This window comes from Ignavibacteria bacterium, assembly GCA_016707005.1.
In the GTDB taxonomy this organism is placed as follows: Bacteria; Bacteroidota; Ignavibacteria; order Kapaibacteriales; family Kapaibacteriaceae; genus UBA10438.
In genome coordinates, this window is the sequence record JADJIQ010000005.1 from 403,700 (window position 1) to 461,370 (window position 57,671).

49 protein-coding genes and 1 tRNA gene (2 of these 50 running past the window's edge) are annotated in these 57,671 nt (G+C 52.8%); 26 read left to right on the forward strand and 24 right to left on the reverse strand.

Annotated features, from left to right (window positions below; translation table 11 throughout):
* Positions 1-587, reverse strand: partial view of a mannose-1-phosphate guanylyltransferase gene (locus IPI29_10135; GenBank protein MBK7412899.1) — the 5' portion only. It extends 505 nt beyond the left edge of the window; 587 of the gene's 1,092 nt are visible here — the first part of the coding sequence; its start codon is at positions 585-587; its stop codon lies beyond the left edge, outside the window.
* Between the two features lie 56 nt (positions 588-643).
* Here IPI29_10135 and IPI29_10140 point away from each other — a divergent pair, with 56 nt between their 5' ends.
* From IPI29_10140 to IPI29_10160, 5 genes are all read left to right on the forward strand, one after another.
* Positions 644-1,420, forward strand: coding sequence for a hypothetical protein (locus IPI29_10140; protein MBK7412900.1), 777 nt, complete (start codon positions 644-646; stop codon positions 1,418-1,420).
* Positions 1,421-1,428: 8 nt separating this feature from the next.
* Positions 1,429-1,501: transfer RNA gene (locus IPI29_10145), tRNA-Ile, on the forward strand.
* Between the two features lie 2 nt (positions 1,502-1,503).
* On the forward strand, positions 1,504-2,676 hold the full coding sequence (locus IPI29_10150; GenBank protein ID MBK7412901.1) for a DUF2130 domain-containing protein: 1,173 nt from the start codon (positions 1,504-1,506) through the stop codon (positions 2,674-2,676).
* Between the two features lie 21 nt (positions 2,677-2,697).
* The gene (locus tag IPI29_10155; GenBank protein ID MBK7412902.1) at positions 2,698-3,486 is read left to right on the forward strand and encodes a DUF3108 domain-containing protein; all 789 of its coding nucleotides are present in this window, start codon (positions 2,698-2,700) and stop codon (positions 3,484-3,486) included.
* A 9-nt stretch (positions 3,487-3,495) separates the two neighbouring features.
* Complete coding sequence (locus tag IPI29_10160; protein MBK7412903.1) at positions 3,496-4,101, forward strand: outer membrane lipoprotein carrier protein LolA; 606 nt, start codon at positions 3,496-3,498, stop codon at positions 4,099-4,101.
* An 83-nt stretch (positions 4,102-4,184) separates the two neighbouring features.
* On the opposite strand, the gene IPI29_10165 is transcribed toward IPI29_10160, so the two are convergent.
* Together IPI29_10165 and IPI29_10170 are read right to left on the reverse strand one after the other, a co-directional pair.
* Positions 4,185-8,279 carry an immunoglobulin domain-containing protein gene (locus tag IPI29_10165; protein ID MBK7412904.1) on the reverse strand — a complete coding sequence of 1,365 codons (4,095 nt, stop codon included), beginning with the start codon at positions 8,277-8,279 and terminating at the stop codon, positions 4,185-4,187.
* A 238-nt stretch (positions 8,280-8,517) separates the two neighbouring features.
* On the reverse strand, positions 8,518-10,962 hold the full coding sequence (locus tag IPI29_10170; GenBank protein ID MBK7412905.1) for a M1 family metallopeptidase: 2,445 nt from the start codon (positions 10,960-10,962) through the stop codon (positions 8,518-8,520).
* A gap of 40 nt (positions 10,963-11,002) precedes the next feature.
* On the opposite strand from IPI29_10170, the gene IPI29_10175 reads away from it, so the two are divergent.
* The 7 genes from IPI29_10175 (at position 11,003) to IPI29_10205 (ending at position 17,854) form a co-directional block, all read left to right on the forward strand.
* Complete coding sequence (locus tag IPI29_10175) at positions 11,003-11,380, forward strand: CrcB family protein (GenBank protein MBK7412906.1); 378 nt, start codon at positions 11,003-11,005, stop codon at positions 11,378-11,380.
* A gap of 39 nt (positions 11,381-11,419) precedes the next feature.
* Positions 11,420-12,229, forward strand: a complete 810-nt coding sequence (locus IPI29_10180; GenBank protein MBK7412907.1) for a mechanosensitive ion channel family protein — start codon at positions 11,420-11,422, stop codon at positions 12,227-12,229.
* Between the two features lie 32 nt (positions 12,230-12,261).
* On the forward strand, positions 12,262-12,927 hold the full coding sequence (gene msrA / locus IPI29_10185) for a peptide-methionine (S)-S-oxide reductase MsrA (protein ID MBK7412908.1): 666 nt from the start codon (positions 12,262-12,264) through the stop codon (positions 12,925-12,927).
* On the forward strand, positions 12,924-15,140 hold the full coding sequence (locus tag IPI29_10190) for a copper-translocating P-type ATPase (GenBank protein ID MBK7412909.1): 2,217 nt from the start codon (positions 12,924-12,926) through the stop codon (positions 15,138-15,140). Before msrA ends, IPI29_10190 begins: the two co-directional genes overlap by 4 nt.
* Before the next feature lie 44 nt (positions 15,141-15,184).
* On the forward strand, positions 15,185-15,757 hold the full coding sequence (locus tag IPI29_10195) for a DUF3109 family protein (GenBank protein MBK7412910.1): 573 nt from the start codon (positions 15,185-15,187) through the stop codon (positions 15,755-15,757).
* Positions 15,754-17,379: an RNA polymerase factor sigma-54 gene (gene rpoN / locus IPI29_10200; protein MBK7412911.1), complete on the forward strand. Its 1,626-nt coding sequence runs from the start codon at positions 15,754-15,756 to the stop codon at positions 17,377-17,379. Before IPI29_10195 ends, rpoN begins: the two co-directional genes overlap by 4 nt.
* Before the next feature lie 232 nt (positions 17,380-17,611).
* Complete coding sequence (locus IPI29_10205; GenBank protein ID MBK7412912.1) at positions 17,612-17,854, forward strand: HTH domain-containing protein; 243 nt, start codon at positions 17,612-17,614, stop codon at positions 17,852-17,854.
* A 3-nt stretch (positions 17,855-17,857) separates the two neighbouring features.
* Here the strand turns inward: IPI29_10205 and nadC are convergent, their stop codons facing one another.
* The 7 genes from nadC to pfkA form a co-directional block, all read right to left on the reverse strand.
* Positions 17,858-18,718: a carboxylating nicotinate-nucleotide diphosphorylase gene (gene nadC / locus IPI29_10210; protein MBK7412913.1), complete on the reverse strand. Its 861-nt coding sequence runs from the start codon at positions 18,716-18,718 to the stop codon at positions 17,858-17,860.
* 96 nt (positions 18,719-18,814) lie between these two features.
* Entirely contained in the window at positions 18,815-20,515 is a 1,701-nt protein-coding gene (locus tag IPI29_10215; GenBank protein MBK7412914.1) for a T9SS type A sorting domain-containing protein, read from the reverse strand.
* A gap of 78 nt (positions 20,516-20,593) precedes the next feature.
* Positions 20,594-22,309 (reverse strand): T9SS type A sorting domain-containing protein, encoded by a 1,716-nt coding sequence (locus IPI29_10220; protein ID MBK7412915.1) that lies wholly within the window; start codon positions 22,307-22,309, stop codon positions 20,594-20,596.
* A 32-nt stretch (positions 22,310-22,341) separates the two neighbouring features.
* Positions 22,342-24,108 (reverse strand): adenine deaminase, encoded by a 1,767-nt coding sequence (gene ade, locus IPI29_10225; GenBank protein MBK7412916.1) that lies wholly within the window; start codon positions 24,106-24,108, stop codon positions 22,342-22,344.
* A 1,165-nt stretch (positions 24,109-25,273) separates the two neighbouring features.
* A complete protein-coding gene (locus tag IPI29_10230) occupies positions 25,274-26,140 on the reverse strand; it encodes an NAD(+)/NADH kinase (protein MBK7412917.1) in 867 nt (288 codons plus the stop codon).
* Complete coding sequence (locus IPI29_10235; GenBank protein MBK7412918.1) at positions 26,140-26,418, reverse strand: DUF1844 domain-containing protein; 279 nt, start codon at positions 26,416-26,418, stop codon at positions 26,140-26,142. Before IPI29_10235 ends, IPI29_10230 begins: the two co-directional genes overlap by 1 nt.
* Positions 26,415-27,374, reverse strand: a complete 960-nt coding sequence (pfkA, locus tag IPI29_10240; protein ID MBK7412919.1) for a 6-phosphofructokinase — start codon at positions 27,372-27,374, stop codon at positions 26,415-26,417. The genes IPI29_10235 and pfkA overlap by 4 nt, the downstream gene beginning before the upstream one ends.
* Before the next feature lie 218 nt (positions 27,375-27,592).
* Between pfkA and IPI29_10245 the strand changes: the two genes are divergently transcribed.
* From IPI29_10245 to IPI29_10290, 10 genes are all read left to right on the forward strand, one after another.
* Positions 27,593-28,834 carry a porin gene (locus IPI29_10245; protein ID MBK7412920.1) on the forward strand — a complete coding sequence of 414 codons (1,242 nt, stop codon included), beginning with the start codon at positions 27,593-27,595 and terminating at the stop codon, positions 28,832-28,834.
* A gap of 100 nt (positions 28,835-28,934) precedes the next feature.
* Complete coding sequence (locus IPI29_10250) at positions 28,935-29,777, forward strand: phosphate ABC transporter substrate-binding protein (GenBank protein MBK7412921.1); 843 nt, start codon at positions 28,935-28,937, stop codon at positions 29,775-29,777.
* Between the two features lie 227 nt (positions 29,778-30,004).
* Positions 30,005-30,991, forward strand: a complete 987-nt coding sequence (pstC, locus tag IPI29_10255) for a phosphate ABC transporter permease subunit PstC (GenBank protein ID MBK7412922.1) — start codon at positions 30,005-30,007, stop codon at positions 30,989-30,991.
* 25 nt (positions 30,992-31,016) lie between these two features.
* Complete coding sequence (gene pstA, locus IPI29_10260; GenBank protein ID MBK7412923.1) at positions 31,017-31,904, forward strand: phosphate ABC transporter permease PstA; 888 nt, start codon at positions 31,017-31,019, stop codon at positions 31,902-31,904.
* 15 nt (positions 31,905-31,919) lie between these two features.
* Positions 31,920-32,687, forward strand: a complete 768-nt coding sequence (locus IPI29_10265) for a phosphate ABC transporter ATP-binding protein (protein ID MBK7412924.1) — start codon at positions 31,920-31,922, stop codon at positions 32,685-32,687.
* Between the two features lie 3 nt (positions 32,688-32,690).
* Positions 32,691-33,374, forward strand: a complete 684-nt coding sequence (gene phoU / locus IPI29_10270; protein MBK7412925.1) for a phosphate signaling complex protein PhoU — start codon at positions 32,691-32,693, stop codon at positions 33,372-33,374.
* Between the two features lie 105 nt (positions 33,375-33,479).
* Entirely contained in the window at positions 33,480-34,349 is an 870-nt protein-coding gene (gene rfbA, locus IPI29_10275) for a glucose-1-phosphate thymidylyltransferase RfbA (GenBank protein MBK7412926.1), read from the forward strand.
* Positions 34,346-35,674: a Na+/H+ antiporter NhaA gene (gene nhaA, locus IPI29_10280; protein ID MBK7412927.1), complete on the forward strand. Its 1,329-nt coding sequence runs from the start codon at positions 34,346-34,348 to the stop codon at positions 35,672-35,674. Before rfbA ends, nhaA begins: the two co-directional genes overlap by 4 nt.
* Positions 35,671-35,985, forward strand: coding sequence for a DUF4286 family protein (locus IPI29_10285; GenBank protein MBK7412928.1), 315 nt, complete (start codon positions 35,671-35,673; stop codon positions 35,983-35,985). Before nhaA ends, IPI29_10285 begins: the two co-directional genes overlap by 4 nt.
* Positions 35,986-35,998: 13 nt before the next feature.
* On the forward strand, positions 35,999-36,643 hold the full coding sequence (locus tag IPI29_10290; GenBank protein ID MBK7412929.1) for a hypothetical protein: 645 nt from the start codon (positions 35,999-36,001) through the stop codon (positions 36,641-36,643).
* Here the strand turns inward: IPI29_10290 and IPI29_10295 are convergent.
* From IPI29_10295 to polA, 12 genes are all read right to left on the reverse strand, one after another.
* Positions 36,633-36,986 (reverse strand): (2Fe-2S) ferredoxin domain-containing protein, encoded by a 354-nt coding sequence (locus IPI29_10295; protein MBK7412930.1) that lies wholly within the window; start codon positions 36,984-36,986, stop codon positions 36,633-36,635. The two genes, IPI29_10290 and IPI29_10295, sit on opposite strands and share 11 nt — an antisense overlap.
* Complete coding sequence (locus tag IPI29_10300; protein MBK7412931.1) at positions 36,983-37,612, reverse strand: hypothetical protein; 630 nt, start codon at positions 37,610-37,612, stop codon at positions 36,983-36,985. The genes IPI29_10295 and IPI29_10300 overlap by 4 nt, the downstream gene beginning before the upstream one ends.
* A gap of 7 nt (positions 37,613-37,619) precedes the next feature.
* Positions 37,620-37,973: a hypothetical protein gene (locus tag IPI29_10305; GenBank protein MBK7412932.1), complete on the reverse strand. Its 354-nt coding sequence runs from the start codon at positions 37,971-37,973 to the stop codon at positions 37,620-37,622.
* Positions 37,970-39,037, reverse strand: a complete 1,068-nt coding sequence (locus IPI29_10310) for a mechanosensitive ion channel family protein (GenBank protein MBK7412933.1) — start codon at positions 39,035-39,037, stop codon at positions 37,970-37,972. The genes IPI29_10305 and IPI29_10310 overlap by 4 nt, the downstream gene beginning before the upstream one ends.
* A gap of 212 nt (positions 39,038-39,249) precedes the next feature.
* On the reverse strand, positions 39,250-39,630 hold the full coding sequence (locus IPI29_10315; protein MBK7412934.1) for a hypothetical protein: 381 nt from the start codon (positions 39,628-39,630) through the stop codon (positions 39,250-39,252).
* Between the two features lie 262 nt (positions 39,631-39,892).
* Positions 39,893-41,830 (reverse strand): threonine--tRNA ligase, encoded by a 1,938-nt coding sequence (gene thrS / locus IPI29_10320; GenBank protein ID MBK7412935.1) that lies wholly within the window; start codon positions 41,828-41,830, stop codon positions 39,893-39,895.
* A gap of 104 nt (positions 41,831-41,934) precedes the next feature.
* A complete protein-coding gene (locus IPI29_10325) occupies positions 41,935-43,158 on the reverse strand; it encodes a class I SAM-dependent RNA methyltransferase (GenBank protein ID MBK7412936.1) in 1,224 nt (407 codons plus the stop codon).
* Positions 43,151-44,383 carry an acetylornithine/succinylornithine family transaminase gene (locus IPI29_10330; protein ID MBK7412937.1) on the reverse strand — a complete coding sequence of 411 codons (1,233 nt, stop codon included), beginning with the start codon at positions 44,381-44,383 and terminating at the stop codon, positions 43,151-43,153. Before IPI29_10330 ends, IPI29_10325 begins: the two co-directional genes overlap by 8 nt.
* Entirely contained in the window at positions 44,384-45,928 is a 1,545-nt protein-coding gene (locus tag IPI29_10335; protein MBK7412938.1) for an OmpA family protein, read from the reverse strand.
* 1 nt (position 45,929) lies between these two features.
* Positions 45,930-46,481, reverse strand: a complete 552-nt coding sequence (locus tag IPI29_10340) for a peptidylprolyl isomerase (protein ID MBK7412939.1) — start codon at positions 46,479-46,481, stop codon at positions 45,930-45,932.
* Positions 46,482-46,547: 66 nt separating this feature from the next.
* A complete protein-coding gene (locus IPI29_10345) occupies positions 46,548-48,017 on the reverse strand; it encodes a peptidylprolyl isomerase (protein ID MBK7412940.1) in 1,470 nt (489 codons plus the stop codon).
* An 18-nt stretch (positions 48,018-48,035) separates the two neighbouring features.
* Entirely contained in the window at positions 48,036-50,852 is a 2,817-nt protein-coding gene (polA, locus tag IPI29_10350; GenBank protein ID MBK7412941.1) for a DNA polymerase I, read from the reverse strand.
* 32 nt (positions 50,853-50,884) lie between these two features.
* Between polA and IPI29_10355 the strand changes: the two genes are divergently transcribed.
* Genes IPI29_10355 through IPI29_10365 form a run of 3 tightly spaced genes read left to right on the forward strand, consistent with a single transcriptional unit; the run spans position 50,885 to position 54,040 of the window.
* Positions 50,885-51,844 carry a TerC family protein gene (locus IPI29_10355; GenBank protein ID MBK7412942.1) on the forward strand — a complete coding sequence of 320 codons (960 nt, stop codon included), beginning with the start codon at positions 50,885-50,887 and terminating at the stop codon, positions 51,842-51,844.
* Entirely contained in the window at positions 51,816-52,289 is a 474-nt protein-coding gene (locus tag IPI29_10360; GenBank protein ID MBK7412943.1) for a C40 family peptidase, read from the forward strand. Before IPI29_10355 ends, IPI29_10360 begins: the two co-directional genes overlap by 29 nt.
* Before the next feature lie 53 nt (positions 52,290-52,342).
* Positions 52,343-54,040 carry a redoxin family protein gene (locus tag IPI29_10365; protein MBK7412944.1) on the forward strand — a complete coding sequence of 566 codons (1,698 nt, stop codon included), beginning with the start codon at positions 52,343-52,345 and terminating at the stop codon, positions 54,038-54,040.
* A 4-nt stretch (positions 54,041-54,044) separates the two neighbouring features.
* Here IPI29_10365 and IPI29_10370 read toward each other — a convergent pair whose 3' ends face one another.
* Together IPI29_10370 and IPI29_10375 are read right to left on the reverse strand one after the other, a co-directional pair.
* Positions 54,045-56,306: a tetratricopeptide repeat protein gene (locus tag IPI29_10370; GenBank protein ID MBK7412945.1), complete on the reverse strand. Its 2,262-nt coding sequence runs from the start codon at positions 56,304-56,306 to the stop codon at positions 54,045-54,047.
* A 2-nt stretch (positions 56,307-56,308) separates the two neighbouring features.
* Complete coding sequence (locus tag IPI29_10375; protein ID MBK7412946.1) at positions 56,309-57,310, reverse strand: DUF3667 domain-containing protein; 1,002 nt, start codon at positions 57,308-57,310, stop codon at positions 56,309-56,311.
* A gap of 168 nt (positions 57,311-57,478) precedes the next feature.
* On the opposite strand from IPI29_10375, the gene IPI29_10380 reads away from it, so the two are divergent.
* Positions 57,479-57,671 carry the beginning of an Hsp20/alpha crystallin family protein gene (locus tag IPI29_10380; GenBank protein ID MBK7412947.1) on the forward strand. It continues 248 nt past the right edge of the window, so the window shows 193 of its 441 coding nt (coding positions 1-193); the start codon lies at positions 57,479-57,481; the stop codon falls past the right edge of the window.

Consider the following 57,671-nt stretch of genomic DNA (forward strand, 5'->3'; position numbering starts at 1 on the left):
CCCGCATCAAGAAAACGTTGAGCCGTTGCAGAATCGGGTTTTTCTGCGAACGTGCTCACAGATCTCAGGATGCCCTTGAGTACCGGGTTGTCTGTGGGTATTTCTTCGCCCACTTGGATGTAGCCATAGCCCGTTTCTGGGCGTGTGGGCATCACTCCGATCGTAACGATGCGTCCGGTGGCCGCGGCGGCAGAGACCGCTCTGTCCAACGTAACATGAAACTCCCGCACATTGGAGACCAAGTGGTCTGACGGAAGGACCACCATCACGGTGTCGTCCGAATACCGTTGTCGAAGTACGGTAGCCGAGAGCGCAATTGACGGGGCCGTATTCCGTCCGAACGGTTCTTTCAGGATATTTGCAGTAGGGACCATGGCCAGCTGATCCGACACATGATGTGCCAATGCGGCCGTGGTTACTACGTGAATATCCCGGAGATCAAGGAACGGAAGGAGTCGCGATACAGTATTCTGTATCAGCGTTCCTTCTCCCAAGGTGTGAACGAATTGTTTGGGTTGGCGTTCTGTGCTTCGAGGCCACAGACGTACTCCCAAGCCCCCTGCCATAACAACTGCAATTGTCTTCATGCGGCGAAACTACGGAGCCCCGTATCTTCGCGGTCACAATAACTTCGGAGATGATCATGACCCGTTCGCTTATCGCCATCCTGCTTGCTCTGGTAACCCTTGCTCCAATGTGGGCGCAGGATGAAAAGCTGGACGAACTTTCGTTTGAAGAGGCGCCACTGAAGGACGAGGCGATCCCCTACTTTGCTGTGGGTGTGGGCCCGGCCTTCAATTTTGTGTTTGCGAGCATGGATGACGTGAATGCTCGAGCCAAGGAACTTGGGCTTGGTGAGTTGCAATCACCAGTGTTTCAGCTTGGTGCTGAGATCTTCACGGCGGTGGGTGTAATCCCGAATGTCCGCCTGGGCTTCTCATGGGTCTCAGGATCCTCAACAAGCTCGGCTAATGTATCTGTGAATGGGACAACGGTGAACCGTACTCTTCTCTACGGTATCTCGTCTCGCACCTTCCACCTCGATTGGGCATGGGTACCGGTGAAGTCATTGGCCATCCTTCCCGGTCTAGGTTTTGGATGGGGCGATCAACGGATCGAGACCCTTCAATCAGCCGAGGGAATGGACTGGAAGGATCTCATTGATTCTTCGACGATCGCACCTCAGCCAAATGCGAATGTTGCCTTGTTGCAGAACACGCTGTATCTCCTTCCTAGGCTGAATATCGAATATGCAGTGACACCATTCCTGAACCTACGCGCTTCTGTGGCCTATACGTGGCAGTTCTCAAGTTCGGACTGGATAGGGAATCGTCATGCAACGGTTACGAACGTGCCTGAGAATATCAGCGTTAGCGGACTGAATCTTCAGTTCGGGGTGTTTGTGGGGCTGTTCAACTAACCCCTCCGGGGCTTGTAGCTCAATGGTTAGAGCAGCGGACTCATAATCCGTTGGTTGGGGGTTCAAGTCCGGCCGGGCCCACAATGTCATCTACCACACATATCACCTGCCCGAACTGCGGTCATGCCATCGACATCGAAGAGCTCCTTGCTCACGATATTGAGGACCGCGTCCAACGTGAGCAGCAAGAACATTTCAATGCGGAGCGCGAGAGGCTTCAGGTTGAGGTAGCAGAGCGTGTGAGGCGTGAATCCGAGGCGCAGATCCTTGCGCTTCAGCATGAGAATGAAGAGCGGAAGCGCGATGTGCAGGCACTGAAGAGTGCCGAGGTGCAATTGCTTGATCTTCAGCGCAAGATGCGCGAGCAACAGGAGAGCTTTGATCTCACGTTGCAGAAGAGGCTGCTTGAAGAGCAGACCTCTATGGAAACCAAGATCCGCAAGACCGAAGCAGAACGATTTGAAGTAGAGCGCAAACGTGAGCAAGAGCGTTTCGATCTGGAACGCCGCGAGATGCAGAAGAAGCTCGATGACACGCAGAAGGCTATGGAAGAAGTCCGGCGGAAGTCCGAACAGTCTTCTCAGCAGCTCCAAGGTGAGGTGCAGGAATTGGCCATAGAGGACTTCCTCCGCCAGCGTTTTCCGCACGACGAAGTATCGGAGGTTGGCAAGGGACAACGCGGCGCAGATTGCATTCAAACGGTGTATGATTCCGGACGCCGGTGCGGGCAGATCACCTATGAGAGCAAACGCACGAAAAACTTCAGCATGGAATGGGTGGAAAAGCTCAAGTCCGATATGCGTGCAAAGGGCTCTGACATTGGAGTGATCATCACGGAGACCATGCCGAAGGAGCTTCAGAGCTTTGGATCTGTGAATGGAATCTGGGTCTGCACCTACGCAGAGTTTAAGTCCCTTTGCGTGGTGTTGAGAGACATGGTCATTCGTGTTTCTTCAGCGATCGTGTCACAGGAGAACAAGGGCGATAAGATGACCATGCTCTACGACTATCTGATGAGTTCAGAATTCAGGATGTCCGTAGAGAATGTAATGGAAGCCTATGAACACATGAGGTCGGATCTCGATCGAGAACGCACCTCAATGGAGAAGCTGTGGAAGCAGCGAGAACGTCAGATCGAGCGTATGCGACTCTCGATGTCGCATGTAATGGGTTCCATCCAAGGCATCGCCGGCAAGGACCTCGGACCGGTGCGTTCTTTTGAGCTGCCCGTGGCAGACGATACACCAGTGGACTGATCTCCTCGTCTCTGTGTACGTATGATTCGCCCCCTTATCATCATCTCTCTTCTTTCCCTAGCTGCTATTCAGATCGCAGCGGAGGATCCTAACATGATGCGCTTCGCAGTAAATGAAGCCTTCGGTTTAGGAGAACGGTTGGAATACGACGTTGGCTACAGGTTCATTAAGGCAGGGACAGCCGTTTTCTCTGTGGGCAAGGAGCCTGTGAACGTCAATGGTCGACCTTGTTATGACATCCGTTTTGACGTGATGTCCCTTAGCAGTTTGGACTTTCTCTACAAGGTTCGCGATCGATACCGCACCCTCGTGGACATCGACGGGATCTTCCCGTGGAAGTTTGAGCAGACCATCCGCGAAGGGGGCTATAGGAAGGATTACGAAGCAACGTTCGATCAAGTGGGCAACAAGGCCTACACCACCGAAGGGACGTTTGACGTTCCCCCGTTCGTGCACGATATCGTATCGGCCTTCTACTACGTACGTTCTGTTGACATCCGGAAGTTCAAGAAGGGCGAGACCGTTAACCTCAAGAACTTCTTCGACCGCGAGTCACACGACCTGGTAGTTCGCATCCTTGGACGGCAACAAGTTGAAGTTGAGGCCGGTACGTTCAATTGTATCGTTGTTGAACCGGTCATCAAATCCGGCAGCCTCTTCAAGTTCGAGGGCAAACTCCTCCTCTGGCTTAGTGACGATGACCGTAGAGTCCCTGTCAAGGTCAGTACAAAGATCCCTATCGGCACCATCGATGCCGAACTAACCTCCTACCGCGGGCTTAGAGGCCCGCTTACATCGAAGATCAAGTAAGGGGCTCCTATGAACCGACGAGAGGCGCTACAGGCATTTCTGGGCCTTTCTGTAGCCATTGGCGTCGCGTACGATGCCACAGCAGGTACAGACTTGCTCCAGCGATTTCATACTACCTATCGGAATGCCACAACGATCCGTTGTACGTTCACGTCAGCATCAGGAATAGCTGGAACCATCATCGCCAAGCGCGGAGGGTACTACCGTGTTGAACTGCCGGATCGAACGATTGTGAGTGACGCCAAGACCGTCTACAGTGCCACTCCGTCTGCCCGAACGGTGATCCTCAACACATACCGGTCCCGTTCCAAGGAGGTTTCCCTGGAGAAGGTGTTCTTTGATATCATGAACATCTATCGCGGCACGATCATCGATCAACGAAACGGTGGAGGTACCATCCGTCTCACACCACCGGATGCGAACACTCAGATCTCCGGTGTTTCGAATGTTGATGTAACGATAGACAAGACGATGAAGGTCACACGGATCGTGCTCACAGAGAACGGGTCAACCACTTCCTACACCGTCTCTAAGATGGCGATCGACCCCAAGGTTGCATCCAAGACGTTCACCTTCAGTCCACCGAAGGGTTGGGAGATCATCGATCTTCGATAGACATTACCGAACATACCGCACAAAAAAAGAGAGGCAGGACGAACGTCCTGCCTCTCTTTGTTTTGATGACTCGTATTGAGTGCTTACTTCACAACCACTACTTGCTGCGTAGCAACGAAGCCTGCAGAACTGAGGGTTACGTTGTAGACGCCAGCCGTAAGGTTCAGAGCCGATGCGTTGACCGTTACGCGGTGTGTACCAGCGTTGACGTTCTCATTCACCAGGACTGAAAGTTCACGACCCATAAGGTCTGTAAGAACGATGCGGACATTCTCAGACGTTGGCATCGTGTACGAGAACGATGCTGCATCGAATGTTGGATTTGGCGTTGCAACCGAGAGGACGTATCCACCTGCAACGACATCACCCGTTACACCGCTTGTGACCGAAGCAATTACATTGCGCGAAGTATCGGCACCGCAGTTGTTCGTCACAATACAGAAGTATGTACCTGCATCACTCACCTTAGCGCGCTCAACTGTGTAGGTAGCTCCTGTTGCGCCGTTGATGGCAACACCATTGAGGTACCATTGATAGCTGATGACCGTTGTACCGGTAGCAGCAACCGTGAAGCGGATCTCTTGGTTGTCATTTACAGCAACATCAACAGGTTGTGTTGTGATCTCAACACCCGTGTTGACCACAACGTCTACTGTTACTGATGTAGCTGAACCACATGCGTTCGTTGCAACGAGAGAGTACGAACCGGCATCAGCTGATGTGACGTCTGTCTTCGAGAAGGCAGCCGTTGTAGCACCTGGGATAGCCGTTGTTCCCTTCATCCACTGATAGGATACATTGTCACCGCTCGATACGCCAGTGATCGTGAGGGTAGAACCTTCACATACTGTTGAGCCTTCCGGCTGCGTTGTGATCGACGGGGCAACACCGACTACTACATTCACGACATTCGACGTGAATGTGAAGCTCGTGCCTGTATAGGACACAACGCAATTGTATGCACCATTGTTGGCGGCGCTTGCGTTATTGATCGAGATGACCTTTGAATTTGCACCTGATGTGGACGCATCATTCGAGAGCATCGCGCCGTCCTTGAACCACTGGAAGGTGGCCGACGAACCCGGAAGCGTTGAAGGGAATGCTGCACATTCAAGGCTAAGAAGACCACCACCACAGACAGCAGGAGTGCTGTTTGAGGCTACGACGAGCGGAATGAAGAGACGTGCGGTCTTTGAAACTGCAACGCCGCAATATCCTGTCACTTCGCAAACGTAGGTGTCTGTAGTATCTACAGCCGATACGTCACGGATCGTGAGGATCGTAGACTGCGCGCCTGTGATACGTCCGTTGTCAACAACATTCGTGTCGTTGTACGACGAAGAGTTCGGATTCCAGAAGCGCTTCTTCCACTGATACGATGCGATGAAGTTGTCTGGAGCACCAATAGCTTCTGCTGCTATTTCAAGGTTTGCTGTACCACCGATCGCAACTGGTTGCGATACAGGTTGAACGGTAACACTTGTTGGACGTACAACGATGATCGATGCACCGTCTGAAAGCTGCTGAATGAAGTTCGTACCGTCATTCGCCTTCACAAGGCAGGTGTAGACGCCAGATGCGCCATAACCCGTGTTGCTGAGAACGAAGATGTTGCCGATCTGGCCAACGAGTTCAACACCATCCTTGAACCACTGATACGTTGTTGTTGCACCGACAGTAACGTCTGCGATGCAGATAAGCGTATCTGTGCCACCTAGGCAGACATATGCGCTTGCTGGTTGACGAACGAGACGGATCGAAGGCTTGATCTCATCAGCGCCCATGTATGGCTTCGTGCGTGTTTCACCGTCATAATCCTTAGGAACTGTAGCAAGCGTTGTGCTTGAACCCCACAGTTGCGGTTGGATCGAGAGAAGGTGAAGGTCCGTTCCGCCAACAAAGTTCACAGCAACAGATGCTGAGTTTTGATCGCGGCCCGTAATGGCACGCCATGTTGAAAGCGGATTGCTTCCAGCTACACGTGGAATACCAGTGCCACCCCAGTTTGCAAGGGTTGCACCTGTGGTCATCAGGTTGTTGAAGTCACCGGTACCGATCGGATTCGGCGTGTTACCTGTGAACCACAGTGCCCAACCGCCGTTATTCCCATTGCCGAAGCTGTGGAAGACGTTGTTGACGAGGTCCACTGTGCCACCGTTTGCCGGGACATAGAGAGCCGAGCTAGTTTGACCTGTACCAGTGATGTTCACAGTATTGTTGATGACCTGGTTTGCAGGTGTTGTTGCCTCAACCCACAGACCGATCGTTTGTGTTGTACCACCAACCGAGATCATGTTGTTCGCGATCAGAAGACCACGTGTCTGCTGAAGAACAACACCATTCGAAAGACCAGTTGTTTGAACGCCGTTCACGCGGTTGCCACGGAAGACGCCGTTCGTTGTGTTGGTCATCGAGATCGACTGTGATGATGTTTGGCAATCACAGCTTGTGACTGTGTTGTTCTCGATCATTGGTGCATTTGCATTGATGATCGAGAATCCATTGATGGAGTTCTCAACAGTGTTTCCTGTAGCAACAACACCCATACCGGACGTAGCAATGAGGAATCCGTTCCGGAATCGACGGAGGGTAACGCCGTTGAGCAGGTAGTTCGAGCCGTTAACCGAAGCAAGTTGAACACCGCTTGTTGCGCCAACGGTACTTGTGAAGATGCTTGGACCTTCATATGTACCACCATCGATGCGAATGCTGTTTCCAAGATTGTTGGAGTACAACGCTGCATTCGATGTGGATCCATCAGCAACGCGAACCACGAGGTTGCGTAGTGTTACGTTCGATGCACCGTCTGCGAACGTGATCACAGCGTGAACGTCTGCCGGGCCATAGACGAACGAAGTTGGCCAAACAGATTGTGTGAGGAGGACATCGTCACCTGCACGACGCGAAACCTGAACGCGACCTGCGCTGGCATCGATCATCGGGACGTAAACTTCTTCATTATACGTTCCGGCGAAGACCGTTACATCAACATCGCCCGAGATACCGGACACTGCGAGGTGACGGAACATCGAACGGAAGTCAGGGAATACACTAGGATTGCCGTTTTGAGCGATCGCAAGTGCACCAGAGACTCGTGGAGCCACAAGCATCGTCAGCTTGTCGTTGTTCGGATTGATATCCGTTTGACCATTCGGTGTAAGTGTTCCGATCTCGATCGTGTTGAGCGAGAACGGTGCGAATGAGCGAGTGCCAAGAGTGATCGTTGCTTCTGCACCCGGTGCAAGAGCTGGCTGCGGATAATAACGGATGGCCGTTTGGGTTGTGCCGTTGATCTTCCAGTTGATCACTACGGAGTCGAGATTATTCGTACCCCAGTTGCGAACGCGGATCTGAACGGTTTGGCTAGTGTTCGCTGCAAACTTTGCTGAAGGCGAAACGAGCGCCAGAACGCCTGCATCGTTATTCAGTGCCGGAGCTTGACGGAGCCAATAGGCATACGTTGTACCTGATGCAGGAACGAAGTTCTCTGCGAACATCGACGTTTGTGGAGCCGAGTTCCACGCTGGTGTATTCCACGTGTTCGCGTAGAAGTTCACGCTTGGTGACCATACCGTGTTGTTCGCGCCAAGACCAGCTTGGACGTGAACAGGTGCATTGACGACCATTGAGCCATAAACAACTTCCATACGGCTGCCATTAGCAGTTTGATTCGCTTCATAGACGCGAATCTGGAAGTTGTAGGCATCACGTCCGATGTTGTCTGTATAACGGCGCGTTGCATTGCGCCATTGGAAGGTTGCAATACGATTCGGAGCAACACCGCTCACGGACCACGTTACATCTCCACCCGATACACCCGTGAGTTGATTTCCGAATGCGGAAACAACACCCGCAGCTGCACCAGATGCAGTAAGGGGACTAATAACGCCGCCCGGAAGGCCGCCGCCAAATGTCACCCAACCATTGCCGCCTACATAGACGTCCGATTGTAGAACGCCGCCGTAGCTGAATTGGAACGGCAATGTGACCAATTGATCTGCCAACGAGTACCAGTTTGGACTCGCCGACGAGAAAATGACCGTGCCGCCCGTGATCTCTGTATACGTTCCTGCGACCACGCCAACCGAACGGTTAGCTGGATTCGCCTGTGTCGAGGTGACCCCGATCAGTACGAACGCCGCAAGCAACGCAACAAACGATGTAACGTTGCGAAGCATAGCTCCTCCACTTGTGATATGAGAATGTCGATTTATTTCTGTCATGGTTTTGCTTTCGGACACACTTCGCCCGTGATGTTGTGACCTGTTAAAATAGCCAAGCCTGACCTACGAAACAACCTTACGACGTTTCCGCAGTCAGATAGGCACTACGTTCTCACCGCTATGTGAAGATGTCTTCACATAACAGATGATGTGCTTAGGCCCAAGGGGTCGTAGCAACAACCGCACCAACTTTTTACCGAGTGTAGGGAATCAGCATATCTCTTTGCCATTGCTCGACTTGCATTCCCATAGCTACACGCCGGACCACTTCGCGCAACCGTGGTTGTTCGGTCAAGGCTGTCAACGTTGCCTGCGCTACTCCACTAAGGCGAGTGTTCGTACTCACTATCCCAAGCAAAATGTTCCGTGCGCCCTCTTCCGTGAGCGTACTGAGTCTCCGCATAGCGCCCATGGCGTTCTGGCGAGTGATGAACTCCCAGCCCGGACCGCAGAGGTCGCTCAATTCGGCTAACGCCGAACCATTCCCGTCGGCAGCCTCTGCCTCAAGCCGCGCGATATGCACTCGCTCATGTGGACCCCTGACGGCTTTTACCTTGTTCAGGTATGTTCGAGCATCCGATGGGAACGACTGCACAAGCTTCATAAGTGCAGACTGCATAACGGCATACGATGAATCTTCAAGGAGGCGTTCGCATGCCCCCTTCAATGAAAGTGGGATGGTTGTAAGTCCGTTGATCGCCGAAGACCGCACCTCTACAGCCGGATCCTTGAGCCCGCGTTCAATGGTCTTGAGGGCATGGGTATTGCCGATCAGGGCTAGTTCGATCGCCTGTCCAACGGCTTCGCTTCGCATTGCATGGAACCGCTCCCTATCCATCACATCCTCGATCATGTCCAATCGATCCTGGATTCGCGCAGTGTCTCCCCGGAAGGTCTCAAAGGCGTCAAAACGGTCGATCATATGCGGTGCATACTTCATTTGAGCCACTCTTGCGTCCCAGGATCTGTCAAACGTCACACGTTTCAGGATATACGAGCCGGGATCGAAAAGAATGAACGCCGGGACCTTCTTTCCTGGATTTGGCAGCTCAACCAGCGATCGTTGTGATGCAATGTCCACACGAATGGAATCTTTTGTCCTGTCCGTATAGTGGACCTCAATAACCACCGGCATCCGAAAAACTCCGGTGAGGTGGTCCATCGGATGTATCTGCTCGATATCTACCAAGGTTGTGGTTGATACACCGCGTTCGGTTGTGGCAGCACCGGTTCGCGTAGATATCTTGAAATGGGGCTCTCCACCCTTGTAGAGCCATTGATCGAAGAACCAATCGGGTGACAGGCCCAAGGTGTCCTGGAAGGCCAGGTAGAGATCATTGGTCTCTACATTCCCATAGGCATGCTGCCGCAGGTAGTGCTGGATAACGCGTCGAACCGACGAATCGCCAAAGGTGTATCGCATCATGTCGATAACACTGGCCCCCTTCGGATATACTCGAGCCGAACCGCTAGAGGGGTGCACGATCGGCAACCGGTCTTTTTCCCCGGCTGCCAGGGCAGCGCGATGCATTCCGCGCCGACTCCACTCATAGGCATCCTCACCCAACGTCAACCGTGTGAAGAGGTGGGGGTAGAATGTCGCAAAACTCTCTTGTAGCCAGATCGACTTTCCGCTGCGACCAGTGATGAGATCTCCGAACCACTGGTGCGTGAGTTCGTGGACGTTCACACCTACATACGATCTGTCCAGCCATCCTCGCGAGTCTGTCTGGAAAAAGTCTCCGAATACCGTTGCTGTTGTGTTCTCCATGGCGCCAAAAATGTAGTCCGCCACGGGCACCTGACTATACGACTCCCATGGATACGGAATACCTGTTTCGCGTTCAAGGAAGTCCATCGCCTCAACGCTCATACGATACGTTGGTTCGGTACGTTCGGGCTGGTCCGAATAGGTATAGAGATAGAGCGGCACACCGCTGGCAGCCTTGCGAGTAGTTATCGAATATTGGCCGATGGCCAGCATGAGGAGATAGGAGGCATGAGGCTTGGTCATACTATAGCGCCAGGTCTTCGTGCCGTCTCCATTCACTACAACCTCTCCACGGGTCCCGTTGGAGAGAACGGCATAGGATGAGTCGAACGTAGTGATCGTTTCGGTGATCATTTTATCGTTCATCTCGTCATACATCGGGATCCAGTGGCGATTGTCGATACCCTGTCCCTGCGTCCAGATCTGACGTCGCATGCGCTTCGACGGGTCGTTCCAGCCAACGAAGTAGATCCCCTTGCGTGGATTTGCCTCGTAGATAAAGGTCACGGAGTCCCTCGTATCCCAACGCATGGCAGGCTCACAATAAACGATCACCGTTGTATCTGTGGAACGGGTACGAACTGGCTTGCCCCCTAACGTGGCCTGTAGGATCCGGATCTTGATAGCATCAAACTCGATCGAGTCTGTTCGCTCTCGAAGGGATCGGAAGACATGTGTTACCGTACCCTTTACAAGCCCCTTCTCGGGCTCGAACCGAACATCAACGGTCATACGCAGCATATCCACGGGATGCTCACGTGGTTCACTCCCGGGTGCATCCACATATGTTGAGGTATGGACAAATGGGGCTTGAGCAAACGCACACATCGGCGCTGCAAGCAACAGGAGGAGGAGGAGTCGTTGCATAGACAGCAAAGATAGTGTGGCTCTTTGCTATGTTCGGTGCATGAAAGACCTTGTCCTTGTTATGGCAGGCGGTGCCATTGGTAGCGGACTCCGGTATGTGATCGGAACGCTTATTCCTGTAGCCAGCGGCGCGTTTCCCGTGCCAACGTTTATCGTGAACGTAGTTGGCTCGTTCGTTCTTGGATGTACAGCAGGTGCCACGATGTTGCCCGATCCACTCTCGCGTTCAGCCGCTTTACTTGTAGGCACAGGTCTTTGTGGCGGATTCACCACCTACTCAGCATTTGCAATGGAGAACGTCTCCATGCTCCATGGTGGCAACACAATATTGGCAATTAGCTATATCGCAGCATCACTCATTGGTGGTATGTTGGCCGCATTTGCCGGCATTGCCGTTGTTCGCGCAACGGCTTCGTAGATAATAGAACTTCTCTTTCCAGAACATCTTGAGGGCTTCATGGACTTCGCAGCGTTGTGGACCAAATACGAATCATCGATCGTCAACTACCTCATCTTAGTTGTTGGCGCCGTCCTCATGTGGATGGTGGGCCGCTGGCTCATTGGATTTGTGATCAACATGATCCGCCGAGCACTTACTGCCCGCAATGTTGACGCAACACTTCAGAACTACCTTGCCTCCATCATTGCCGTAAGCTTGAACATCATCCTTGTGATCGCGATCCTTGCAAGGTTTGGTGTAGAGACAACATCGTTCGCTGCTCTTATCGCAGCGGCTGGCTTGGCTATTGGTATGGCATGGGGCGGACTCCTCGCCAACTTTGCGGCCGGAGCCTTTCTGCTCGTCCTCAGACCTTTTAAGGTAGGAGATCTGATCAAGGCAGGGGGCGTTCTTGGAACCGTGGAAGAGATCGGACTCTTCTCAACCACGATGATGACTCCGGATGGGATCCGTGCAATGGTCAGCAACGGCAAGATCTTCAGTGACAACATCGAGAACATGTCACACACCCCCTACCGTCGGGTAGATCGAGAAATGCAATTGGCCCACGGAGTGGATGTGGATAGAACCATAGCTCGCATCAAGGAGCTACTGGCATCGGAGACAAACGTGCTCGCAAGCCCTGCCCCAGCCGTATGGGTGCTCGACTTCACTCTTGCTGGTCCGGTTCTTTGCGTTCGACCATTCTGCCTTCCCGAGCACTATTGGAACGTCTACGAAGCCACGAATAACATCATCCGTACGGTTGGCGGAGAACTTGGTCTGCCGGTTCCGCAGGTACACTACAACGTTCAGCAGCGGAACTGAAATCTCCCGTCGCAACGTTCGTCCTGAGCTCCATGCTCAACCTCACCCTATCGATCGCGGTCTTTCTCGGCACATTCCTTTCGGCGTGTGCCGGGCAGGACGAACGTGTGCCGCCCCCTTCATCATCACCAACATCAACAACCATGACCACAGATCAACGCGATACCGCCACTCTTGCCGGCGGATGTTTCTGGTGCATCGAAGCGGTGTATCAATTGCTGGATGGTGTGGAGTTGGTGGAAAGCGGGTACTGCAACGGATCCGTCAAGAACCCGTCGTACAAAGAAGTGTGCACGGGCACTACCGGACATGCCGAAGCCTGCCGCATCACCTTCGATCCGTCAAAAGTGACATTCGAAGAGATCCTTCAAGTGTTCTTTGCCTCGCATGACCCAACAACATTGAACCGCCAGGGCAACGATGTGGGCACGCAATACAGAAGTGGTATTTACTACCATGACGAAGATCAAAAGCGAATCGCAATGGCGTACATCGAACAACTCACAGCTGCAAAAACATGGTCGGATCCGATCGTAACGGAAGTAACGGCTGTTGACACATTCTACAAAGCCGAAGACTACCACCAGAACTACTATGCACAGAATGGGACGCAACCGTATTGCGCGTTTGTGGTGCGTCCAAAGGTTGAGAAGTTCATGAAGCAGTTCAAGGATAAGATGCGTTCCGACACAAAGTGAGTTCCACGCGTACGATCGACATCTCGGGAATGCATTGCGCTGCATGTGTCAACCGAGTTGAATCGGAGTTACTACGCGTGCCTGGTGTATCGTCTGCTACTGTAAACCTCGTAACCAACCGAGCTACTGTGGAGATCGGCGACGGCGTTGTTGACGAAATCCTATCGCGTGCGATCATCACGGCAGGCTATGCCGTGGAAGCTATCTACAGCGAGGGCACTGCAACTGATGTTGCATCGCTGACTGAACGGATCGAAGCACCTGCTCACGAATACCGTGCGTCGCTGATCATCGCAGCTCCATTCACTGCGGCCGTCATGTTGATCGGCATGTGGGGCATGTTCAATGGTCATATTCCATGGGTTAACGAAGCACTCTTTGTCCTGACCATTCCCGTGCTTTGGGCCGGACGATCTTTCTATGTTGGTGCTTTTCGTGCTGCACGCCATACAGCTGCAACGATGGATACCCTCGTCTCCATCGGAACCGGTGCCGCGTTCATTGCAAGCACCATCGCAACCTTCGCCCCTTCCATCCTACCATCGATGGCACACCACACCGGTGCCTACTTCGATTCAACAGCAACGATCATTACTCTCGTACTTCTGGGGAAGTGGTTAGAGTCGAGGGCAAAGGGGCGGACAGCAGAAGCACTTCAGTCCCTGATGGAGCTGCATCCAACTGTGGTCCGTGTTCGACGCAACGGTGTGGACAGCGACATACCGGCCGGCGATGTTGCTGTGGGTGAGACCATCGTTATCCGTCCGGGAGAACGTATCCCAACAGACGGTACGATCATCAGCGGCTCCACAAGCGTTGATGAGTCCATGCTCACCGGAGAGAATCTGCCTGTTGAACGCAGTGCAGGTGATACGGTCATCGGAGGCTCCCTGAATACGACCGGATCGGTTTTGGTCCGGGCAACTGCTGTTGGATCTACCACTGTTCTCTCCGGCATCATCCGCTCCGTGGAACGTGCTCAGCAAAGCAAGGCACCGATACAACGACTAGCTGACAAGATCAGCAGCGTCTTTGTGCCTATCGTCCTCGGCATCGCAATTCTGACATTCCTGGGTTGGATGATCGCCGCCCCATCGGATGTTGCCTTCACCCAGGCCTTGACCTCTGCTATCGCCGTCCTCATCATCGCCTGTCCGTGCGCTCTTGGTCTGGCTACTCCAACGGCCATCATTGTCGGATCAGGGAAGGGGGCGAAACACGGCGCTCTCTTCGCTCATGCTGCCGCACTTGAGCGACTCCATAGCATTACAACGATCGTTCTCGACAAAACCGGAACTCTCACAGACGGAGCTCCTACCGTTCAAGATGTTTATACAACGGACACACCATCGTTACGTGTCTACATCGACGCATTGGAGTCGGGTTCGGAACACCCGATCGCGAAAGCTCTTGTGTCATGGGCAGCCGTCCCGTCTGCAGACCGACTCCTTGCATCGTCTGCACAAACTCTTCCGGGAAAAGGAACAGTTGGTGTGATCGGATCTTCTCGAATACGGATCGGCAACGAAGATCTCATGAGCGACGCAATGCTGATCATTCCCGCGCCATTTCGTGCAGCTGCAGAGAGTCACGCAGCACATGGATGGTCAACACATTTCGTTAGCCTCAATGGAGCGGTGGTTGCGGCGATCGCCGTTGCAGATACCCTTCGCGTCTCAAGCGTAGATGCAGTTGCTCGTATGCGCACCCGCGGTCTTCGTGTTGTGATGCTCACCGGTGACAAAGAAGCAGCGGCCAAGCACATTGCCAATGCCGCCGGGATCGACGAAGTGATGCATTCGATCTCTCCTGATGGAAAGGCGAATGCAATCGAGAAACTCCAACGTCAAGGTGCTGTTGTTGCAATGGTCGGCGATGGCATCAATGACGCGCCCGCACTTGCACAAGCAGATGTAGGGGTCGCCATGGGGTCGGGAACAGATATCGCAAAATCCACTGCCGATGTGACACTGATGCGCGCCGACCTGCATACTGTTCTCGACGCAATTGACGTTTCCCGAGCAACAATGCGTACGATCCGGCAGAATCTCTTCCTGGCCTTCTTTTACAATGTGCTGGGGATCCCCCTCGCTGCGGGATTGCTCATTCCCCTTACCGGCATGGCACTTTCACCCATGATCGCTGCGGCCGCAATGGCCCTTAGCTCGGTAACTGTGGTGACAAATGCGCTCAGATTGCGCATCTCACGATGAGGAATGTTTCTGACTAGCAAGAATCGTGCTATTTTTCCGAAAGCATGATCCTACTCGACGATCTTCTCATTCAGGAGCAGGTGTTGACGGCCACATTTGCGTGTGATCTTCAACGCTGTAAAGGGGCTTGCTGCACCCTTAGCGGAGGAGCGGGAGCTCCGTTACTTGAGAATGAAGTGAAACCTCTGCAATTGTCCGTTGCGGCCGCACTTCCCTATTTGGGAGACCGTTCCCGACGGTGGCTTGAAGAGAATGACCCAGTTGAAGGCCACGTGGGAGACAGGTCAGTTGCATGCCTCGATGATGCCGATTGTGTCTTTGTGTACTATGAGAACTCGGTGGCCAAGTGCGCCATTGAGAAGGCGTTTCATAATGGAGAGAGTGATTTCCGTAAGCCCCTTTCCTGCCATCTCTTCCCGATCCGGATCGCCGACTTCGGTGGGCCGTATCTGCATTACGAGCAGATCGAAGAATGTGAGCCCGGTCGTGAACTTGGAGCCCGCCTCAGCATACCGATGGTGGAGTCGCTTAAGGATGCCTTAGTTCGTGCCTTTGGTGAGAAGGCCTATGCCCGTATGTTGGCCGTATCGCGCGGTGAGGACGAGGGCGACGAATGAAGCTAGGACTTAACCTTCAGACCGCTCTTCAGCAGTCGCTCACGCCACAACAGATCCAGTATCTCAAGATGCTGCAGCTGCCCCTGTTGCAGTTGGAGCAACACGTTCGGGCCGAGCTGGAGAACAATCCGATGCTCGAAGAGAGTCCGGAGTATGAACCGCAGGCCGCCGGAGAGGATCGTGTTACTGGTGACACCGAAGGTCCGGCTGAAAGCACTGCCTATGACGCACCGGTCCCGGGCACTGAATCCCTCGGTCCCGAGAAGCGCACGGAGTCCATTGACGCTGCAACGGAATTCGACCCCAAGGATGCCTTTGAGTTCTATAAGCTTATCTGGGGAGAAGACCCTACAAGCGGGAGTTCAAGTGACACGCGCATGGGTGAAGATGATGACGATGAGCCTGTGTTTCAGTTCCGAGAAGTACAGACGTTAGAAGATGATCTTCTCGAACAGATGAAGTATCTGCAGGTGTCGTTAGAGGACAGATTATTCGGCGAGTACATCATTGGCAATGTTGATGACGATGGCTACTTGCGCCGAACTCTTGATGAATTGATGCAGGAAGTGAACGATCGATTCGCGGAACACAATCTTGCGATGCACACGTCTACCATGCCGGGCCGTGCGCAGAACTATCTCCAGGATCTTATCGAAGACGTAACACGTCCGCTCAATCCGATCACGATGAAACAGGCCGAATCTGTTCTTCGCAAGGTGCAGTCGCTCGAACCTCCGGGTATTGCCTCTCGCAGTGTACAGGAATGTTTGCTTGCGCAGCTACGTGCCGTTGAGAAGCCGAATGCGGCGCAGAAGCTTGCCATCCTTATCCTGACAAAGACCTACGAGGCCTTTGCGATGAAGCACTATCACATCATCGAACGTCAGCTCGATGTAACGGAGGACTACCTTCGTGAAGCGATCGATGTGATACGTCACCTCACACCTCGTCCGGGTGGCGGCACGATCGGTCCGGAAGTGAACACCGTTACGCCCGACTTCACGGTTGAACCAACCGAAGACGGGTCGGACTTCCTCATCACGGTGAACGATTCCCGCCTTCCAACTCTTCGTGTGAGCAATGCCTATGAAAAGCTCAAGAAGGAAGCGCGATTCCACAAGTTCAACAAGGAGACTCGTGAGTGGCTGAGGAAGAAGTATGAAGACGCCAAGTTCCTCATGCAGGCCATCCGTCAGCGCAAGAGTACGATGCTTCGAGTGATGACGGCCATCATCGGTCTGCAAAAGGAGTTCTTCCAATACGGTCCGGAGCACTTGAAGCCCCTTATCTATCGCGATGTCTCTGAGATCACGGGGCTCGATATCTCCACGATCTGTCGGATCGTGAATGGGAAATACGTGCTGACCACCTTTGGAACGTTCGAACTGAAGTACTTCTTCAGCGAGGCGCTTCTCAGTGATGATGGCGAAGAGATCTCCACACGCGTCATCAAGCAAAAGATCAAGGAGCTCATTGAGGCGGAATCCAAGAGCAAACCATTGAGTGACGATAAGCTTGGCAAGGACCTCAAGAAACTGGGGTATAACGTGGCGCGCAGAACAGTTGCGAAGTATCGCGAGCAGCTCCGTATTCCCGTGGCCCGATTGCGAAGAGAACTCTAGGACGCGATACCCGTTCCGGCACGCGTCACGTTCTATCTGATAATCACCACAAGGGGGCATGAAGCCCCTTTCGTCGTTTTCGACCCCTCTTTTGCCTTGGTTGCTCACCGATTCGGAGGAGCGTAACATCTACCAGTGGCTTGTAATCGCCACTATGACAGTAGATGGCAGAGTGGGTGGCGTACCCTCGCAGATACTTCGTGAATCGGAATCTGCGCCAATGAAATCTGCCATGCGTCCCACGCTCTACCGTCTTCAGGCCATCCTGATGCGGCTGTCGCGTGGCGAACGGGTAACGGCGAATCTTATGGCGAAGGACCTGGAAGTAAGCGAACGTACCGTTGCGCGTGACCTGGACTACTTGATCAACACCTTGCACGTCCCGATGTCGTACCACTATGGTCGCAAGTCGTATGTATTGGATGGCCCCTTGCCATCCCTTCTTGCACCGCCGGATAAACTGCCGGAGGGGTAGAGTTCAGCCCTGTTTCGGGACGAATAACTTCATGGAAATGTCGAGAGCGGTGGCGCTGTGTGTAATCGCGCCCACGCTAATGTAATCCACTCCTGCCTCTGCATAGTCGCGGATGTTGTCGTACGTTATCCCACCCGATGCTTCGGTCTCAAGTCGACCATCAACGATGCGAACTCCCTCAGCAACCTCATCCGGCGTGAAGTTGTCGAACATCACCCGATGAACTCCCTTGCACTGGAGGATCTCCAAGACATCATCGAGCGAACGTGCTTCAACCTCCACCTTCATCATCGGTCTGTCCCGCAGGTCCGCAACGATGGTATCAACGGCCTCACGAATACCACCACACGCTGTGATGTGGTTGTCCTTGATCATCACCATGTCATAGAGACCTAGCCGATGATTGAATGCGCCGCCGATCGTTGTGGCGTATTTATCAAGCAATCGCCATCCAGGGATGGTCTTTCGTGTATCAAGAACACGTGCCTTTGTGCCGGCGATCCGGTCAACATACTGTCGGGACTTCGTAGCAACACCGCTCATGCGTTGGATGAAGTTCAGAGCTGTGCGCTCGCCTGCCAACAAGGCATGTGCCGGGCCTTCCACGAGAGCGATCACCGTACCGTTCTTGATACGGTCACCCTCATTCACCTTTAGCTCGATATCCACGTCCGACGAGAATTCCCGGAAGACAAGCGGCAACATCGGAAGTCCGCACACCACTCCATCCTGCTTCATCAAAAACCGCGCAGCGGCGGTAGCATCACGCGGAATGCTCAGGTCACTCGTGATATCTCCCGTCCCCAGATCCTCGCGGATCGCAAACTGAATGAGACGGATGAGGGAGGAGTCGAGGGGGAGCATGTTAATCTGCTAATGTGCTAATGTGCTAATGTGCTAATCAACAATATTAGCACATTAGCACATTAGCACATTAGCACATCAGCGAAATCGAACGTGTCATTTCTGCAGGATCAGCATTTGTGTCTCGTCGATGTATGGTCCAGTGAGTCGACAGTAGAAAGTCCCCGAGCTTTGTGAGGTGAGGTCTATGGACACAGACGTAGCAACGTCTCGTTGAACAAGTTCTTTGTGTTGTATGAGCACAATTTCACCGATTGCATTGTATATGACAAGACTAACGGTTCCTTTCACAGGAACAATAAACTCAATATCAGCGATACCAGTTGTGGGATTCGGAGAAATGGATGTAATGCCTAACAAAGGAGCTTCAGTTGAATTGGAATCGATGGGAGGGGGCAAATTCTTTGTCACTCCCAACTCTCCATCTCCGTTGATGAGTTTGAGATACAAACCTTCTCCGTTCAAATCTCGCACATCACTATACAACACTATAGCACCATGATCTCCATCAGAGATGATTCTTAGTGCATAGTTGGGTCCAATTTGTTGGAGACTCGCGAAGAACACTCCTTCTTCAGCCCAGAGAGGAGAACTTTGTGAGTTGAACCGCTGCGCACGAATTCTGAGATCCGAATAGGGGCCCTCCAACCAAAATGCAATCACTCCAGCGTTCCGGTCCGAAACAACATAGTATCCCAAAAAACCAATAGAATCAGTTTGTACTTTGACTGGTTCAGCCCAAACTCTTGTGCCATCTTTTCCATACAAATCAAGAACGAGATCGTAAATGTTCTCCGAGTAACTTCGAGTGTACCCAGCCACAAACAATTGACCAGTGCTGCTCACGGTGAGAGCTGAGAGTTCGCTATACTTGGTGGTATCAGAGATTAGCTTACCATTCTTTTCGAGCGAAAGCATACCGGCTGAATCAACGTGTTGCAAGAAAATAGCCGGTTTGCGATATCTACTATCAAGAAATGCAAAATATGCTCCAGAGGATCCATCACTCGTCATGCCTAACACGCGCTGCCCAACACTGTTCACCAGAAAACCAACGTCAAGATCACAAATAGTTGCACCTTTTGAACCCCATCGGACTTGACCTGTACTATCAACACGCTGCGAATAAAACGCGTAGTCCTGGTTGGGCATTTGCTCCGCCCAGCAAAATATCAGGCCGCCTTGATTATCGCTAACAACTCCAAACACTAGTGGATACATCTGCATACCTCTATATATGTCAACACCGCCTTGTGTCCACAGATTTCTCCCACTTGAATTGATACGTTGGGTATGTAAGGCATAGCGTTGATTTTCAAGCTCATTCCAGAGTAAGATCGTACCGCCATTGCCATCCGAGACGGCACTAACAATTGTCCGATTTGCTGCTGACTCAAAGACGGGGATTCCATTGCTTGCCAGCATGGGCACACCACTCTTGTCCAACCGTTGCATGTATATATCTGGCTCTCCTGAGCGATAGTCAGACCAATAGATGGTGACCCCACCAACCGCATCAGGCACAATCGCACCAATCAGCTGATTTTCGGCTTCAACACACACATCCACACCATTGGTCTTCCAAAGGACTACACCTTTAGGATCAACACACTGGGCTTGTACGTCGCGGTTGACTGCAGAACTCTGAGACCAACCAATAACAACACTTCCATTGCTAGTTTTTGTGAGAATGTGCTGATGTCCATACCCGCCTACGTCCGTAATGGTAGTACCCCTCCATGGATTCATGGACCACTGCGCATGCGCACTAGTCACATCAAGTATGAGGATCAACACGATGAGATAAGGGCGGACCATCACTATTTCTAATTCTACTGGAGGGTGTCAGAAAACGTAAACTGAATGTACAGCAGGTTAATGCTGAACAATGAACATCTTGCTCTCATTGATGTATGGTCCGGTGAGTCGACAAAAGAAAGCTCCTGAACTTTGAGCAGAGAGATCAATTGATATCGTAGTGGCAATATCTCGCTGAACAAATTCTTGAAATGGTACAGCAACAACTTCGCCGATAGCATTGTAAACAGTAACAGTAACTGTCCCTCTTACTGGCACAACGAACTCTAGGTCTAAGATTCCGGTAGACGGGTTAGGGGAAATGGATCGGATGCCTACGATAGGAGACTCCATCGAATCAGAATCGACGGGAGTAGGCGGTGGATTCTTCGGAACTCCCAAAACTCCATCTTCGTTTATATGCTGAATGCGCAGTTCTTTTTTTTGGCTGCCTGGCACATCAACGTACGCCATAACAGCCCCATGCGATCCATCAGAGATAATCTGAGGTAAAAAGAAGAAGTACAAGGGATTCTGTTGAATAGCAGCGAAGAATCTTCCTTCTTCCTCCCAGCGCCTAGAACCATCTGAATTGAATCTCTGAGAATAAACCTTAGCCTGGCCGTCTTGTACTTGCAACCAAAATGCTATTACTCCTCCACTATCGTCAGATACATACCTGACATAGCTTGTTGCTGTCGACACAGGAGGCAAAATGACAGGTTCTGGCCAGAGGCCGGAACCATCTTTTCCAAACAACTGAAGAACACTTTGGATTTTTGAATCAACAGCATTAGGCTGAAACCACCATGACAGGAATACTTGTCCTCTGCCATTTGCTACTACGTCTGTTAGAGTACATAAAAGATTTGTATCTGAGATCAGCCTGCCGTAATTCCCCAACGTGATTGTGCCAGATGAATCAACATGCTGCAGATAGATCCTCCTTCGCCCTTTCCTAACTTCTTGAAATGCAAAGTATGCCCCATAAGTTTCATCTTTTGCCATTTCCACGAGTTGAAATTCGTTAGTACCCTCAACAATTCCGACGTCAAGATTGCTAACAGTTACACTACTGGAGTCCCATCGAATTCGTCCGATGCTGTCAATCCGCTGCGCATAGAACTTGTGGTAGCGGTTCGGAACTGCTTCCCTCCAACAAACTATCAAGCCACCACTTCCATCATCAACCATGCCAGTCACTGCAGCCTGACTCAACACATCTCGTACTGCGATAACACTTGATTGCGCCCATAGAACCCTCCCGTCGGCATTAAGATGTTGCGCTCGGATTGTGCGTAGAGTTCTTGTATACTCTTGCCAAACAATCATTGTGCCACCAGCTCCGTCGGGAATAGCACGAAGATAGTCCCTATGTGCTGCGGAGTCGAAAACAGGAATTCCATTCTTTACAAAGTGAGGCAGCCCATACTTATCCAAACGTTGCATGTAAATGTCAGACACTCCTGTTCGAGTATCACTCCAGAAAATAAAGGCACCCTCAATGGTATCAGGAATGACGGCACTTGGGACGTTGTTTGACTTCAGAACGCATACCTCAACACCATTGATCTTCCACAAGGCTACACCATTGCGATCAACCCCTTGTGCGTAGATGTCGTAACCATTAGAATTATCCTTGGACCATGCCACAAGGATGCTACCACCCACGAGGTTTGCAAGGATCTGATTGCTCTGGTTAATGCCAGTGTTAGATATAATCGTACTCTTCCATGGATCCGTTGACCACTGTGCATGTATAACCACCACATCAAGGATGAGGATGAGGATCAATACAAGAAGGGATAAACGAGCAGGCACTATTACTAGCTCGGCAAAAGTGGGTCAACAAACGTAAACATACCACCATCGAAGAGACCCTTATCACTCAACTTTAGTTGAGGAATCACGAGAAGGGCCATAAAAGATATCGTCATGAAGGGGGCGCGGAGTTGGGAGCCAAGTGCTTTGGCTCGTGAATCAAGCGCTGCGTAGGTGCGGGCAACGTCATAACCGTCGAGATTGGACATAAGGCCGGCTACGGGGAGTGGGAGAAGATCGGTCTTGCCGTCCGCCGTTACACATACACCGCCGCGTGACGCAATGATGGCGTTAACGGCGTCAACGATCTCGACATCGGAACAGCCAACGGCCACGATGTTATGCGAGTCATGTGCCACGCTGCTGGCGATGGCTCCGGAAGTGAGCCCGATGTTCTTGATATAGGCAATGGCAGGGGGCGCATTGGTATAGCGATTCACAACCACGATCTTCAGAACATCGTTCGAAGGAAGAACGTGGTGCTCTTCGGAGGTTACGAGTTGACCGTCATGTGCTACAATCACCCGAACCTCCTTACCGAGATGATCTGTGGCGATCTGATCGGCAGTGATGGGATCACATGAAAACTGATTGATGATACGTTCTTCTACATGATCAATGGCAGTGGTTCCATGTTCGGCAACACATCGCCCCTTGACCCATGTTTGATGAACAGAGAATGCTGTGAGATCCTCCACAACGATGAGATCGGCGGAATCTCCAACACGCAGTAGTCCAACAGGGAGTCCGTAGTGTTCAACAGGATGAACACAGGCAGCGCGCAAGACATCGTAGATGTCATACCCAAGCGCTACGGAGCGGGCAACGAGCAAGTTGATGTGTCCAAGTACCAATGAGTCGGGATGCATATCATCAGAACAGAACATCACTCTCTCCGGATGGAGTTTGATGATCGGATGTAAAGCATCAAAGTTGCGAGCCGCACTTCCCTCACGGATGAGGATCTTCATTCCTGCTGCCACCTTATCAATGGCTTCTTCCAGGGTAAAGCACTCGTGGTCGGTGGAGATGCCATGCGCAGCATAGGCTGCTGCTTGTTCGCCGCGGAGTCCGGGGGCGTGACCATCGATCACCCTTCCACATTCCCGCGCAACAGCAAGCTTCTCCATTACAACCGGGTGGTTGTATAAAACCCCCGGCCAGTTCATCATCTCGCTCAGGTACCGAACGCGCTCATCCTTGAACAACTCACGGATGTCCGACGCTGTGATCTCTGCACCTGCCGTCTCAAATGTTGTTGCAGGCACGCAGGAAGGGGCTCCAAATGCAAACGTGAAAGGAACACGCGCCCCATTCTCGAGCATATACCGGACACCCTCTACACCACACACGTTTCCGATCTCGTGCGGATCGCTTACAGTGGCAACCGTCCCATGAACAACGGCGAGTCGAGCGAATTCGCTGGGAATGAGCATGCTCGACTCCACATGCACATGTGCGTCAACAAACCCGGGCATAATGTATCGATCGGTGCGCGCAGACGGATCCTCACGGATCGCTGTGATCACACCATCAATGAATTCAACCACACCTGGATATGTCTTTCTCTGATGGAGATCTACGATCAACCCATCGATGGCAATTTGAATGGCCACGTTCTGTTTCTCCGTGCGAGTGCGAGATACACAACAATACCAACAACGGGTGCAGCAAGTCCTAGTTGTTGTTGAAGGGGCTTGGCACTGGAGAAGATCCAGATCCAGCCCACGATGGTAAGGAGGACCGGGACAGGGTAGAGCCACATCTTCCATGGCATTGCCCCCGCACCAAGTCGCTTACGCAACACGATGAGTCCAACGGCCTGAGCCACGAACTGTGTAAAGACCCGCATGGTGATGATCGACTTTATCGCATCACCCAATTCAAGCGTCATCGTAAAGATCACAGCAACACCGCCAAGCACCAACAGGGAGATGTGCGGGAAGTTCTTCGTTGGGTGTTCACGACCAAAGACACGGAAGAAGAGTCCGTCCTTTGCCGCTGCATACGGTATCCGTGTGTAACCGAGGATCACACTGAACAACGAGGCTACGGCTACGATCAGAACGAGTGCCGTAACGATCTGAGCGGCCACCGGACCCTGCACAGTATTGATGAGCGTACTCACAACGAATGGTGACGCAGCCACATCAGCAACGGGAAGCACCGCATAGATCGCCGTTTGCATTGCGAGATAGAGCACTCCGATTCCGAGGATCGAAACGAACATGCTTCTCGGGATCACACGTTCCGGATCTCGGACTTCTGCTCCGAGGTGACACACATTGTAATAGCCGAGGTAGGAGTAGATCGTTGGGATCGTTGCGATGCCCAGAGCAGCCCAGATGGCATTGTTCCCGACAGCCCCCTCCACAAGATCTCCACTCATGATCTGATCGAAGCTGCCGTAGATCATGCCCGTGCCGATGATCCAGAGGAGGGCAGCGATGACGCAGGCCCAGAGGACGACCGAGATGCGTCCCACATCGCCGATCCGACGGTACAACAGCGCAACGAGCAACACGATAAGCGCAACACCAATGAGTTTCCCCGTGAGCGGATCGAGCGGTCCGGTGAGGAACGTGATGTACTTGGCGAATCCCAGTGCGCCCGACGTTACAACGAGTGGTGCTTGGAAGGATGTTTGCCACACGAACAAAAACGCCATGAGTCTACCCCATGAGTCCTTGCCATACGTTTCGCGGAGAAAGGCATAGGAGCCCCCTGCTTCCGGCATCTTGGCACCGAGTTCACTCCATACCGATGCATCGACCAAGGCAAGAGACATACCAACACACCAGGCCAAGAGGGCCATCGGCGCTGATCCCATCGTAGCGGCAACGAGAGCCGTTGTGACGAACGGTCCGATACCAACCATATCGATCATGTTGATCGCCGTGGCTTGCAAGAAGGACAGTTCGCGTTTAAGCATCGAGGTTACTTCTTGGTTGCGTCGGCAGACCAGAGGAGCTTATCGCGCAACAGATCGTAGTACGTACTGTCGGCCCGCTTCACCAGTTTCACCAGATGTTCGCTCTTGCGTATGGTAACCACATCGCCCCTTCCAACAGACCCGAGGATCTTTCCGTCGGCAACTACATGTGAATCTGCATGCTCGCTCAACGGCTCAAAGCGGATCTCACTGCTATCATTGACGATAAGGGGGCGAAGTGTGAGTGTATGTGGCGCGATCGGAGTGATGCACATCGCATTTGCCGAGGGTGCGATGATCGGACCTCCAGCTGCGAGGGAATACGCTGTTGACCCTGTTGGCGTACAGATGATGACGCCGTCGGCTCGATAATCCGCAACATGGTGCTCGTTCACAAAGGCGCGAACAGCGATCATTTTTGCTTCTGATGCTCGTTCGATAAGTACTTCGTTCAGCGCGTAGGCCGTTACACCGTTGAACTCTACCATCAAGGTTGTGCGGTCAACGATACGATAGTTGCCCTTGATCACGTCCATGATAGCATCATCCAGTTCCGTCACAGGGAATTCTGCAAGGAAGCCGAGTTTGCCAACGTTGACACCCATGATCGGGATATCGGAGCTCATGAGCATACGAGCGGTGGCAAGCAAGGTGCCATCGCCGCCAAATGTCATCACCATATCTGCGCGTTTTTCGAACTCCATTGCTGAACGCACCTCACACTTCGAAGCAAGGTCGGCATCCAGTGCATCGGCAAGGATCGCATCAATGATCACGTCAACACCCTCTTCGAGGAGTCGGTTGATAGCGTGTGTAGCCCACGTGATCGCAGCAGGCCTAGCCGTATACGCCAGGATGGCTATGCGTCTCATTAAGCCAGCTCACCATTGACGAATGGAGTACTCGGATTGCCGAACTCATCAACGAAGTTCAGTTTAAGAGTGCTCAACGTCTGATCTAGGAAGCGCGCTTCATCGCTCTCGAGATTCCCCTTCGTCTTTTCGTGCAGGATATCGAGGACATCGATCACATAGCGTGCATGTTCCATGCTCTTCGTGATCTCATTGGTTGCCGGGTTGAGCATCTTTCCGAGGGCCACCATGCCCTCGATCTGAAAAACTTGAATGACCGTAAGGAAGGTTGGTTTCATACGAGGATGTCGGAAAGTTCTGTGAGATATGGCGGGACAGGTTTGCGTTCCGCCCATGTTTGTTCGAGTGGGACAAAGGTGATCTGACCCGACATTTCGCCGATCATAACATCGGAACGACCTTCAAGGAGGGCATCAACGGCAGCAGCGCCAAGTCGAGACGCAAGCACACGATCTCGAACCGTTGGAGAGCCCCCTCTTTGAATATGTCCGAGGATGGAGATCTTGGAGGATATTCCGTAGCGTTCTTCGAGTTTTTTGCTGATGCCGAGGGCGCCGCCAAGTTCGTCACCTTCACCAACGATCACCACCGTGCGTTTGTCGAGGCCTTGAGCTAAGATCCGCTGATACATTTCATCGATGTCAGTAAGGGTTTCCGGGACCGCAACATATTCAGCACCGCAGGCGATGCCGACGTCCATGGCGATAAAGCCGGCATGACGTCCCATAACCTCGATGAAGAAGAGTCGACCATGGCTGTCGGCCGTATCTCTGATCTTATCGATGGCCTGTGCCGCCGTATTGATCGCCGTATCGTACCCAATGGTGTAGTCAGTACCCGAGAGGTCATTATCGATCGTCCCCGGGGTTCCTACGATCGGGATCCCATGTTCCTGCCAGAGATAATGAGCACCGTGGAAGGTACCATCGCCGCCACAGGCCACAACGCCATCGATCCCATGTTTGCGGAGTTCTTCGGCGGCCTTGACACGTCCTTCCACCTCCTCGAACTCCGGACAACGAGACGTTTTGAGGATTGTGCCGCCTCGGTCGATGATATTGGCCGTCCGAATTCGATCCAGTACCTCAAAATGCCCCAGGATCATGCCGGAATACCCACCAATAATGCCGATCACTTCTAGGCCGCGCTTTTCACCCGTACGTTCTACGGCACGGATGTGGGCATTCATGCCGGGAGCGTCGCCCCCGCTGGTAAAGACTGCTATGCGTTTCATGAGGTGCGAAGATACATTGCCGTCCTCGGAGTACCACTCCGGGAGTCTTACTCTCCCGGAGTGACTCCCGGAGTCTTACTCTCCCGGAGTGATGCCGGGAGTCTTACTCTCCCGGAGCCAATGTTACCGAAAGGTAACGGGGATGTGAAGAAATGTCCCCATAGTTTCGCCACGTAACATTTGGCTAATGATCTCTTAACATTCCACGGACCCCACTCATGATCGGTTTGGTTCTCCGCTCCCTCTTGGTCCTTGCTTCGATTTTTGCGGTTCTCACCGCCGATGCCTTGGCTCAAGCCTCTACCCAGTCGCACGGAAGCTTCGACTTCAATACCGATGGGGTGGTGTTTCAGTCGGCCGATTCAGCCACACGCGTTGTAATGCGCTTCCGGATGCAGAACTGGGCCATCTTTACAACGAAGACCATGGATGAAGATGACGACCTGGACCTCTCTGCCGGCTCAACGGAGTTCGCCGTTCGCCGCCTCCGTTTGCGATTTGGCGGCTCACTCGTAGATCCCCGCCTGAGCTTCAACCTTCAGCTCTCATTCTCCCGTTCAGATATGGACTGGGCAGATACGCAGTTCCCCAACATCATCCGCGATGCTATGATCTTCTGGAACTTCAACAAAGATCTCCAAGTGGGCTTTGGTCAAACGAAGCTCCCGGGTAACCGCCAACGTGTGATCTCCTCTGCAGACCTCGAGATCGCCGACCGTTCGATCGTGAACGGGGCGTTCAACCTCGATCGTGATTTTGGCTTCCAGGCATTCTGGCGTCCGATCACCGGCGACCAGATTGTAAACCTCCGCGCCGCTATCTCCAGTGGAGACGGTCGCAATCAACCAGCGATCTCCGGCGGCGGTCTAGCCTACACAGCACGAGTTGAATGCCTCCCGTTCGGTGCTTTCACCAATGGTGGCGACTACTTCGAAGGCGATCTCGCACGTGAGAAATCTCCGAAGCTCAGCATCGGACTCTCGGCCCAACACAACGAGAATCAGACCAAGACACGTGGCTCACTTGGAAAAGCCTTGTACCAGCAGCGCACAGCCAATGTGATCTATGGCGACATCCTCTTCAAGTATAGTGGCCTTGCTCTCTATGGCGAATATGCTCAGCGTTCGTCGGACAATCCGATCACCTATAAAGACACCACGAAAAAAGACTATGCAGCCGTCTTCGTTGGATCGGGGTATATGATGCAGGCCTCATACATCTTCCCTTCGATGTGGAGTGTGGCCGCTCGCTACGCCCTCGTTGATGCCGGCGATCAATTAAAGGGGCTTGCCGAATACCAACAGCAGGTCAACATCGCCGCTAACGTTGGATACTACATCAACAAACACCGCATCAAGGTCAATCTGGAGTTCGGCACCAACCGCAACACGTTGTACAACAACAACGACCTGATAACCTTCAACTACTACACACGCTTCAACATGGAGCTCGGTATCTGACGGAGACGTTACCAACACGTAACACAGTTGCCATCAGCACTCACCCTGCTTCGAAGACCAGTAAATTGCGGTACGTTCTGTTCAACACATCTTATCGATCATGAAAACCATTCGCCTTATCGCCCCCTTCATCGCAACGTTCCTCTTGATCACGTTCGTTGCCCTGGCCATGCCTAAACAGCGTATCACGATCAAGGGTTCGGATACGATGGTGATCCTTGTTCAGCGCTGGTCGGAACTCTATCCAGATAAGACCAACACCGAGTTCCAGGTCACCGGTGGTGGTTCGGGAACTGGCATCGCGGCTCTGATCAATGGCACAACTGATATCTGCTCCTCATCCCGTCCGATCAAGAAGGATGAAGTTGCTCAGCTCGAAAAGAAGTTTGGGTATAAGGGGCTTGAGATCCGTGTAGCAATGGACGGTCTGGCGGTCTATGTTCACAAGAGCAATCCCGTGAAGCAACTCACGATGGCGCAGATCAAGGACATCTTCACGGGAAAGGTCACCAACTGGAAGGATGTTGGCGGTGCAAACAAGCCGATCCTGCTCTATTCCCGCGAGAACAACTCCGGTACCTACGAGTTCTTCAAGGAGCACGTTCTTCTGAAGCAGGACTTCGCCTCCAACGCCCAGCACATGGCCGGCACAGCTGCCCTGATCAATGCAGTATCCAAGGATCCGAATAGTATCGGCTTCGGCGGCGCTGCCTATGCCAAGAACGTCAAGGCTGTTGCAGTAGCGAAGGACGCCTCATCAAAGGGCGTTCTTCCAAATGACGCAAGTATCCATTCCGGCGAATATCCAATCTCCCGGTTCCTCTATTTCTACCTGAATCAGAAGCCGGCCGGGAACGTGAAGAAGTTCATTGACTGGGTCATTTCGCCTGCCGGACAAAAGATCGTAACAGAAGTGGGCTATTATCCGATCAAGCGCAAGTAAATTTGAAGGATGATAGCAGGATCACTGTGAGCAATCCGTTTCGAAAACAAAATCGACATCCGGGTGAATGGATCGCCGAGTGGTCCATTCGCCTCATTGCATCTGCCTCGATCCTCGTCATCTTCCTGATCTTCGTCTTCGTGTTTCGTGAAGCATCAACACTGTTCACGTCGAAAGAAGACACACAAGCCCCCTCCCAAACATCTTCCGGCACTCCCGCTGCGGAAATGGTGCCGGAATCGTATGGCGGTGAACCCGATGTCTACAATGCCGACGTAGAAGACCCAGCCGATGCCGCTCAGGAAAGTGGTGAGGAAGGGGCTCCCGGACAGTTCATCTACAAGCCGAAGAATCCGAAGTATCCGGAGATCTACAATCCTGCCACAGGACTGCTTCCTGCAGATATCGATGAACTCCCAGAGGATCATCTCGTTGAAACTGAACCGGAGCAGCGCGAGTTGCTCTCGAACCTCACCAGCACCACCTGGCAGCCAGTGGGTGAGGTGCCGAAGTTCGGTATCGTTCCACTTCTGATCGGAACGGCAAAGACAACATTCATTGCCATTCTCATCGGCGCTCCGCTCGGGATTCTTGCAGCGCTCTACGTTGCCTTCTTTGCCAAGCGATGGGTACGTGAGATCGTGAAGCCGGGCATTGAACTCCTGGCAGGCTTTCCGTCTGTGGTTATCGGTTTCTTCTGCTTGGTCACGGTAGCCTCGTTCATTCAGGACCTCACCGGAATACCGTATCGATTAAATGCCATCGTTGGTGGCATTGGACTCTCGTTGGCGGTAATCCCGATCGTCTTCTCGATCGCAGAGGACGCCTTGAGCGCCGTCCCGCGTTCCCTTCACGAGGCATCGCTTGCCCTTGGCTCCACGGAATGGCAAACGGCGTATCGCGTGATGTTACCTGCTGCAGCCCCCGGGGTTTTTGCAGCAGTTCTGCTTGGCATAGGTCGGGCATTTGGAGAGACCATGATCGCTATCATGGCAACCGGCAATGCTCCCCTTTCAACGTGGTCCGTTATCGAGCCCGCACGCACGGTAGCCGCCACAATTGGCAGCGAAATGGGTGAGGTGGTGTGGGGATCCGAACACTACGGCGTTCTGTTCTTCTTGGGAGTACTACTCTTTGTTGTCTCGTTTGGATTGAATGCGATCACAGAGTTGTATGTGAAGAAGCGACTCATCAAACGCTTCCAAGGCCAATAACGTGATCCAGAACTTCTCCTCATCCGTGTCCTTGAACAAGCGTCTGCTTGGCTTCTTTGCCGTTCTGTTGGCGACCACTGCTGCCATTGCCGTTGTTGGCATCATCCTTGGGATGTTCGGGACCTTCTTGTTCAATGGAGGAACAGGGGTTACGTGGACGTTCCTCACGGAATTCCCTCGGAACAGCAATACCGAAGGTGGGATCTTCCCGGCCCTTGCTGGTACAACGTTCCTCGTGTTGCTCATGACCATTCTCGGTGTCCCGATCGGCACGGCAACGGCGATCTACCTCACAGAGTTCGCAAAACAAGACTCATGGTTCGCTCGCAGCGTACGATTTGCCGTGAATACCCTAGCCGGCGTACCGTCCATCGTGTTCGGACTTTTCGGCGTTGGCTTCTTCATTCAGTTCATGGGCACCAACATCGATGGAGCATTGGGAACATCGTCCTTTGGAGACGGATCCTTGCTCTGGTCTGCAGCAACACTCGCTGTTCTTACTCTTCCGGTTGTGATCGTTGCTGTTGAAGAGTCATTGAAAGCTGTTCCGCGTGATCTCCGCGAGGCATCTCTCGCACTGGGTGCAACACGTTGGCAGACCATAACCAAGGTTGTTCTGCCGAACTCTGTAACCGGCATTCTTACCGGATCCATCCTTGCTGTAGGACGCGGCGCCGGAGAAGTTGCGGCCATCCTCTTTGTGGGTGTGACCTACTCTTCAGAGGTATTGCCAAATGCCGTAACAGAGAAGTTCATGCACTTGGGCTACCACCTCTTCGTCCTTTCCACACAGTCACCGGACGTTGACAAGACCCTGCCTCTTCAGTATGCCACAACCATTGTCCTGCTTGGACTTACTTTTCTTTTGAACCTCACTGCGATCCTCATTCGCTCGCGACTTCGCAAGCGCTGAGAAGCCCCCTGAACAATGGCCAAGGAACATCCCGTCAAGATCGAGGCGCATGACTTCAACTTCCACTACGGTGCGAAGCAGGCGCTCTTCAATATCAAACTCAGTATTCCTGAGCGAAGAGTTACGGCCTTCATCGGTCCGTCCGGATGCGGGAAGTCCACCTTCCTGCGCTCGATCAATCGCATGAATGACCTCATCGATGGCACACGCGTCGATGGACACATGATGGTGGATGGAACTGATGTGTATGACAAGGAAGTGGACGTTGTGACCCTGCGCCGCAGGATCGGCATGGTCTTTCAAAAGTCCATTCCATTCCCAAAGTCGATCTTCGAGAACATCACCTACGGCCTCACGCTGAATGAAAAGATCTCCAAGACAGACCTCGAAGAAGTTGTGGAAACCAGCCTTCGGAAATCCGCCCTCTGGGAGGAAGTGAAGGACCGACTTCACCACTCTGCCCTCGGCCTATCGGGTGGTCAGCAACAGCGTCTCTGTATCTCTCGAGCTGTTGCTATCAACCCCGAGATCCTCTTGATGGATGAGCCGTGTTCAGCGCTCGATCCGATCTCCACCGGTAAGGTTGAAGAACTCATCACGGAATTGAAGGACACGTACACGATCGTGCTTGTGACCCACAACATGCAGCAGGCTGGACGTGTCTCAGACTTCACCGGTTTCTTTCTCATGGGCTCACTCATCGAATTCGATCGTACGCGTACGATCTTCACGAGCCCGTCAAAGAAAGAAACCGAAGATTACATCACTGGCCGATTCGGGTAAACCATGAACCGCACGTTTGAAGAAGATCTCGATAAACTCCGCACGCGACTCATCCGCATGGGTTCACTCGTTGAGGAACAAGTTGAATTCGCACTGCGTGCCCTCCGCGAAGGGAACCAGGAGCTGGCCACGATCGTCATGGATCGTGATGATAAGGTTGACAAGCTCGATCTGAAGATCGACAAACAATGTCAACGGATCTTTGCCCTGAATCAACCCGTGGCAACGGATCTTCGGCTCCTTCTCGCAGCGATGAAGATCAATAATGAATTAGAACGCATCGGAGATATGGCCACCAACATCGCATCGATCGTTGTGGTCTCTCCCAATGCCGTACAGCTCGCAAATCAGATCGATATGAACCGCATCGCCAATGCGGCCTACACGATGCTCAAGTCGAGCCTCGATGCCTTCATCAATAATGACCCTGAGCTGGCAGCCCACGTCCTCCCTTCAGACTTCACCGTTGATCAACTCTACGACACGCTGCGCAATGAACTCATCGAGATCATGATCGCTGACAGCACTCTCGTTGCAGATGGCGCCCAACTCCTCCTCGGCCTCTACAACCTCGAGCGTATGGCAGACCACGCCACAAACATCGCAGAGAATGTGATCTTCCTCGCAGAGGCCAAACTCGTTCGCCACAGATCGGTGAATGATGAAGGCCTAGCGAGTAATGACTAGTTACTAGTTACTGGTTACTGGTTACTAGTTACCGTAACTGAGTAACTGAGTAACTGAGTAACTGAGTAACTAGTAACTAGTAACTAGATATCCGTAATTTCCCTCATGGAAACACGTGGGATCATTCTTGCCGGTGGTAGTGGGACACGGTTGTATCCGCTCACATCGGCGTTCTCAAAGCAGCTTCAGCCTGTCTACGATAAGCCGATGATCTTCTATCCCTTGTCCACTCTGATGATGGCAGGGATTCGAGATGTCCTGATCATTTCAACGCCAACAGACACACCTGTCTTCGAGCGTTTGTTAGGCGACGGCTCCCGCTATGGCATCTCCATTACCTATGCAGTTCAGGATCAGCCACGAGGCATCGCCGACGCATTTCGAGTGGGTAAGGAGTTTGTAGGGGGCTCCCCGGTCTGCCTCATCTTGGGTGACAACATCTTCTACGGCAAGCTCGACTTCCTACGCAAGGCCATCGCTGCCAATACGGGTGCTACGATCTTTGGGTATCGGGTCTCGGATCCGGAACGTTACGGTGTTGTTGAGATCGGATCAGAGGGGCAGATCCTCTCCATTGAAGAAAAGCCCATGAAGCCCCGTTCAGACCTGGCCATCCCGGGATTGTATGTCTATGACAGCACGGTAACGGACATTGCGATGTCGCTCACGCCCGGACCGCGCGGCGAGCTGGAGATAACGGACGTACACAGGGTCTATCACGAGCAGAACAGACTGAATGTCCAACAGCTTGGACGTGGCATTGCCTGGCTCGATACCGGTACGCCGGAAAGTCTTCTTGATGCAAGCACCTTTATCCATGCGATCGAAAAACGTCAAGGGCTCAAGATCGGCTGCCTTGAGGAAGTAGCACTTCACCAAGGATTTCTGTCACCGGATGAATATCGTGCAAGTGTCTCGCTACTCCCCGCATCAAGCTATCGTAGCTATTGCGAGAGCCTCCTCACAGTGTTATGATACGATCACGGCAACTTCGTGAGTTCACTGGCGTCATCCAGTCCAGCTTCAACGAGTTCTTCCAGAGGTCAACATCCACCGGGATCACGATCTTGGTCTTCACGGCCATAGCTCTGCTTTGGTCGAACTCTCCGTGGCAGCAACTCTATGCTACGTTGCTGCACCAGCCCATCGAGATCGTCTTTGCAAAGCTGCATCTCCACTTCACCTTCGAGCATTTTGTAAACGATGGCTTGATGGCATTGTTCTTCTTGCTTGTGGGGTTAGAGATCAAACGCGAAATGGTTGTTGGGGAGTTATCCTCTCGACAGAAGGCATTGCTCCCGATGATCGCCGCCGTGATGGGAATGGTAGGTCCGGCAACGATCTATCTGTTCTTCAACTCCGGTACCACCGCTGCTCGCGGATGGGGCGTCCCCGTTGCTACGGATATCGCGTTTGCTCTCGGCATCCTTGCCTTGCTTGGGAATCGCGTTCCTCTTGGACTTAAGGTCTTCCTTGCAGCCCTTGCGATCGTTGATGACCTGCTTGCGGTGCTCGTCATAGCCATCTTCTATACGGCATCGTTGAACATGGAAATGCTGCTTGCGGCAGGCCTCATCACGTCACTCCTCGTTCTGGGCAACAGACTACGCATCAATACGATTTGGTTCTACGCTATCCTTGGGTTTGCACTATGGGTGGCGGTGCTCTTTAGCGGCATTCATGCAACGATCGCCGGAGTTGTCCTTGCGCTGTGTATACCTGCGGACGCCCGCATAGACAGAGTGTCCTTCTTTACGAGTGCAAGAGACCTCCTCGATACGATATCTCGTCAAAAGAAGTCAGTGGAGGATGAAGGGGCTCAACTCGATGCGATACATGCACTCGAGAAGCTCTCAGAGCAGGTCCAGTCTCCACTGCATCGCATTGAGCATGCGCTCGGACGGACGGTCTCTTTTGGCATCATGCCTCTCTTTGCATTGGTCAATGCCGGCGTTGTTATCGACCCATCGCTGATCACGTCCCTGATGAGCCCCGTATCACTTGGAATCATTCTCGGGCTTTTCCTGGGGAAACAACTGGGGATCACCTTTGCCGTATGGGCTTCGGTGAGGTTTAAGATCGCTGTACTTCCGAACGGCGTTTCTATGCTTCAGATGTATGGTGTTTCATTATTGTGCGGCATTGGCTTCACGATGGCGCTCTTCGTTGCTCATCTGGCCTTCATTGATCCGCGTCACCTCGACATTGCAAAACTCAGCATCATTGTCGGCTCCACGATCAGCGCCATCATCGGCTCGGTCGTCCTCCGGTCCACACTACCAAAGCCACTACGCACATGATCACCTATCAGGTTGAAGTCACGGTTCCCAATGCCCTCGTTGATCAATGGGTGGACTACATGACGTCGCAGCATATCGCTGATGTTGTGAATACGGGGCTCTTTCTCACTGCCCACCTCATCAAGGTGGTCGATCCAACATCTCTGGATGCAACGGTGTTTCGTGTACGCTATGCTTGCAGATCGATCGACGACCTCGAAACCTATCGCAGCGAGCACGCCCCTGCTCTGCAAGCCCATCACACAGAGAAGTTCGGCACTGCCGTAACGGCTGTGCGTTCTGTCACAGAAGATCTGTGGCATCTCTCGTAGGTTTGGCCCTATCATGAAGAAACTCCTTCGCCCCTTTCTCACTCCGATGGGCCGGAAGAACACGGAAGCGGTTACAGGTACCTTGCTTCTCCTGTTCTGTGTGGAACATCTTGCGGCGAACCTGTTTCTACTTTGGCCCGATCCAGCGCCCTATCAGTGGTATACGGAGAGTCTTGGTCGGTCGCTCCTGATACGCATCATGGAGGTTGGTCTCTTCGCACTCTTCATCGTCCATATCGGACTTGGGATGAAGATGCGTTTGCACCAACGTCGGGTCAGAATGATGAATCCGCGTATTCCCAAGGTCACGAACTTTGCCTCGCGCACAGTGGGCTATACCGGTATCGTGATCCTCATTTTCTTGGTGATCCACCTTGCTCGGTTCTTTGTACCGAATAGGATCACCAGGCCAACCACGTTCGACCTCTACGAACAGGCGCACATCGCCTTTGCCAACATTTGGTACATGCTCTTCTACGTTGTTTCCATGGCTGCACTTGGCTTCCATCTGAGACATGGTATCAAGAGCGCGATCTTCTCGTTTAAACGATTACCCCCTTCATCTATTCCGCAATTGAGAAGGGTAGGGGGCTGGCTAGCGATCATCATTCCGGCTGGACTTGCCTATATCGCCGTGCACATCTTCATCACACAGTGATGCGATAGTCCTCTACCGGGACACCGCCGATGATGTGTTCTTGGATGATACGTTCCAGAACTTTTGGTGTGCAGGAGTGATACCAGACGTTATCAGGCTGGATAACGGCGACGGGGCCCATCACGCATAGGCGCAGGCAGTTTGCCTTGGTTCGAAAGACCTGACCCGGTCCGTCGAGGTCGAGTTCCTTAAGTCTGCTCTTCAGATAGTCCCACGCTTCGAGCCCCTTCTCCTCACTGCAACACTTGGGCTTGGTCTGATCCGCACATAGGAAGATGTGTTTGGTATGTGACCCGATGCCAAGGTCCTTGGACTTCTCGGCAAGCTTCTCTGAGGGTTTCACTTCTTCTTCTTTTTTGAAGGGGGCTTCACAGCCGATTCAACAACAAGTCCGGCAGCGAAAATGCTAAGTGCTTCTTTCACTTCATCGTACAACTCGCGTTGACACATGCCAAGTGAGAGGCAGACACCTTTAGAACCGGAATAAACGTAGCCGTAATAGCGAACTGTTGCTGTTGACGTTGGGAGTTCGATCAGGATCTCCACCATCGGCATGCCGTTCACCGTAACATCTCGGCGTTCGAGGATCTTTGCGTCAGGTGCATCTTCCTTCATGCCGCCTAAGAACCCTTCGATGAATTCGTCCATCGGTACGAATTCCTTGAAGGACAGAAGCATGCCCCGCATGTTTCCATCAATGTGTTCGAACTGATGGTCGATGGCCGGATTTGGCAAGGAGTCTGTTAGCAGCGTCCACTGCTTTGGATTCACAAAGAACGTGGAGTTCTTTAACTGATACGAAACCGTTGCGAGCTTGTCCTTCGTCACCTTATCACCGGCTGCCAACGGCACATGAGTGAAACCGATGATAGCATTCGCACCGGCGATCGACGCGGAGTAGGCACAATGAACACAGGCGGCGGCATCAATGGCACCGATCACGAGCAAAACGAGAAGGAGACGGATCATAGCGGACTTAGGATGTTGATCGTGTGCGGATGAGAGAACGAATGGAGACCGTCACATGGACGAGACATAGGACAGCTGTAGTGCCGATTACAAAAATATCTCCAGGACGCTCAACAACAGCGCCAAAGACCATTTTAGCCAGCCGCGGCATGGCCGAGGCTGTGAAGATCATCGTCACGGCGCTTACAGCAAGAACGGCGCCGATACGACTACTGGATGGTCCGCGTGTCATGATTCGACGTCCAAACAATGCCAAGACCGCTCCCACCGCAACCGGCACAACAGAGGCAACGGAGCTAGAAAGAGCAAATCCGCCGGCACCTAGCAGGATAAGCAACAGACCGATCACGACGGAGCTCATACGTTCACAACCGACAACGGTGATGAAGGGGCTTCTCCCTGACGTGCAAGGCGTATGCCTCTAGCGTCCGCTGCCTCAAGGATGCCCATGTTGATCTCATGTTTGAACATCGCCTCGTCTGCAAGCATCGCTGCATCAGCGAACATCGTCACCGTGATCGTTAGTCCAACTGTTGAAAGTTCCGTCAACGCCACGGAGATACGATCCGGCTCCTTGATCGTGAGCGGATGACTCACGATCACATACCGTACAGCATCAACGAAGGCCTGCGTGTTCTGCACAGATGTGGCATGTTCGATCGATACCATTGTCCGATAGCGACGAAGCCTACGAAGGCCAAGATTATCGATCGTCATGTCTGCCATACGTCCGTTCGGGATCGAAATGAGACTATCTGCGAACGTTCGTATCCGCGTACTTCGAAATCCGATCTCTTCCACAACCCCCTCAGCCCCCTGAACAATGATCCAATCACCCACGGCAAAGGGTTGATCGGCCAGGATCATCACGGATCCAAAGAGGTTCTTGATGGTGTCTTGTGCCGCAAGAGCAAGCGCTACACCACCAATGGAAAGTCCGGTGAGGATCGCAGCTACATTCACTCCAAGCAGACCAAGAACGATGGTGATGCCGATCACCACAACGATCACCTTCAACGCCGATGCGATCAGCGGGGCAAGTGTTGCTGCTGCGCTGCGACCATTGGCTCTGTTCCGCAGAACATGATCCACTGTTCGAAGACAGACAAGATCCACAAACCGGTAGGCCGCGATCACAAGGAAGCTAATGGCAAGTGCATCAACCCACATCGCGATCGTTGTTGTTGTCTTCCAATCAAGACCAACAAACGGAAGCATGAACTTGTCCGCTTCGGCCACGATACTCAATGCCAGACCACGTGCTACGGCCTTTACAAGACCGGCATCAGCATCAACGTGCACCTTTCGCAGCAACCACTTTGCAACAGCACCGATAAGGCGGCGCATGATCGTGGCCACAACAATGGCCCCAACCACAAGCGCGGCAAGGAGCAACCATTGCCAAGGATACAGTCCAAAAGTCATGTGCGAAGGTACGGAGATGGTCAGTTACTCAGTTACGGGGTTACGGGGTTACGAGGTTACGAGGTTACGGGGTTACGGGGTTACGGGGTTACGGGGTTACGGGAAATGTCTTTGGCAATGAGTCGGAGCATCGCACTCTGTGGGCTAACGAAAAGCAGGAGCCCCACGTACCGTGGAACTCCTGCCTCGACTACTACATTTCGAAATGAACGTCAATATCCGATTTCGAAGGTACCCTTAGTGACCGGAATAGTTGCGGCACTGCTTAGCTGGCGAAAGAGATTCGTCGAGAATGTTCCAGCAATGCGACGCTTTGAGGTGTTAAAACTTGTGATCGTAAGCGTGCCCTTGTCCTTTGCTTCCGAGGAATAGAGGCCAGCTGTAGACAATGAACCGGTATTATAGTTTGAGGTAATCTGAGCTGCTTCGGAAGAGCCACCGATCTCATACGTGCCAGTTGTATTTGCTATCACTGCCGATACTCGAAGTGTGACGATTCCACTCATCGAATAGGAATCACCAGATATGGAGATCTCGTACTTGTTGGTTTCAATCTCCTTTGCCATAACTGTAGGCGCGATCTCCGTACTCATGTTTGAGATCTGGTTACATTTAAAACTGAATCCGTTGACATCAGCACGAAGAAACGTTGTCCCTGTGATCAGTGGATCTGTGTTTGACGGGGACGTAGAATCTGAGGAACATCCTGCAAGAACAGTAAGCATGACAGCGCATAGCGCTATAACAACTCGAATAGCCACAACGAACTCCTAAAGATTGATATTGGTAATGGTGAGTGGAGAAATTACGTAGAACATACTCTGAGATGCAATACCCCAACCCCTTACCAATGTATCAAGTACCTGTGGCATGCGTTCCTGGGATGTTCAACGTTGCGAACAGCGCCTTGATCTCGCTGATCTTCATCATTCCCTTATCGCCTTCACCGTGGATGCGAACAGCTGCGGAATCGTTCTCGATCTCCTTACTTCCTACAACAAGGGCGTACGGGATCTTCTTCTGTTCGCTCTCAGCAACCTTACGGTTGATCTTCTCATTGCGAAGGTCGCAATGAACACGGAGCCCCATCTTTTCGAATTCGGCGGTGAGATCCCGTGCGAAAGATTGATGTGCGTCTGCGATCGGAAGAATGCTGACCTGTGTTGGTGCAAGCCAGAACGGGAAGTTGCCGGCGTAGTGTTCGATGAGGATCGAGATGAACCGCTCCATCGAGCCGAAGGGGGCTCTATGGATAATGACCGGACGATGTTTGGTGTTGTCTGCGCCAACGTACTCGAGGTTGAAACGCTCGGGCATCACGTAGTCTACCTGCACGGTGCCCAACTGCCATTTGCGACCTATAGCATCGCGCACGATGAAGTCGATCTTTGGACCGTAGAATGCCGCTTCACCCTCACCGATGAAGTACTCAAGGTTCATTTCATCAGCAACGGCCTTGATCTCTGCTTGGGCACGTTCCCAATTTTCCAGATCGCCGCCATATTTGGCTTCGTTATCATCACGGAACGAAAGGCGTGTGCTCACATCCATCCCGAACGTCTTGAAGACGAGCTGCGTGAGTTCCACAACGTTCTTGATCTCGTCCTTGAGCTGTTCGTGCGTGCAGTAGATGTGGGCGTCGTCCTGCGTGAACCCACGGACACGGGACAGACCGTTGAGTTCGCCGGACTGTTCGTAACGATACACCGTGCCGAACTCGGCCAAACGCACCGGCAGGTCTCTGTAGGAACGTGGTTTTGACGAATAGATCTGGTGGTGATGCGGACAGTTCATCGGCTTGAGCAGGTACTGCTCGTCCTCCACCGTGATCGGGTCGAACTGCGAATCTGCATAGTACGGATAGTGTCCGGACGTCTTGTAGAGTTCAAGGTTGCCGATATGGGGCGTGATCACTTCCTGATACCCACGCTTCACCTGTTCTTCTCGAAGGAATGCTTCGAGACGTCTGCGCAGGATGGTGCCGTTCGGGAGCCAGACCGGCAAGCCCCCTCCCACCATTGGCGTGATCATATAGATCTCGAGTTCCTTGCCCAGCTTGCGGTGATCTCTGCGTTCGGCTTCTTCTCGTTGTGTGATGAACTCTTCCAGCTGTGCCTTCTTTGGGAAGGCGATGCCATAGATACGCGTGAGCTGCTTGCGCTTCTCATCACCGCGCCAGTAGGCACCCGCAACGGATAGCAACTTCGGATACTTGATGAGTCCGGTCGATGGAACGTGTGTGCCACGGCACAGATCCGTGAATTCGCCTTGACGATAGAACGTGATCTCACTGTCCTTGAGACCCTCAAGGAGTTCGAGCTTGTATTCGTCGCCCTTTTCCGTGAAATAGGCAACGGCATCTCCCCAGTTCATCTCCACGCGCTCATACGGAACATCACGCTTGACGAGTTCCATCATCTTCGCTTCGATCTTCGGCAAGTCTGCAACGCTGAGCTTTACGTCTCCCGGCAGATCAACGTCATAATAGAAACCGGCTTCAATAGGAGGCCCGATGCCGAACTTCACACCCGGATACATGTTCTCCAGAGCTTCCGCCATCAAGTGAGCCGTGGAATGCCAGAAGATCTCCTTGCCTTCGTCGTTATCGAAGGTGACGATGCGGATCGTAGCGTCCATCGTGATCGGACGCGAAAGGTCATACGGCTTGTTGTTGACGTAGATACCAACAGCCACGCGTGCTAGGCCGTCGGAAATGCTCTTGGCGATATCCATGCCGCTCGCACCCATAGGGTACTCCCGCACGTCGCCATTCGGTAGTGTGATGTTGATCATGGACGAAAATACGAGGTTACGGGGTTACGGGGTTACGCAGTTACGTCACTATGTCACTTCGTCACTATGTCACTTCGTCACTATGTCACTTCGTCACTAAGTCTTTACGTCACGTCGTCACTGCTTCGCTCCGGGTACTGTATCCGCGAGCCCTCGTAGAGTTCGAACTCGAGGAGTCTGCACTCCAGGTCTGCGCTCCAGAAGGTGATCCTGCGTTTCGAGCGGAGGCCGATCTCCTTTGCGAGGGAGAAGTTGCCGGTAAAGACGTAGCCAGTGTATCCGCGGAACTTCTGCTTGTAGAGGTCGCCGATCTCGCGGTAGGTGGTACGTAAGGTCCTCTCATCACCGATACGAATGCCGAACTCAGGATTCATGATCACAACTGGTGTGTGTTCGTTATCCGATTCATGGGAAGGGGCTTGTCCGGACGCTGGTGGTGCGATCTCTCTGAAATCGGCTACGGTGAACGAAACGGCAACACCCGCCCGTTTTGCGTTCTCCCGTGCTTGACGGATCACCCGGATATCGTTGTCTGAGCATAGGATCTTGAGATCGATCTTGGTATCTACCTGAGCAATGGCCTCTCTGCGCATTGTTTGCCACACGCGAGGATCAACAGGCAGCAAATGCATGAATCCGAAGCCGTCGCGCATGGAGCCTGGCGGGATCTTTCGGCCGATGAGGGCTGCTTCGATCCCAAGTGTCCCGCTGCCGGTCATGGGGTTGACGAAGGGAAGGTGTGGTGCCCACTTTGTCGACAACACAACGGCCGCTGCTAGAGACTCACGCATCGGTGCCTTGCCGGAACTGATCCGGTATCCTCTGTCGGAAAGGGGCGTGCCCGACGTGTCAACGTAGATCATCAACGTTGCATCATGCCAATAAAGGAACACAACAGACATCGAGGTATCCGGTCCGGAATCGGGACGGATACCGCGGACCGTGCGTATACGATCAACAACAGCGTCCTTGCAACGCATGTTGGCATACATCACATTGTCGATGCTCTTTGTATCAACCGAGCCGATCACGCTCACGTAGCCCTTGGCCGGGATCCACTGGTCCCACTCCACGCTGTTCACGGCCTCATACATTTCATCGGCCGTGTTGGCCTCCCACGCTCCGAGTCGGAACAACACGCGGTGTGCCGTACGAAGCCAAAGGTTTAGTCGGAGACAGTCCTCAAGTGTACCTTCGATCTCAACACCTGACGGATACTCTGCCTTCACAACGTAGCCGAGGTCTTCAAGCTCACGCCGAAGAATGGGAGGAATGTTCCGTGCACAGGTACACAGGATCGTTGACGTGGTGGTTGGCAGGTCAGCCATGAGAGGACTGGAGTGTATCCAGCGAGGTGTTGTTGAACACGGAACGTAACGCCTCAACCAACTCGTCAACATCGTTGCGAGTGATGATGAACGGAGGAACGAATCGTATCACGTTCCCGGCCGTAGCGTTGGCGATCACGCCATGTTCTAGAAGTTTCGGTATGAAGGGGGCTGATTCAACGGAGAGGACGATGCCCTGCATGCAGCCTCGACCGCGTACGTCGCGGACAAGCTCAGGGAATTGACCCTGCAGGGATCGTAGTTGCGTTGTGAGGTAGCTGCCGATCTCTCGCACATGATCTGTCAGGCCGGATGTTACCTCTTCGAGGACAACACTGCCGGCAGCACAAGCAACGGGATTTCCGCCATAGGTTGTTCCGTGCATGCCACGTTCAAAGAGTGCAGCGGCTTCATTCGTAGCGAGAATTGCACCGAGGGGAAGTCCGCCACCTACGGCCTTGGCGATAGTTACGATATCTGGCCGAACGCCATAACGTTCAAACGCGAAGAAGTCGCCCGTGCGTCCAATTCCACTCTGAACTTCGTCGGCGATGACGAGGAAGCCAAACTTCTCCTTGAGTGACCACAATGCAGATATGAACTCCGGTGTGGCCTCTGCAATGCCCCCTTCGCCCTGAAGGAATTCGAGCATCACAGCACAGGTGTTCTCGTCCACTCGAGCTTCGAGTGCATCCACGTCATTGAACGGCAACACGAGAGTGTGTGGGAGGAATGGCCCCATACCGTCCTTGTACAGGGCCTTGTCCATAACGGACAATGCACCATACGTGCGACCATGAAAGCCGCCGGAGAATCCGACCACGTCGTATTTCGCATGGGCACTTCCAAAACGTCGGGCCATCTTAAGAGCCCCTTCAGTTGCCTCTGCACCGGAGTTGCTGAAGAACACCCGCGGATATCCAGAGGCGGCAACCAGTTGCTCTGCAAGACGCACCTGCGGCTCTTGGTAGAACACGTTTGAAACATGCATGTAGCGACGGATCTGTTGCTCCACTGCGGCGATGATCCTAGGATGTGAGTGCCCAAGAGCATTCACGGCTATACCGCCGAGCATATCGAGGTAGGACCGACCATCCAGATCGATGATACGCGTGCCCTCTGCCCTGTCGATGGCGAGCGGAATGCGACGATAGGTCTGAAAGACGACGGCATGCTCACGTTCAATGAGCATGCCGCTAGGTGATGCGGAAAGTTGTGCGTCCATCTATTTAGTGATGATCGTGATCTCAACTCGTCTATTCTGTTGCCTGCCTTCGTCAGTATCGTTCGAGGCAACCGGTTTACGTTCGCCGTAGCCCTTTGGTACAAGGCGAGCCTTGTCGATGTTACCACGCTTTACGATGTAGGTCACAACAGACTCAGCACGCTCTTCGGAGAGGACCTGGTTGTATTGGTCACTCGCAATGGCATCTGTATGTCCGCCGATCTCGATCGTCATACTCGGCGCAGCGATCAACATATCTGTGATGCGATTGAGTTCGGGGAATGACTCCGGACGCAATGTTGCCTTCTTGTAGTCAAAGAAGATGTTGTTGAGTTCGGCCACACTTCCGGCTTCGATCGGAACCAAGAAGAGATCGCGTTTGATCTCCGTGTATTCCGTGAGACCGGAGAGATCGAGATTGTCATTCACAGAGAGGTAGTTCGGAGCAGAAGCACGGAACCCGTACTTGCCACCCGCCGGCAACACGATCTTATAGTTACCGGTGGTAGGTGTGGAACGAGCACGACCAACTTCCTTTCCTTCCGGTAGGATCTCATAAATGATGTCGGCTTCAACCGGCTGATTTGACTTCTTGTTCAACACTCGACCGGAGATAAGCACCACCGGACGTGGTCGAACTTTTTCCGGGAGCCGAATGCGGAATATGTCTCCGGCACCATAGGTGTTGCTGTACGATACGTAGTAGGCATAGTCACCGGAAGCAGGGATCGTGTAGTACAAGTCCCATCCTGCCGTATTGATCGTTGGCCCCAGATTTTCAGGGGGCGACCAATTTGTCCAAGTCGAATCCAAACGGCGAGTAACGAACACATCGAATGCTCCATAGCCCCCTTGACCGTCGGATGCGAAATAGAGCGACGAGTTGTCCGAAGCGATGAATGGAGTTGCCTCATGCCCGAGCGAATTCACAACAATGCCCATGTTCATGGGCTCCGAAAACGTGCTGTCTTCCTGTCGGAAACAAACGTAGAGATCCTTGCCGCCGCGAGAGTCCTTTCGTTCAACCGCAAGGATCAGGGTGCGACTGTCGTTGGCAAAAGAATATTCACCGAACCGGTTGTCGTTGTAAAAATTCTTGATCACAACAGGCTTAGGTACAGACCATCCGTCCGCCGTCCTGTGCGAGATCGCGATGCTTCTTTGCCGGTTCGTAGCGGCACTATATCCGTCTCCGATGATGAGGGTGTTGCCGTCGGGAGTGATTGAGCAGAGATAGTTATTGTCCCTATTGTTCAAGGGGATGCCAACGTTCTTTGCTAAGCCCCATTTCCCATCTGCCTGAAACTCGCTCAACCAAATATCCTGACGTCCACCACCGATGTTTTCCGGTGAATGGCTTCGGCAGAAATACAAGGCGAGTCCGTCCGGGGAGATCACTGGTAGGATGTCGTCATATTGGCCATTGACGTTCGGTCCAACGTTCTGTGGCAGATAGGCAGAGTCCACCACTTGGGCAGATGCCTCGAAGCAGCTTCCCATGCCAAGGACGAAGATGATCGTCAGAATCTTCCGCAGGTGTGTCAAGTCACTTACCCTTCACGATCGAGAACGTGATCTTCTCAAGTGGGCAATCACCGGCATCACGAGGGTTGTTCACGACGATATCGGCTACTTCCATACCACTCACCGCTTCGCCAAATGCTGTGTATTGGTTATCCAACCATGGTGAGTCTGCAACACAAAGGAAGAATTGTCCGCTGAAGCTGTTCGGATCCTGCGTACGAGCGGCCGACAGAACACCGCGAACGTGCTTCTTACTGTTGAACTCGGCAACGACCTTTTCCTTATAGCCACCACTGCCCCACGTGTTGCGTGGTTGGTCCTTGGTGTTCGGATCTCCGCCCTGGATCATGAAGTTGGGGATCACCCGGTGGAAGGCCAAACCGTCATAGAACCCTTCAGCAACACGTGCTTCAAAGAACGCGCAGTGTTTTGGAGCAACATCGGGCCAGAGTTTGATCTCGATCTTGCCGAGTTCCTTATTTCCTTGCATCACCGTCATGATGTACGTCATAGTCTTGACTTCCTTCTTCGTTTCTTTTTGAGCCGACGAATCGGTTGTGGCAAATACACCCATCAAAAGGGCTACTACTGTTAGGCTTGTGATGATCCGCATGTTCTTCTCCGTAAATACCGAATGCTGTTATTTGCGTTGTATGCTGTTGATCGTGATCGGCGAACGTGGGATTCCGTCGGTTTCACCCAGCGGTCCCGGCTCAACATCTGCACTTCCGATCTTTTCAACCACATCCATTCCGTCAACGACGTTGCCAAAAATCGTGTATTGGTACGGAAGTGAAGCGGCTTTCTCGAGACAAATGAAAAATTGACTGGTTGCGCTGTTCGCCACTGGCTTTCGGGCCATGGCTACCACACCCTTGAGATAGCCCCTCCGTGCCGATGGGAGCTGTGGGTCGAGTTCGTCAGTAAGGGGCTTTCCTGACGCTGTAGTGCCCCCTCTGCCCCATTCTGCCCTAGCCTGACTATCACGTGTCTTGGGGTCCCCGGACTGTATCACAAACCCTTGTGAAACTCGGTGGAACAAAATCCCATCGTAGAACTTCTTCGAAACAAGTCCAAGGAAGTTCGCCACGGTGGCAGGCGCATCATCTCCATACAGCTCGATCGTGATCATGCCCATGGAGGTCTTCACCACCACGGTATCCGTGGCAACAACAACGATCTCGGGGACGGTGTCTTGTACGACCGTCTGCTCAGAGGTGGCCGGTGGCGGCTTGAGTTGCTCTAATGCCTCAGGCATGGACTTCTCTTGGGTGCTGCAGCCGGTGAACAGCAGCACGCTTCCAAGGGCGATCCGATAGACAATGAAGACGCTGAGACTGTGGGTTCGGAGATACTTCAACAGGAAGGCAATGGACCAATACCCGCTCACAAGGGCTGCGATCGTAGCCACCGCAAGCTGCAACCCCCCGTTATCGAGTGTTATATGCTTCACCTCATGGGCGAACTCCAATACGCCAGCTGCCAGAACAGCGGGGATGGACAACAAAAAGGAGAATCGAGCAGCATGTTCACGCGTCATACCACGGAAGAGAGCGGCCATGATCGTGGTCCCGCTGCGAGAACTACCCGGGATCAGCGCCAAACACTGAGCTGCACCGACGCTGATCGCATCTACTATCGTGAGATCGGATGTGGTGCGCGTGAATGAAGCAACACGTTCGGCTATCCACAGCAAAGCTGCAACACCAATGAGGCTTGCACCGATGAGATGCAGGTCCTTGGTGAGTGCACCTTCAAGAATGTCCTTGAAGGCCAAGCCAACGATCACAATGGGCAACGTGCCGATGATGACGAACCAGCCGAGTCGCGATTCCGCGCCTTGTTCCCGGAAAGATCTACGCCTAGATCCGAAATTCTCCGTGAACCAGAACCGCAATGTCGTGAGGATATCTGATCGGAAATAGGCGATCACGGCGGCAAGCGTTCCAAGCTGGATAGTGGCCATGAACGCCGTCCACCGCTCAGGATGAGCGGGGTCGATCACGCCAAACGCAGCAGCCGCCACCGTGAGGTGGGCCGTGCTGGACACGGGGATAAACTCCGTGAGCCCCTGAATGAGACCTAGGACAAGTGCAGTAACGAGAGACATCTACGCAAAACTACGACATCAATGGGCTTCATACCACGATGCCCCCTTCCCTGTCTCTACGATCACGGGAACATTCTCGAGAGGAAGCGCCTGTTCCATCTCCTCCTTGGCCACCTTCGTGAGTGCCTCGATCTCGGAAACATGGGCTTCAAAGACGAGTTCGTCGTGTACCTGAAGCATCAATAGGGACCTCAGACCTTCTCGTTGCATACGTTGATGAACGCGGATCATGGCCAGTTTGATCATGTCCGCTGCCGTGCCCTGAATGGGCATGTTGATGGCTGCTCGCTCGGCGGCGGTTCGAAGTCCACGATTGCTGGCATTGATCGTAGGGAAATAGCGTCTGCGCCCTAGCAACGTTGAGGCATATCCTCTTTCTCGGGTAACGGCAACGGTCTCATCGATATAGTTCTTGATCCCGGCATATTTCACAAAGTAGTTCTCGATGATCTGCTGGGCCTCTCCGCGCGGTATGCCAAGACCTTGTGACAGACCGAATGCCCCTTGACCGTACATGATACCGAAGTTTACGGTCTTTGCTACCCGACGTTGATCGCCGGAAACGGCATCGATCGGCACGTCAAAAAGAATGGCTGCTGTAGCAGAATGGATGTCTGCACCGGAGGCAAAGGCCGCGATGAGATTAGGATCCTTGGAAAACGACGCCATGATGCGCAACTCGATCTGTGAGTAGTCCGCAGAGAGGATCACATGATCTGCATGCTGCGGTACAAAAGCCTTGCGGATCTGTTGTCCAAGCTCGGTACGCACAGGAATATTCTGGAGATTCGGGTCCGTTGATGAAAGTCTGCCCGTTGCTGCCACAGTCTGGTTGAACGTGGTGTGAACCCGTCCGGTAGTCGGATTGATCAGGCGAGGAAGAGACTCTACGTAGGTGCTGCGAAGTTTTTCTACCTGACGATAGTCGAGGACCATTTGAGCGATCGGATAGGACTCGGCTAACTCTGTGAGGACACTGGAGTCGGTAGAGTATCCGGTCTTTGTCTTCTTCGATGAAGGAAGCATCAGATCTTCAAAAAGAACTTCTGCAAGCTGTTTAGGAGAGCCCACGGTGAATTCCCGTCCGGCTTCCTTCCAGATCTCTGCCTCAAGGCGCACTGCCTCTGATCTCATGAACTCACCAAGTCCGCCAAGTGCCTTGGTGTCAATGCAGATCCCATTGTTCTCCATCGTTACCAGAACCGGGATGGATGCGAACTCAACCTTCTGGGCAAAGTCCAACAGTCCCTCTTTCTCCAACTCGGGTCTCATGAGATTCGTAAGCTTCAGTGCGAGATCGGCATCCTCTGCGGCGTACTCGGCAACGCGAGCTGCATCAACATCACGCATCGATTTCTGCTGACCCTTTTTCTCACCGATCAACGTGGTGATGGAGATCGGCGCATAATGCAGCCATCGTTCCGAGAGTGCATCGAGGTTGTGCAGCTTATCCGGATCCAACACGTAACTGGCAAGCATCGTGTCAAAGGCCACCGGTGCGACATCTACGCCGTACCTCTTCAGGATCAACATGTCGTATTTCAAGTTCTGTCCGCACTTTCCCACGGATGGGTCGGTAAGCATCGGCTTTACAACAGACAGGACATCGGTAAGGGGCAGGCCATGTCGTTCGGTATGATCTGCAAAGAGTGAACCTGCATTATCAATGGCCGAATCGTCAACATCGATGTAGTAGCCCGTTCCCTCTGCAGCACTCAATGCTATCCCCACGATGGCACACCGCATTGCATCGAGTCCTGTGGTCTCCAGATCTACGGAGAGAAGGGTAGCCCCCTTCAACTCATTCATCATGTCTGAAAGTCCACCCGGCGTATCCACCAAAACGTACGAGTGCTCAACATCACTGAGCTTCTTCAGTCCGTCACTTCGTCCTTCTGTCACTGTGTCACTTCGTCCCTCCGTCCCTCCGTCATTTTGCAGTTGCGTCACTTCGTCATTTCCCTGACCGTATTTGGCGAACTTCCGGCGCAACGTGTGGAAGCCGAGTTCTTCACAGAAGGAATCAAGCGCGGTGATGTCCATTGGTCGACGAACCAGAGCAATACGTTTGGCATCGATCGGTACATCAGTATGGATCGTTACAAGTGTCTTGGAGAGGAAGGCCATGTCCTTGTGTTCTTCAAGCTTCGTTCGAACAGAGACACGCTCTACATCATCAAGGTGTTCATAGAGGTTTTCGAGCGTGCCGAATTGTTCGATGAGGGGGATGGCCGTTTTCTCTCCCACACCCTTCACTCCGGGAACGTTATCGGAACTGTCGCCAATAAGCGCAAGAACGTCGATCACGTGTTCCGGACCCACACCGAACTTGGTCTTAACGCTTGTTGCATCCATCACGTCATATTGTCCTACGTCCTTGCCCGGACGGAGGATCTTCACCTTGTCGTTAACGAGTTGGAAGTAGTCCTTGTCTGATGTTACGCAGAGGATCTCATGTCCGTCATCGGACTCTCGGCGACAGATCGTCCCAACAATATCATCGGCTTCGAACCCCGGCATCTCTACCATCTCCAGCCCCATAAGTCCAATCAACTGCTTGATGCGTTGAAGCTGGGGAACGAGATCCTCCGGAAAAGCATCCCGATGGGCCTTGTATTGATCGTAGAGGATATGTCGGAACGTAGGCTCCGGCGTATCGAAGATCACGGCAATTGCATCGGGATTGTGCTTGTCGAGCAACGACGTGAGAATATTGGTAAAGGCGAACACGGCAAAAGTGGGTTCGCCGGAGGGTGATTGCATGCCGGTACGCAGCAGGGCATGGTATGCGCGGAAGACCAGCGACATACCGTCAATGAGGATGAGTGGACGCATGGTACAATCTACGGTCGTAGATTCGTATTCACATGCTGAATCAAATTCCCGACCCGATCCTGTACGCCGGCTTTATCCTTCTGGTTCTGTTCCTTCTGGCACTGGACCTCGGGATCTTCAATCGCACTCCTCACGTCGTAAAAGTCAGCGAAGCGCTTGGATGGACGGTGTTCTGGGTTGCCCTGGCGATGGCCTTCAACACGTTTGTGTACTTCAATCGCGGACCGGAGGCCGCCAAGGAGTTCTTCGGCGGCTACCTCTTGGAACAGTCGCTCTCGGTAGACAACATCTTTGTGATCATTCTGATCCTCCGATACTTCAAGGTTGCCCCGCAGTACCATCACAAGGTTCTCTTCTGGGGTATCATCGGTGCGCTTGTGATGCGCGGTTCAATGATCGCCCTTGGTTCGGCCCTTATCCATGCCTTTGACTGGATCTTCTACGTCTTTGGCGCCTTCCTGCTCTTCACCGGAGTACGTATGGCGTTCGCCAGCGAGGATGCCGAAGATCTCGATGATAACGTGGTGGTGAAGTATTCCAGGAAGATCTTCCGGATCACCGACACGTACCATCAAGAGCGCTTCAGCATCATGAAGGATGGGGTTCGTTGGTTCACACCATTGTTCCTTGTTGTGATCGTGGTGGAGTTCACGGATCTTGTCTTCGCTGTGGACTCTATTCCGGCCATCTTTGCCATCACCCACGACACCTTTATTGTCTTTACGTCCAACGTTTTTGCGGTGATGGGTCTGCGATCACTCTTCTTTGCCGTGGCCGGCGTAATGGGAATCTTCCACTTCCTCAAATATGGGTTGAGTGTGATCCTCTCCTTCATCGGAGTAAAGATGATCATCCATGATTGGTATGTGGTTCCTATCGACATCGCCCTCGGTGTGATCGCCGGTGTCCTTGCAATTTCCGTCCTTGCATCGATCATCTTTCCAGAAGAGAAGTCAACAGACGATGCAGATACTCCTGACGCTACTGCATAGGGCAACCTTCGTACTCGCATGTATCGTTGGTCTTGCGGCCTGCTCCAGTTCCTCTTCAACACGCGGATCCGTTTCGCCTAGAGTGGATCATGTTCTCGCAGTTGCCGAAGACCTTCTCGGCACCTCGTATTGTGCTGCAGGTAGCACCCCCGATTGTTTCGACTGCTCCGGATTTGTGACCTATTGTTTTTCGGACATTGGGATCGAACTCCCTCGAACGGCGCGTGCCATGTATGAGCAGGGACGTCAGGTGGAAAGGGGCTCCATCCGTCCGGGAGACCTCGTCTTCTTTCGAACGAACGGCACATCAATCTCCCATGTCGGGATCTTGATCAACGCCACGTCATTCATCCACTCGTCTACGTCACGCGGTGTGATGATCTCGCCCCTTACCGACTCGTACTGGGCACCGCGATATGTAGGGGCATGTCGCGTGTCGAATTGATCGTTGCTAGATTGTGCCGTTGAGATGGCGAAGAATTCATCCGGGGGGAAGAAATGGTCCGAATCCTACTTGTTGTCCTTATCGTAGTGGTGGGTGCTCATTGCCTATCTGCACAACAGAATGATCAGATATCTACCGGCATACTGCCTGTGATCTCAGGCAGGGTTCGAAGTACCACCGACGGTGCACTTTCAGACCTCACTGTCTACATAACCGAACCTCGCAGCCTTGCTCGGTATATCTCGGCAGTCGTGGATCGTGACGGAAATTTCCGGTTTGAACCCGACGCACGGATACGCGCAGGCGTGTACAAACTGGCTTTTGCATCTCCGGATCATAAGATGCTCGTACACGACATCTTCCTCACCTCCGAGACTCGTGGTGTGAAGATCGTGGTGACATTAGAGACGAACCGCAAGCGAGGAGAAGTGATCGACAGCGTGAAGATCATATCGGACTTCTCCGACGGAAACTTTGATAACGCCCCACGGATGTCACAACGGTCTGACGGAACGTATGCTGCCGATATCGCTCTTAAAGGCGGAACAGCTGTCTATCAGGTCATTCCGTACATCACCGGCATTCCGGCTGACGATAACCATAGCGTGAATGGCACCATGCAATCATCGTACGAATACGATGACGGCGGTGACTATCGCAGCATCATCAAGGGCAAGGGAAAGAAGATCACAATCGTCTGGAACCCAGCTGCTGCTGCCACCTCCGATAAGCCTGCCGACTTTGTCTACCTCTCTCCCGATGACATTCGCATCGACTCAGCACGTGAGTCCTTCAACAAGAGATCGTTCGATGCCTTTAGGGGGCTCCCGCCGAACATTACGGACCCTATTGAGATCAGACGCTGGCGCAACGGTCGCGAGGGCGATGCCGCATTTGAGCTCACTAAAGCGCTCGAACTCCCGGAAGGTCGACTACGCGATGTTGCAATCGCGAATTCCTGCATCCGCTACATTCCGCTCGTTCTTTCGTTCCGGGACGAAACGAGCTATGCTGAACGTATAGCATCGAGTGTTCCTCCTGATGCCTACGCCTGGACGGTTAGCGACGAAGCACTCGTCCCGATCATCGCAACGGCACCTGCATTGCCAACACTGTGGGAGTATCTGGATAGCGTGGTTTCGGCACATCCTGATCGCGGTGCAGATGTTCTGTATAGATCGATGCTTGTTGCATCCCTTGCCGGAGACAGTGCACAGATCAAACGACTCTATGATCGCTTCATGAGTGCGTACCCCAAACACGATATGGCCAGCTCAGTGAAGCGGAAGTTCAATCCGAATAGCTTCATCAAACCGGGCAATCAACTTCCATCGTTCGACTTCACACTTCTCGGTGACCCAAACACCCACGTCACACCGTCCAGTCTACGCGGCAAGTACGTGCTGATCGATCTATGGGCTACCTGGTGCGCCCCCTGTGTGGCTGAAATGCCAAACATCGAACGCGTCTGGAAACTCTACGGCGGATCGAAACTTGAGATCGTAAGTATCTCCCTTGATGCAAACGAGAAGGACATCGCCCCATTCCGCGAGAAACGTTTCCCGATGGCTTGGAAACACGTCTATTCTCCGGGTCTTTTCAATAGTAAGGCCGCCGAACTCTTCGAGGTCTCCGGTATTCCGAAGCCGATCCTGGTTGGGCCGGACGGACGGATCATCGCCATCTCCGAAGGCTTGCGTGGAGAAGAGTTGGAGAAGACGTTGGGAGTGTATTTAGAACTAATGTGCTAATGTGCTAATGTGCTATTGTGCTAATGGCGGAGTTGATCTCGTCGATGACGAGCTGTTCCTGCACGGTTTCGGCGATGGAGCGTGCTTCGAGGAGCCACTTGAGGGCTGAGGGTTTGTCATTGCGTTCGGCGGCGATGAGTCCGCGTGTGTAGAGCGCGATCGCTTGGCCATACCCGTCGTCCAACGAGCGTTTGGCAGCGATGCTCTGCTCGATAAGGACCTCGGCCGCGTCGAGATCTCCGCGTCGCATATGCAGTTGGGCAAGATTGGTCTTGAGTGAAGAGCCCCCTACCACATCAGCTATTCTCTCGTGAAGTTCAAGTGCTCTTCCATAGATCTCTGCGGCTTCGTCTAGTTGACCAAGGTCTGCATAGGCTATGCCAGCATTGTTCAACGCACGCGCCATTCCATCCCATCGCTGAAGCGCCTCATACGCGCTGGCGGCCTCAAGGAAGTATGGGATACTAGAACCATATTCATCGCGATGCACCTTGATGCGTCCGATGTTCACAAGGGCGTTGGCCACTCGATCAGAATGTCCCACGTGTTTGGCCAAGGCTAGAGATCGTTCAAAACATACCTCTGCTCCATCGAGGTCTCGATTTGATTCGTGCCACATTCCTAGCATCGAGATAGCTGCAAGCTCTCCAACAACGTTGTGATGAGATTCAGATAGTCGCAATGCTTCGTTGGCATACCGTTGAACACCATCCGGGTCACCGGACATATTGGCTGCCGCGGCTCGTCTGCAAAGAGACGTCACTTCAAGTTCCGGGTCATCGGCGCTTCGCCCTAACTCAATGGCTTCGTCGAAACAGGAGATCGTCTTAGGAACATCTCGGACGAATTGTTCGATCATCCCAAGAAGTCCCAATGTCTGGCCGCGAACCCGTTTCATTGCACGGGATACGACACCTGATTCGCTTATCCGCAACACCTGTGCGATAGCAGACCGTGCCTCTTGTTCAGCATACATGCGCCATGCTCGTTCTGCAACCTGGATCCACGTCCGCATTGCTTCGATCTTGTTGCCTCCTAACTCTGTATGGACGGCAAGCTTGGTCAGTAAGGAATGAGCATCTACTCCTTCTTCAGCAGCAACGTCTCGCTCAGCTCTCAAGACCTCGGCAATGGAGGCATGAAGGATCTCGCGTTCTTCATCTCCGATACGTTCTGCAAGTGCATGTTGAACAGCCTCATTGACGAACGTGTATGTTGGTGTCTCGGTGCCATAGACAATTGTCTTGCCCTCAGAACGCACCAGCATATGCTCGTTCTCTGCCCTTCTTAGAACCTGAGCGATCTGCAATGGTGGTAAGGGGCTTATCGATCGCAGTACAAGAGACGTAAACGTCTCTCCTTCGATGGCTGCCATGGAAAGGAGATCTCGCTGTTCGGGATCGAGGCGCGACAATTTCTCCGCGATAACGGCATCGATACTTGCACGCGACGCATCGTTGATGTCTCGATGTGTATACCCCAAGGCAAAGAACGGATTCCCGCCGCTATATCGAACAAGAGCATCAGCAGACACGTCGGCAGAGCCAACGAGTTCAAGAAGTTCATCGCCGCTCATCGGAGGTAGTTCGATCTCCGTACAGAGATCATAACGTTCTAGTTCACGACGAATATGAAGGAGCTCATGTTCACTGCCATCCCGCGACGTACGCACATCATCTTGACGGTAGGCAAGGACACACGTCATGTTTCCGGCAGACGCTCTGGCAAGAGCAAAGAGGAGATTCAGAGAGGAGTCATCTGCCCAATGTGCATCATCAATGATGAGAACCACTCGCCCCTTTTCAGCAAGGGCACGGAAGAATCCGATACATTGATGGAACACATGTTCACGACTCGTAGCGGGCTCGGAGGGGGCAGATGCAGCACGATGTTCCTTGACGATCGACACTGTATCCACGGTGGACTCGATCAGATCACCAACGATCGGGATGAACTTGATCCACGCACGAGCGAGGTCCGTCACCAACTTCTTCGTCTGCGTGTTAGGCGCTTCTTCGGCCAGTTCACGCATCATCTGGATCCACGGATACAGTGCCTCTACTGCTCCTACATTGATCCCGGCAAGGGGCGAGGAACAATCCACATCTGCGATGCGCACTGCCGTATGGTCTCGAGCGATCTCTTCTTTTAGGCCACGCAACATTGTTGACTTGCCCATTCCGGCTTCGCCGGTCAGAAAGACCACCGGTTTGGTGCCCGACAGCAATTCGGTCAGAAGAAGATGGCGAGTCTGCGAGCGGGACATACCTATAACCAATATGCTGTTGCAAGAACGAGAACACCTCGGACGAAGACCAAGACTACCACAGCAACCGAGCCTTGGAACAATGCCGAAGACATCGAAACATTAGAGATCGACATCACGCTGCGTGTTACATAGAAGAGTTCTGCGCCAAAGCCGAACAACAAGATCATTGATGAGATCATGATACTCATGGGGGTCAGTGCGATGATGCCGGCCGGTGTTGAACCATCAACATCCATCGAGGCACCGTCAACTGAAAAGCGAAGAACCACCACAACAAGGACGATCCAGAGAACGGAGAACAGCCAGCCCCCTAACCACCAATAGCCGAGTCTGCGAACCTTGCGTCGATTGTTGACACTCTCTGAGCGATATCCTTGTATTGCATACCAGATAGCGGCAATTGCGGCAGGTGTTACGTACCATAATGAGAATTGACCGATCAGTCCAAGTACAAGAGTTGCCCCGGTGATGTGGAAGGCATGGGCAACGTGGGTATTGAACATCGCCGTTGATGGCCTGCGATAGAGGATCAGGACGATCGTGAGTGGGATCACCGAGATCAGTGCTGCCAAGGACGCCCTATCGATGAGTGCCTCGCGGATAGCCGGCGTCATCGTAAACGGAAGCCCTGACTTGTACGAGAGGGATGTCACCAATTCCAAGACATCCATGCTCACCGAACTCTCGACTGCATCCGTCATCCCTACCTTGTCAAAGACAAAGGGGGCAATACCAAACACCACAACACAGATAACGAGGAAGAGGCGAGACGGCACCGGACGAGACGCCCGTTTACCCTCCAAATAGTCCCTTGTGAGCCGTCCGGGATACACCATCAGATCTACAAAGGCCGTCCAGATCTTCCCGTCGATCGAGAGGAAGTCGTAGGAGATGTCAACAAGATATTCCTTGAAGGTCTGGCCATGGATATCGCGCTCCTGTCCGCAGGAAGCGCAGAATGAACCCGATCCTGTAGCTCCGCAATTGAGGCATTCTGCCACTTCGTCAGGTCCTAACCGCATTTCTGACATATGTTTAGTCCGATTTACCGCCGTTTTGACAGACCTACCGGTTTGGCACAGTTTTCCATGGGGAACGGCAGCACAGATATGCCCCCTTTCAACAGGCACTTCACAATGTACTCAACCAAACGTTTCAGGAGACCAGCCATGACAATGATCAAGGTTGACCCGTTTCGCAGCTTCGACACAGTTGTACGCAGAATGGGCGATGTATTCGACGATATCCAACGCGGCGGCATTCGATTTGAAGTTGGGGAGTTCAGCCCGCGAGTTGATGTGTCCAACAACGCTGACGGCCTTACAATCCACGCCGAGCTTCCCGGAATGGAAAAGAACGACG

Bases quoted from the DNA above. Each gene is read 5' to 3' on its own strand.
- IPI29_10315 (MBK7412934.1), bottom strand. From the start codon at position 39,630: ATGAGTACGGAGATCGCGCCTACAGTTATGGCAAAGGAGATTGAAACC.
- IPI29_10170 (MBK7412905.1), bottom strand. From the start codon at position 10,962: ATGCAACGACTCCTCCTCCTCCTGTTGCTTGCAGCGCCGATGTGTGCG.
- thrS (MBK7412935.1), bottom strand. From the start codon at position 41,830: ATGATCAACATCACACTACCGAATGGCGACGTGCGGGAGTACCCTATG.
- IPI29_10370 (MBK7412945.1), bottom strand. From the start codon at position 56,306: ATGTCCCGCTCGCAGACTCGCCATCTTCTTCTGACCGAATTGCTGTCG.
- IPI29_10310 (MBK7412933.1), bottom strand. From the start codon at position 39,037: ATGACTTTTGGACTGTATCCTTGGCAATGGTTGCTCCTTGCCGCGCTT.
- IPI29_10140 (MBK7412900.1), top strand. From the start codon at position 644: ATGACCCGTTCGCTTATCGCCATCCTGCTTGCTCTGGTAACCCTTGCT.
- phoU (MBK7412925.1), top strand. From the start codon at position 32,691: ATGAACCGCACGTTTGAAGAAGATCTCGATAAACTCCGCACGCGACTC.
- nadC (MBK7412913.1), bottom strand. From the start codon at position 18,718: ATGCTCCCCCTCGACTCCTCCCTCATCCGTCTCATTCAGTTTGCGATC.
- IPI29_10160 (MBK7412903.1), top strand. From the start codon at position 3,496: ATGAACCGACGAGAGGCGCTACAGGCATTTCTGGGCCTTTCTGTAGCC.
- IPI29_10265 (MBK7412924.1), top strand. From the start codon at position 31,920: ATGGCCAAGGAACATCCCGTCAAGATCGAGGCGCATGACTTCAACTTC.
- IPI29_10195 (MBK7412910.1), top strand. From the start codon at position 15,185: ATGATCCTACTCGACGATCTTCTCATTCAGGAGCAGGTGTTGACGGCC.
- IPI29_10155 (MBK7412902.1), top strand. From the start codon at position 2,698: ATGATTCGCCCCCTTATCATCATCTCTCTTCTTTCCCTAGCTGCTATT.
- IPI29_10300 (MBK7412931.1), bottom strand. From the start codon at position 37,612: ATGATCCGTCTCCTTCTCGTTTTGCTCGTGATCGGTGCCATTGATGCC.
- IPI29_10360 (MBK7412943.1), top strand. From the start codon at position 51,816: ATGCAGATACTCCTGACGCTACTGCATAGGGCAACCTTCGTACTCGCA.
- IPI29_10355 (MBK7412942.1), top strand. From the start codon at position 50,885: ATGCTGAATCAAATTCCCGACCCGATCCTGTACGCCGGCTTTATCCTT.
- rpoN (MBK7412911.1), top strand. From the start codon at position 15,754: ATGAAGCTAGGACTTAACCTTCAGACCGCTCTTCAGCAGTCGCTCACG.
- IPI29_10165 (MBK7412904.1), bottom strand. From the start codon at position 8,279: ATGCTTCGCAACGTTACATCGTTTGTTGCGTTGCTTGCGGCGTTCGTA.
- IPI29_10345 (MBK7412940.1), bottom strand. From the start codon at position 48,017: ATGTCTCTCGTTACTGCACTTGTCCTAGGTCTCATTCAGGGGCTCACG.
- IPI29_10235 (MBK7412918.1), bottom strand. From the start codon at position 26,418: ATGAAACCAACCTTCCTTACGGTCATTCAAGTTTTTCAGATCGAGGGC.
- IPI29_10325 (MBK7412936.1), bottom strand. From the start codon at position 43,158: ATGGCTGACCTGCCAACCACCACGTCAACGATCCTGTGTACCTGTGCA.
- IPI29_10290 (MBK7412929.1), top strand. From the start codon at position 35,999: ATGAAGAAACTCCTTCGCCCCTTTCTCACTCCGATGGGCCGGAAGAAC.
- IPI29_10285 (MBK7412928.1), top strand. From the start codon at position 35,671: ATGATCACCTATCAGGTTGAAGTCACGGTTCCCAATGCCCTCGTTGAT.
- IPI29_10245 (MBK7412920.1), top strand. From the start codon at position 27,593: ATGATCGGTTTGGTTCTCCGCTCCCTCTTGGTCCTTGCTTCGATTTTT.
- ade (MBK7412916.1), bottom strand. From the start codon at position 24,108: ATGGAAGATGTGGCTCTACCCTGTCCCGGTCCTCCTTACCATCGTGGG.
- IPI29_10205 (MBK7412912.1), top strand. From the start codon at position 17,612: ATGCGTCCCACGCTCTACCGTCTTCAGGCCATCCTGATGCGGCTGTCG.
- IPI29_10365 (MBK7412944.1), top strand. From the start codon at position 52,343: ATGGTCCGAATCCTACTTGTTGTCCTTATCGTAGTGGTGGGTGCTCAT.
- pstC (MBK7412922.1), top strand. From the start codon at position 30,005: ATGGTGCCGGAATCGTATGGCGGTGAACCCGATGTCTACAATGCCGAC.
- IPI29_10175 (MBK7412906.1), top strand. From the start codon at position 11,003: ATGAAAGACCTTGTCCTTGTTATGGCAGGCGGTGCCATTGGTAGCGGA.
- IPI29_10330 (MBK7412937.1), bottom strand. From the start codon at position 44,383: ATGGACGCACAACTTTCCGCATCACCTAGCGGCATGCTCATTGAACGT.
- nhaA (MBK7412927.1), top strand. From the start codon at position 34,346: ATGATACGATCACGGCAACTTCGTGAGTTCACTGGCGTCATCCAGTCC.
- pfkA (MBK7412919.1), bottom strand. From the start codon at position 27,374: ATGAAACGCATAGCAGTCTTTACCAGCGGGGGCGACGCTCCCGGCATG.
- IPI29_10305 (MBK7412932.1), bottom strand. From the start codon at position 37,973: ATGAGCTCCGTCGTGATCGGTCTGTTGCTTATCCTGCTAGGTGCCGGC.
- polA (MBK7412941.1), bottom strand. From the start codon at position 50,852: ATGCGTCCACTCATCCTCATTGACGGTATGTCGCTGGTCTTCCGCGCA.
- IPI29_10230 (MBK7412917.1), bottom strand. From the start codon at position 26,140: ATGAGACGCATAGCCATCCTGGCGTATACGGCTAGGCCTGCTGCGATC.
- IPI29_10250 (MBK7412921.1), top strand. From the start codon at position 28,935: ATGAAAACCATTCGCCTTATCGCCCCCTTCATCGCAACGTTCCTCTTG.
- IPI29_10340 (MBK7412939.1), bottom strand. From the start codon at position 46,481: ATGGGTGTATTTGCCACAACCGATTCGTCGGCTCAAAAAGAAACGAAG.
- msrA (MBK7412908.1), top strand. From the start codon at position 12,262: ATGCTCAACCTCACCCTATCGATCGCGGTCTTTCTCGGCACATTCCTT.
- IPI29_10180 (MBK7412907.1), top strand. From the start codon at position 11,420: ATGGACTTCGCAGCGTTGTGGACCAAATACGAATCATCGATCGTCAAC.
- IPI29_10150 (MBK7412901.1), top strand. From the start codon at position 1,504: ATGTCATCTACCACACATATCACCTGCCCGAACTGCGGTCATGCCATC.
- rfbA (MBK7412926.1), top strand. From the start codon at position 33,480: ATGGAAACACGTGGGATCATTCTTGCCGGTGGTAGTGGGACACGGTTG.